The organism is Myxosarcina sp. GI1, assembly GCF_000756305.1.
Taxonomy (GTDB): Bacteria; Cyanobacteriota; Cyanobacteriia; order Cyanobacteriales; family Xenococcaceae; genus Myxosarcina.
Genome location: NZ_JRFE01000025.1, coordinates 1 through 56294, shown reverse-complemented (window position 1 = coordinate 56294; position 56294 = coordinate 1). Strand labels below are relative to the sequence as shown.

The following is a 56294-nucleotide window of genomic DNA, read 5'->3' as shown; positions in this document are numbered from 1 at the left end:
AAAGTTACTGTGTCCCGATACGGCTAGTTCTTGTTGGTATCAAACTTCTCCAATGCCGTTGGCCTTGTGGATTGCTCTATTTGTTTTAGCAGGGGTTTTAAGTAGTTTAATCTGGCAATCATTAAATAGTTATGCTTATGCTCGCAAGGAGAGAAGCAGATACATTGCATCCGAACCCGAACCCAATACTACTCAGTTTGGCAACCCTACTTCAACTACAACCGTTGCTAACGAGTCTATAGCCGATACTACTACTAGTACTTCCTCTGCCTATGAAATCGAGCGCGAGCCAGAAACTATTCGTCGCTCTGGTTCCACCTATTCTTATAGATTTAAAGACAAAAACGAGCTTGGAGAGCGCCCCGAAGAACCAGAAAACAACAGTCAAAAAAACTCAGACGATGAAGAATGGATCTAATATCGTTTTATTTTTTAATTAATACAGATATTCTTTATTAAGCTGTTAGGCATTTAAACTACATACTATTCAATTTTAAAAGAAGTGATTCGGCGCAGGTGCGCCCTGAAGCCTCGGCAGGTTCGCTCGTCAAATCTAATACGTAATAGCTTAGGTTTTTGAGGGCATAAATGCCTCACGAGATTCTTGCTTTACTTTACCGAGCATTGCTTCACGTTGCAATCTAATAAAAGCTTCTAAATCTTCTAGCTCGTATTTGCTTTTAAGCATAGTTCTGAGCTTTTCTTCGGCTTCAATGGTTAAATAACCTGTCTTTAAAGCTTGTCTGACTATTTCCCTAATCATTTTAAATATTGCTGTTGCTAAAATAAACCGAAAATATTCGAGCAAAAACGTTGAATTTACTTAACTTCTAAATAAATAAACTTAGTCGCTCGCAATTATACATAAGCTCAATATCTATTAAATCGTATACAGTATCGAGTAGTTTTTCCGTAATCTCGATCGCAATATATATTTTTGATAAAGATTAACGAAAATAAAACATAATGATTAATGTTTCGCTTATTTTCTGCCCAAACAGCTACGAATACAACTATAAGCTGAAACAAAATAACAGCTATTTGGGTTTGGTTGGTAATAACTTGAATTATCTATTCCACAGTTCCTTGAATAGCAAAGATAATAAAGTAATCTGTTACAGTCACTTAATATATAGATTGAATTATTGCTAATTCTTTGCTCGCGGTTTAAACTAAATATTTACTTAGTCCAAAAAGTATATTTTTTTACAGTCATGTCGGTCTTTGGCAGCATACCTGGGTCAAACCGACTACTAATAATATAAATAGATCGATTAAAGACGCACTATTGTCATAGTTTTTACAGTTTTTGACGGTATCGAGAATTTAATATACCCGATCTACTGACGAGGTCAGCTAGAAAATAGTTTCAAGTCTACACATCTAACACAGATAAGTTCCTCCATATTTAAAAATTGTCATTTGGTAAATAATGTCTTTTACTACGTGATTACACTTATGTTTTTCTTTGATTATAAAACTAGCGCAATACAACTAGTTAAAAACTCGTAAATGAATAATAAAATGTAACAAAATAACAGCTCAAAAAAGTATTTACACTCTGCCAAAGCAATTATAGTAATAAACATGAACGATCTATTAAAAGGAGTAAACGTCTACTTAATTGGCATGATGGGGACAGGTAAAACCACCGTCGGGCAACATCTTGCCAGAAAGCTAAATTACCGTTTTATAGATATGGATACCGTCTGCACTGAAGTAGCGGGGCAATCGATTGCAGAAATCTTTGCTACTAAAGGAGAACCGTATTTCCGAGAATTAGAAACTAAAATTTTAGCCGAACTGTCTATTTATACCAGATGTGTTATTTCTACTGGCGGCGGAGTCATTGAAAAACCGTTTAACTGGAGTTATTTACATCATGGGTTAGTTATTTGGCTGGATACCGATATAAAAATTTTGCATCAGCGTTTGGCAGGAGACACTACAAGACCGCTAGCGAATCGCTTGGAGACTTTGCTGGAATCTCGTCGTTCTTTATATGCTCAAGCCGATCTCAGATTGGAAATTGCCACAAAAAGATCTCCAGAACAAATAGCTACTGAGATTATAAATACCGTACCGACAATATTGAAGTCAGCAGCTAAAGACAACTAGCTATAGTTGCTTTCGGTAGTGAAAGTTACAGAAACTCTACCGCTCTGAGATTGATAAAGAATAAGTCAACAGTCGGATTAAATATGGTTATTGAAAGCGAATATATAAAAGAAAGAGAAGCTACCCGCGTCCGCGTACTTAGTGAAGCTCTTCCCTACATTCAAAAGTTTGCCAATCGAACGATTGTGATCAAGTATGGTGGAGCGGCAATGAAAGACAATAATCTCAAAACAGGAGTAATCCGCGATATCGTGTTTTTATCCTGTGTGGGAGTGAGATCGGTAGTAGTACATGGTGGCGGACCAGAAATTAATAGTTGGCTGAGTAAATTAAATATCGAGCCTCAATTTAAAGACGGTTTGCGGGTTACTGATGCCACTACGATGGATGTCGTGGAGATGGTTTTAGTCGGAAGAGTAAATAAAGAACTGGTTTCTTTAATTAATCAAGCAGGAACCCCCGCAGTAGGACTTTGCGGTAAAGACGGTAATTTAATCAAAGCTCGTCCCGTAGGTAGAGAAGGAGTAGGCTTTGTTGGCGAAGTAACTAGTGTCGATACGGGATTGGTCGAATCTTTGGTTGATAGCGGCTATGTACCAGTCATATCTAGCGTTGCTGCTGATGAAAATGGACAAGCATACAATATTAATGCCGATACGGTAGCAGGAGAAATAGCTGCGGCTCTACAAGCAGAAAAACTAATTTTATTAACCGATACACCAGGTATTTTAGAAGACTATCACGATCCTTCTACTTTGCTTACCAAACTGGATATTCAAAAAGCCAGAAACCTAATCGAGCGCGGTATTGTATCTGGAGGAATGATTCCTAAAGTCAACTGTTGTATACGCTCTCTGGCACAGGGAGTACGGGCAGCACACATTTTAGACGGTAGGTTGCCCCACTCTTTGCTACTCGAAATACTAACCGATGAAGGTATCGGTTCGATGATTGTTGCTTCTCAATACCAAGAATAGTTAAGGACGTATTATTTGAATAAATTCGCTGCGACGATAGTTTGAGTATCTATCGCTGCGGTTGGGATTGATAATAATTATGGTGGTATTACCTCTAGAACCTCGGCGATCTCGGTGTCGGTAACGAGTGTGGCGATCGCCATAAAAGTCATAACCGCGATGATGGTAGCGATCGTAGCTGCTTCTGCCTGACGGCAGGGGAATATGCCTTCCTGGCGGCGGAGTTACATTTAAAGATCTAGGAGCGATCGCTCGACTGCGAACTTGAGCAATTTGCAGAGCAGTTTCAGGCAGAGCGTTTACTGGCAATTCAGTAGCTAAAAACGCACTCGTTGCTACTGCCAGAGAATAGATGACTTTACGCCAACTGTATTCGGGCTTATTGGAATCAAACATGATTTATTGCTGGAAATATCGAACCGAAATTACCATCGTCTAAGATTAAATATAAGTAATTTCCACAGTATATTAAGTATAGTAAAAGTGACGACAGACAATCGAGAAAAGTTTCGGCAGCACTATCGAGCGGGGAAGCAAGCTTTAGAAAGAGGTAGATATCGCCAGAGCATAGAAAATTTAGAATCTGCTGTAGAACTAATCGCTCCTACTTCTCGTCAGGGCGGAGAAGCTCAAATTTGGTTAGTTACTGCCTACCAGGCTGCAAACTCAATCTCTGAAGCGATCGCTCTAGCTCAAAAATTAACCTCTCATCCTGATTCCGAGACGCGCCAACAGGCAAAACGTTTGCTGTATATTATTCAAGCACCCAAATTATCGAGACCTAAAGAATGGTTGAATGAAATCCCCGATCTTACCGATGCAGATATTGGTAAGGCGAAATATGTCGCAGCAAAAACCAATAATAACAAGCAGACTATTAATGAAAATCCAGCAGAAGTAAACCTATCAGAGATAAACGACCGAGATAATAAATTTGTCTGGTTTGCTCTGCTGGTAACTATATTGACTCTAAGTAGTATTATTTGGATGAGTAAATAATCTTTAGTTCCCGCTCCAGTAAAACTCAGGCTCGTGCTGTGGAAGAACACGAACATGTTGGCGAGCAGCGCGAGCTATGATCGAATTGACATTTTCACAGGGGAAACAAGATTAGAGATCGACCGCCCCGTCAAACAATGCCAATGGCAGGCAAATAAATCTGGCTGTTGAGTTCTCAGGGTTATTAAAGCAGGAGCGGCAGGAAAAGGCCACAGGCGATCGAATACAATTTCTCCTCCATAGAGGCTAAACTGTAGCAAATAAACAGCAGGCGGAGCATCAAGAGAGCTAAGCAAACCTTCTGCCAAACTATATAGAGGTTTATAGTGACGAATGGGTAGCTCTACGGGTTGTTCGTATGAGTTGGGAATCTCGCCTTCCCCAATTATCTCTCCATAAATAGTGCGATTTGAAGTTACTACGATCGGCAACCATAAATGACCCAGCCAAGAATCACCAACGCTAGTTTTAAATCCTAATTTTTGTTCTACCCAAAGCCGTCGTTCGCCAATATTTTTACAGGCGATATAGGTTTGACGAGCGGAAAAATTGAAGTATTCAGGTAGCTGAATCGTTAGGGGACAATAGGTAATTAAAGCATCATCAATAGATGGCTTGGGCAAATTAGACCATAAAGTAGCTGCTGATATTACTTCAATTATTGAGTCCGAATCATCTGTAATGCTCTGTTTTAAAGCTTCGACCATTTTTTGCGTTACTGGAGAAACAGCAAATAACTGTCCTCGATCGTTAATCTCAGCGTTAATAATGATGACGACTTTGTTCATTCCCCTTCCATAATTGTGAGATATTGCCATAGATATATTGAAATCTACTTTTACTCTGTTTTGTAGAATTCAAGATTCAGTTCGCCAGAACTTTCTAGCATTGTTTTAGTTACTACCATAGTGGCGCGTTGAAATTGTATTGTAGGGCATAGTTGAATAGTTTATGAGGTCATGTAAAAGCAAATTAATTACTCTTTGTAAAGTTGGAGGTAGTTTGTTTGCAAAAAGGCAAAGTCTCTAAATTTAATTAACAAAAATCAAACTTTAAAGTAAAGTAAAACTACTAAGAACAGTCGAACACAATTATAAAATACACTCAAACAAATCTGAAGCGATCGCGCTCTGTGCGCTGTCTGAGTCTGACGATTTGCTTTCGCAATCGACAATCGCAAAGCTTATGACGGGAGTCACGGACGGCTTGAGGAGCGGCATAAACTGGCGAGAAAACATCATGCCCTCCAGACTACGACGCGCCCTCCCCTTCGGACTTATCGCGCTACTTGCCATTATTGAAAAATTATGAAATGTTTGCTTCAAGTTAAAATCCATCAAAATTTCGCTCTACATCTATCATAGTCCCTGCTTTGCTCTATTTTCCACTAGCAGAACACAATCGAACGTTCGGTTAGCTCTACCGCAGTTTGAATAGTATGCCTCTAATTGCTTTAAATTCGGACAATACCTACGTTAAAATTCACGAAGTTAGAAGAAATTTTGCCGTAAAACGACAAATTTTTTCTTACCAAGTTACCAAAAAAATATTGATTGTTTCTATAATCAATCCATAATCGAACATGGATTTACTCGAATATCAAGCTAAAGAGCTATTTCGTCAAGTTGGCATTCCTACGCTACCCGCTCAAACCATTGCCGAACCCAGGCAAATCAAACAACTGCAAATTCCGTATCCAGTAGTATTAAAATCCCAGGTTAAAGCGGGAGGAAGAGGTAAAGCAGGAGGCGTGCGTTTCGTTTCTAATACAATCGATGCCATTGCCGCTGCCAGATCTATTTTTAATTTATCGATTTTGCGAGAATACCCCAAAGCTATTTTGGCAGAAGCACACTACAATGCAGAGCGAGAATTTTTTCTGGCAATTGTTTTAGACTACAATTTGCAATGCCCCGTACTTTTGGGTTCGGCATATGGAGGAATGAATCTCGAACCGTTACTGGCAAATTTACATCAGGTACCAATTGACACCGAGTTTTCCTCATTTTATGCTCGTCGTTTAGCTGTCAATATGCAATTGACTGGTGAGTTAGTTTGCTCTGTCAGTCAAATTATTGAAAATATGTATGAACTTTTTAAGGCTAAAGATTTGGAGTCAATTGAAATCAATCCTTTAGGAGTCAACGAACGTGGCGAGTTGATGGCACTGGATGGCAAAATTACTATTAATGATTCGGCAATAGGTAGACATCCAGACATTGCGACCTTAGCAAATTTAGACGATAAAGCGATCTGCAATCTTCGTAGCCAATCTCACAAACGACAAAATGAATCAAACCTGCGTTGGCTTAACTGGCAAGAACCAAATAACAAAATTGGCATTATTACCAATAGCTTCGATCTGACAATTTTGGCTTGGGATTTGATTTGCCGCCGACAAGCAAAACCTGCCTGCGGTATGGTTATCGAACCAAGAGCGAATACTACCGAGGCGTATTGGCAACAACTAAAACTTTCTCTGACAGAATTGATATATAGTGATAAAATTCAGGTCATTTTAGTTAATATTTGGGAACTGGCTATAAGCAGTCGCGATCTCGTTGAGGCGATCGCCGATTGCTATCTTAACGAGCAAAAGACATCTCTAATTGCATCACCGACTAAACTAGTGCTGCGATTCACAAATTGTGAGACTGTTGCCGATATAGAAGGGCTTGGTGCTACAGAAACAATCTATTTAATAGATAGTTTAGAAGAAGCCATTTCCCTAACAGTCACTTTGGCAAAAAATGAAAGTTGACCCCCAGACCAATAAACGATCGCTAAACTAATTTTTGTGGAATAAATTTGTTATTTATGAATTGGTCATTTGCTCGAGATACTCAGGTTATCGTTCAAGGAATTGACGAACCAGAAGTAAGCGATCGCGTTTTGGCACTTAAGGCTTACGGAACTAATATTGTCGCTGGAGTGAGTTATGACAACAACCAGTCCGCTAAAGACGAAATTCCCGTCTACCAGTTAGTAGAAAAGGCAATCTCCGAATGCGGGCAAGCTGAAATTAGCTTGATTTTCGTTCCACCCTATCAGGTACTCGATGCGGGACGAGAAGCGATCGCCGCTGGAGTTCGATACTTAATTATTTTTACCACAGGAATACCACCATTAGATACTATCTCTTTATTAAAGTGGGCAAAGACTAATAACACTTCGATTTTAGGTCCTGGTAGTCATGGTTTTGTCATTCCAGAGCAGGTTTGGATGGGTACTCTGCAACCGCAATTTTATCAGGCTGGAAAAGTTGGTTTGATAGGCAATAGCCCTTATTTAAGCTATGAAGTAGCTTGGGAGCTAAATCAGGCGCAATTGGGACAGTCGATAGTAGTTTGTTTGGGTGAAGACAAAATTCTGGGTTCGAGTTTGAGTCAATGGTTATCGATTCTCAGTGACGATGCCAATACTGAAGCCATCGTCTTAGTTGGCAGAACTCTCTATGAAACTGAAGAAGTAATCGATTTTTACGAACGTAGTGCAGCTAAAAAACCATTGATTATCTATCTAGCAGGATTGCAGGCTCCTCAAGAAAAACTATTTCGCAATGCCGTTACTATTATTACCAATCACCTATCTTCTTCAATTCCTGTGGTTAATACTAACCACCAAGACCTCGATCGCTTAAAACAGGCAGGAATAAAAATTGCTGGCAAACCCTGTGAAATTCCTTTGCTGATTGAAAAGAGTTTAAAGTCTAAATAGTCAGAGGCTACTTCGGCAACGTTTTTAGAGGCAACGGCGATGCCCCACAGGACATTTCGATTGGCGGCACGCTCCAGCGATTGACGAAGCCTGACGGATGGCTGCACGAGCAAAGCTCGAAATCGCGTCCTTCTCTAACCGGTGGTAAAGTTTTCGCGTCGTTTTGATGAAGATTTTCCGTGCCTACTAATTCTTGGGTTATCTTGGATTTCTAAACTTAATTTTATTGCCAAACTGTATCTAAAGTAATATATGTATTTTTGCCGCTGGCAACACACTGATAGATAGGCTTTTTGGCTCCAACACATACTAAAATTATGAGACAAACTTTTAACGTTCGCTCTAACAGTGCGCTCTATTTTTTAATATTTATTGGTATTTGGATATTTCCTGCGATCGCCAAACTAAATCCTCTCTTGGCTGCCGAAAAAATTAAATTAATTTACGGACCTTTTAACGGCAATATTTCAGTCCACTCTCTCAAAACATATGCCGACACTGGCGAACTAACCAGAGAATTTCGCCTTTATGCCAAATTTATCGATCGCGATACTTTAACTAAGTTACGCTACTGGCTACAAAAAAGCTTTAGTAGCGATCGCGTCGAACTATATAAATACAGTCAAACTACAGAAGGAGAAAAGTTGCTTCAAGACTTGGGAACGGCAGTAAAAACCCATCCCGAGCGCAATGGCTTTTATGCAATTCGTTCGGCTTTAATTGAAGCTGCGGCTGCACCTGGCAGCACTGAAGGTTGGACGGTTATAGATGTCATGCAGAAATTCCCTGCTAATGACGTTCGGATCGATACCAGGAAACTGTTTGAGCTTAACAAATTTTGGCAAGAATCTGAAGCTACTATTAAGCTCAATTAAATAAAATATCTTTTTTCAAAGAACCCAAATTACTCGCACGTCTACTCTAATTTGTTAGATAAGTTAAATTTGTTCGAGCCTCCTAAACCCCAACTTTGGAAGAACAAATCAAAAACCAACCCTGTATTTTAGTCTGGACGCGCTACTACTATATCGATTAAATAACTATTTGACTCAGCCTATTCCACCTCTCCAACGGGTGGATTTTTGTTTTGAACATTACAGTTATTTATAGCGTTGTGTTTTTCCTGGCTTTTATAGCTTCTCTATCGAGAACGTCTCCAGATATTGTGCTACTAACATACAACAATGATTTTAGATGGTAATTTTACTTTGTCGATTCGATCTATGTGGCAATCAAATCAAGCGATATTGCTATAAAATATCTAAAATAACTTCGGAGGTATTGTAAAAAAAGGCAAGTAGACACTTAACTATATCTTGTATTGATAAAAATTACTGGTGTCGAAATACACAAAAACCATTTAAGCCTTGAAAAAAACTTGTTTAAATATTTGTTTGGCTCGAATATATTTGCATTCGGAAGTCAATAAATAATAGGCTCGTTGCACAAATCATAATTGACTATTTGAGAGAGGAAGATGTTAAAGAAAAAAATCTTTAGACTTTTATTTATGTAATAAAAGTCTAATACACAAGATAGTAACTCAACAACTTAATTAAAAAACATTTTAATTTTAAATCTTTCTAATTCAATAAAATAAGCTTAATACACAAGCATGAATTATCGTCGCTTAAAGCTCTACGCCGTCATGTCCAGACTGCGTTTCCCAAAAACTTATCGTGGAAAAATAATGTCGATTGCTTTTATCGGCACTCACGTACCTTTACTGACTCTGTTTTTTTATGCGATTATTTCTGGTTCATTGTCTGCGGAGGCTACGGTAAGGCTAATTATAATTGCTTTAATTGCCACCTTAATTGGCACATTGGCTACCCTCTGTGTATTAAATTATTTGCTGTATCCAATTACATTAACTTCTCAAGTTTTACGCCAGTACACTGAAGAACAAACACTAATCGATCTACCTACTAAATTTAAAGATGAAGTGGGAACGCTAATGGCAGATACGGCAAAAACTTTAGAAAAATTAGACAAAGCTATTGAATATCTAGCCAACTACGACAAGTTAACAGATTTACCAAACAAAAAAATGTTTCGAGTATATCTGCAACAGGCAATTTATCAAACCAGTAGAGAAACACAGTTTGCTTTGATTGTTTTAAGTATTGATAATCTAAAAAGTATTAACAGTGCCTTTGGTCATAAAATTGGTGATTTGTTAATTCAAAAAGTAGCTATAAGAATAGCTAGATATTTAAATGTCAAAGATATACTCTCTCGATATAGCGATTGTGAATTTGCTATTTTACAGAAAAATACTAACTACTATAAATTAACTTTGTTTGCTCGAACTTTACTCGAAGCTATTTCCAAACCATATTCTTTACTTGGGCAAAAAATTCATGGAAAATTCAACCTAGGAATTACAATATATCCTGTTGATGGAGTTAGCGGCGAACAATTATTACAAAATACAGATAATGCCGTACATCAAGCAAAACAGCAAGCAACAAACACTTATCAATTTTATTCTGCAGAAAGCAACGATCTGCTAAGGCGTAGATTGATTTATGAAGAAAACTTGCGTTATGCTTTGAGAAGAAATGAATTAATAGTTCACTATCAGCCTAGAGTAGACGTTGCTAACGGTCGCCTCGTATCCGTAGAAGCTCTACTACGCTGGCAAAGTCCAGAATTAGGTGCCGTTTCTCCATCTGAATTTATTCCTATTGCTGAAGAAAGTAATCTAATTGAGACAATTGGCGAATGGGTATTGCTTAACGCCTGCAAACAAAATAAACAATGGCAGCAAGAAGGATTGCCACCACTTCGCGTATCGGTCAATCTTTCTCCCTATCAACTCAGACAAAATAATTTGGTAGAAATAGTCGAGCGCGTATTAATAGAAACAGGCTTAGAAGCCAACTATTTAGAGCTAGAAATTACTGAAAGCTCTTTAATGGAAAAGTTAGAGGCAATAGCAACTATTTTACGACAGCTTAAAAGCAAAGGAATTAGTTTGGCTTTAGACGATTTTGGTACTGGCTTTTCATCGTTAAGCTATTTACAGAAATTACCTCTCGACACCTTAAAAATCGACCGTTCATTTGTAATTAATGTTGCTTCAAATCCCAGCGATGCTGCAATTTCAAGAGCAATTGTGGCTCTTGCGCAAAGTCTCGAACTAAATATTGCTGCCGAAGGAGTTGAGACTCAAGCACAGTTTGACTTTATTCAAAATCAGGGTTGCCATGAAGTACAGGGTTATTACTTTAGCGAACCTCTGTCGGCATATAATCTGAGAAATTTTTTACTTACCTATCAGGCTCAAAATCAAACGGTTTTTCCTAGAGTTTGAGATAGGGTAATTGCAATTACGCTCCGCTTAGCGTTCCGAAACATTTTTGCTTTGTCCCCTATCGTCGTACCCCTTCACCCTACTATAATCACTTTCGATGCCATAATAGCGAGTCAACACAAAAGAAAGTAGATGCGAATTTTATTTGTAGCAGCAGAAGCCGCACCCGCAGCTAAAGTAGGGGGAATGGGAGATGTAGTTGGTGCCTTACCTAGAACCCTGCGGCGATTGGGACACGATGCCCGTATTTTTATGCCTTACTACGGCTTTCTCAATCAGTCAATGCAGCTTCCTCAGCAGCCAATCTGGTGGGGTTCTGCCATGTTTAATCAGTTTGCTGTCTACGAAACTGTGTTACCCGATAGCGATGTTCCTCTTTATTTATTCGGTCATCCAGCTTTCGATCCCGATCGCGTTTATGGTGGAGAAGATGAATTCTGGCGGTTTACCTTTTTTGCCAACGGTGCGGCAGAATTTTGTTGGAACTACTGGAAGCCAGAGATCGTTCATTGTCACGACTGGCATACGGGAATGATTCCCGTCTGGATGCACCAATCCCCCGATATTAGCAGCGTTTTTACCATTCACAACCTGGCATATCAAGGTCCCTGGCGTTGGTATTTAGAGAAAATCACCTGGTGTCCCTGGTATATGCAAGGTCATAATACTATGGCGGCTGCGGTGCAGTTTGCCGATCGCGTCAACGCTGTTTCTCCGACTTACGCTCAACAGATTCAAACGGTAGAATATGGCGAAAAGCTAGAGGGTTTGCTTTCTTTTATCAGCGGTAAAATTTCGGGAATAGTTAACGGTATTGATGTCGATAGTTATAATCCAGCAACGGATAAATGTTTGTATCAAAATTTTTCGGTAGACACCTTAGATAAACGCAGTCAAAATAAAGCTGCTTTACAAACAGAGTTAGGTTTACAAGTCGATGAAGATGCCCTGTTAATGGGGATTGTAACCCGTCTAGTCGAACAGAAAGGAATCGGTCTGCTCCTGCAAATACTAGACCGCTTTATGGCTTATAGCAACGCTCAACTAGTAGTTTTAGGTACGGGCGATCGTAATTTAGAAACTCAGTTGTGGCAAACTGCGACTCGTTTTCCAGGCAGAATGTCGGTTCAATTGCTATATAGCAATCCACTATCGAGAAAAATTTATAGTGGTTGCGATGTTTTTTTAATGCCTTCTAAGTTTGAACCCTGTGGTATCAGTCAAATGATAGCAATGCGTTATGGTTGCATTCCGATTGTTAGACGTACTGGTGGTTTAGTCGATACCGTTTCCCATCACGATCCCGTTCGCAGTGCGGGAACTGGTTACTGCTTCGATCGCTACGAACCTTTAGATCTTTATACCTGTATGGTTAGAGCCTGGGAGGGTTTTCAGTATAAAGATAAATGGCAAGAACTTCAGCAGCGAGCGATGAAAAAAGACTTTAGCTGGGTGCGATCGGCTTTAGAGTACATCAAACTGTATAAAGAAGTAGCTGGACATAACACAGAACTGACGCGAGCAGAACTCGAGAAACTTGAGATTTTAAATTTAGATAAGTACATAAATTAACCATTAACCGTAAGGTGGGTAAAGAAAGAGTAATTTTGGTAATCACTAATAACTGCAAGACGTTTGCCCACGCTACTCACTCGTTTTTACTTACAAGCCACTTTCTCGCATCGCCTCTAAATAATCAACTGCTGCCTCTAACTGAGAGTCATAAGAGTAAGAAAATTCTTCAAACCATCTACCTTCTTCCGAGTTTAGATCTAGGTTTTGTAACCAGTGACGAGCTTTGTCAGTCAATGCAGCTTTTCTTCTTAAGGCTCGGTGTTCGGCTCTTTTTTTAGCCGCTATTTCAGCTTCTCGTTGCTGCTCTGCCTGCCGTTCTGCTTGCTGTTTTTGTGCGGCTAGTTCTCTGGCTTGCTGTTGCTGCTTTAATTGTTCGTAAAATTGCTGCTGGTTTGACTGAGGAGAGCGATCGCTAGTTTCTTGGCGAGTCGGATGCGGTTTGTTTTCTCTTTGCCTTTTTGCTTGCTGTTTTTTGGCAGCTAGTTCTCTGGCTCGCTGTTTTTGCTTTAATTGTTCGTAAAATTGCTGTTGGTTTGATTGAGGAGAGCGGTCGTTAGCAGAATTACTGCGATTAGCTCTGCTATTGCCCAAATAGCGATCGCTAGTTTTTCGATCGCTCGGACGTGGTTCTTCTCTTTCTACCTCAGTTTTTACGTCTGAAAGTAATTCATCAAACAATGCCGATTCTGCGGCATTATCCGCTGATGATTGAGTTTGTGGAGGCGGCGCAGACTGAGATTTAGCCCGATTGGGCTTATTTTCTTTTTGCTCGGAGAACTTGCGCTTTTCGGACTGGTATTCTACTTTTAACTCAGCCAATAGTTCGTCCATTTCATTTGCCATAACCGCCTCTCAAACTAGTGCTTTTAACTTATAAAAAAAGTTGAATTTTTACTACTTAGATCCTAGGCGGCATTTATAACTTCTGCTAGTGGTTTCCAACTCACGGAGCGATCGCCACCCATTTCCAAGACTACTTTAATTCGTGGCTCTTGCTTTGGCAGATCGATTAAATATTCGAGTTCCTGACGAGACAAAACCTGTCCTTCCATAATCCACAGTACCAATCCTTTCGCATTTTCTGCCAGATTTGCCAGTTCATAGTTAGCAATGGGCGGTACAAAATAAATATCTCCCACTGCGGCACCTTGCCCGATATCTTTTTTACCTAAATGAGGGGGACGAACGCCGTGAAATCTGGTTAGATAGGCGGCTGGATCGCCCAACCCTCTAGCAGTCAAAGCAATAGTTCGATAACCATAAGCTCGCAATCGCCTTTGATAGCGTCCTTCCGCACCTCCTTCTAAAGGCATATACAAACTCAATGCTCCAGCTTGTTCGAGAGCGCGAATAAAAGATTTACCAGTAGTAATTAATGCCATGTTGTTATAATTCCAGGTTTGCTCGCTCGAAAAATTTATTAAGTTATATCAGAATTATATTTGATTCGCGTCGCGAAACTTAATTAACCGCCAGTTTTACTTTTAAAAAGTTTGCCTTCTACTTGCAAAATACTGTGTAGATCGTGTATCATTATCGATTGTGACTTATTATTAATTTGAGTCTCGTTAGATAGTCAATGACTTTCTCCAGATATTGCCTGGTACTGCAATCTCAATCCCTTCCGCTTCTGGTCTAGATTGGCAAGCGGAAATTATATCTACTTTATGCCTCTTTGCGAAGATACTGAAGAAAAAACTCTTTAAGTCTCTAAAGATAACAGGCATGATTAAAACACCAAGTAGAAGTGATGTTTGAATTTTAAGTCTACTTTGGTGGTATATCTTACAGAACAGTAAATATATATTTATTGCTATACATTATGGCTCGAAGATGTCTCGGGTTAGTTTGGTCTGTTTTCTTTGCTAACCAAATCGACTGCAATCGAGTGTAATAGCACTAGAACTGTTTGCTCTCGATAAAAACATCACTTATAGGCGAAGCTACGGGCGACCGCCAAAATTATATCGAGATTTATAAACTAAACCCTATTAACTTACAACGATAGAGAGGCTAAAATCAGTGTCTGTAGGTATTCTCGGCACCAAACTAGGCATGACCCAGATTTTTAACCAGGAAACTGGGGCTGCTATTCCTGTAACTGTAGTTCAAGCAGGTCCTTGTGTCGTAACTCAAATAAAAACTAAAGAAACCGATGGCTATAGTTCGATTCAAATCGGCTATCAAGAAGTCAGAGAAAAAGCTCTGTCAAAGCCAGAACTCGGTCATCTGCAAAAAACTGGACTGGCACCACTGCGGCACCTGAAAGAATATCGCACCGAATCTACTGGCGAGTATGAATTGGGTCAAACTCTCGATCTTTCAGCAATTTTTAGCACCGAAGCCAAAGTTGATGTGACGGGTAAAACTATCGGTCGCGGTTTTGCTGGCTATCAAAAAAGACACAACTTTCGTCGGGGTTCGATGACTCATGGCTCCAAAAACCATCGCGCTCCTGGTTCGACTGGAGCGGGTACTACTCCAGGCAGGGTTTATCCAGGGAAAAAGATGGCAGGAAGATATGGCGCAACCCAGATAACCGTGCGTAAATTACAGGTAGTAAAAGTAGATGCCGAACAAAATTTATTGTTGATTGGCGGTGCGTTACCTGGAAAACCAGGAGCGTTACTCAGCATCGCACCCAGCAAACAGGTTTAACGCCAGCAATATCCAGTCGCAAATGACAATATCGTCGCAAGATTTATATAGATAACTATGGTTAATTGTGTAGTCAAAAATTGGCAGGGGGAAAATGTCGGCGAGACGACCCTCGAACTAAAAGTTGCCAAAGCAGAAAATGCCGAACATATTGTGCATCGAGCCTTGATCAGACAAATTAATAATGCTCGTCAGGGGACTGCCTCTAGCAAAACTAGAGCCGAAGTTCGTGGGGGCGGACGCAAACCCTGGCGACAAAAAGGAACTGGTCGCGCTCGCGCTGGTTCGAGTCGTTCGCCTTTGTGGCGGGGTGGTGGAGTTATCTTTGGACCCAAACCCAGAGACTTTAGCGTCAAAATGAATCGCAAAGAGCGTCGTTTGGCGTTAAGAACGGCTTTCGACTCGCGACTGGAAGATACGATTGTTGTAGAAAACTTTGCCGAGCAGTTAGATAGACCTAAAACCAAAGAAATAACTGCTGCTTTAAAACGTTGGGAAATAGATGCAGAACGGAAAGTATTGCTAATATTACCAGAAATTCCCGAAAATATTTATTTATCGACTAGAAATATCAGCAATTTAAAGGTTATTAAAGCTACAAACTTAAATATTTACGATTTGCTTAACGCCAGTAAAATTGTCGCGACCACCGACGCTCTAGAACAAATAAAGGAGGTATACGGTGACTAAGAATTACAACAATCCCAGATATTTAGCCGACTTGATCCTCAAACCAATTATTACCGAAAAAGGAACAATTCAAATGGAGCTTGGCAAGTACGTTTTTGACGTTTTGCCTATAGCTACCAAACCACAGATCAAAGCGGCGATTGAAAGTTTGTTTGATGTCAGCGTAGTTAAAGTTAATACTCTGAATCTACCTCGTCAAAAACGCCGTGTAGGTAGGTTTATGGGCTATAAAGCTCAATACAAAAGAGCCATTGTAACTCTAAAAGAGGGAGATTCAATCGTTCTATTCCCCGAACTGTAGATTTCGAGTCAGGCACAATTAACTTTGATGTCAGAGCCTCAGTAAACTTTAAAGATAAATCCAACTATGGGTACTCGTTCTTTTCGACCATATACACCAGGAACTCGCCAAGCGGTTATATCCGATTTTGCCGATATTACCAAGAGTAAACCCGAGAAATCTCTTACTAAATACAAACATCGCAAAAAAGGGCGCAACAATCGTGGCGTAATTACCAGCCGTCGTCGCGGTGGCGGACACAAGCGTCTCTATCGTATTATTGATTTTCGTCGTGACAAACGCAATATTCCTGCTGAAGTGATTGCGATCGAATACGATCCTAATCGCAACGCCCGTATTGCCTTAGTGCAGTACGAAGATGGTGAAAAACGCTATATTCTTGCCGCAGTAGGCATGAAAGTAGGTACGCAAATTATTGCCAGTCCCGATGCTCCAATTGAAGTAGGGAATGCTCTGCCACTCAGCAATATTCCCCTGGGAGAAACGATTCACAATATCGAACTCGTAGCGGGAAGAGGCGGACAAATCGTGCGTGCCGCAGGTACTGCTGCCAAGCTGATGGCGAAAGAAGGAGGATATGTAACTATCGGTCTTCCCTCTAAAGAAGTCAGAATGATTCGCAAAGAATGTTACGCCACTATCGGACAGGTAGGTAACGTCGAAGCCAGAACCCTCAAACTAGGTAAAGCAGGAAAATCTCGCCATCTCGGTAAAAGACCGCAAGTTAGAGGAAGCGTAATGAACCCAGTAGATCACCCTCATGGTGGTGGTGAAGGACGTGCGCCAATTGGTAGAAGCGGTCCTGTTACTCCCTGGGGAAAACCTACTTTAGGTCTGAAAACTCGTAAGAAGAAAAAAGTTAGCGACAAGTTAATCGTGCGTCGCCGTCGGAAAAAATCAAAATCAGCGGCTAATTAAACGTACTTTACCAGTCGCGATCGCCAATTATCGAATACTAATATTACCAATTATGAGTCGTTCGCTTAAAAAAGGACCATTTATCGCCGACAGTTTGCTTGGCAAAATCGAAAAGCTTAACGCAGCTAACAAAAAAGAAGTAATTAAAACCTGGTCGCGCTCTTCGACAATTTTGCCGCAAATGGTCGGTCATACGATCGCCGTTCACAACGGTCGCCAGCATATTCCCGTATTTGTCAGCGATCAAATGGTCGGTCACAAGTTAGGAGAGTTTGCCCCCACTCGTACTTTTAGAGGTCATGCCAAAGGGGATAAAAAAGGCAGACGTTAAAGTTAACCAGCATAATTTTTGAATGCCAAATATAAACAATCATGGCAATAGATACTAATAATGAAGTAAAGGCGATCGCCCGCTATATTCGGATGTCGCCATTTAAAGTCAGGCGGGTGCTAGATCAGATTCGCGGTCGGCAATATCGAGAAGCACTAATTATTCTCGAATTTATGCCTTATAAAGCCTGCGAACCAGTACTTAAAGCTTTGCGTTCTGCTGTAGCTAACGCCGAGCATAACAACGGACTCGACCCCACTAACCTAGTTGTCAGTCAGGCTTACGCCGATGGAGGTCCCGTTCTCAAACGCTATCGACCAAGAGCGCAAGGTCGAGCCTACCAAATTCGCAAGCCAACTTGCCACATTACCGTAGCAGTTGCTCCTGACGTAACCGAATAATCGGGCAATTATTTAAAAAACTGACCTAACTACGAGGAAACATTAGTGGGACAAAAAATACATCCAACGGGCTTTCGGTTGGGAATTACTAAAGAACATCAATCTCGGTGGTATGCCGATACCAAACGCTATCCCGAACTATTACAAGAAGACCATCAAATTAGAGAGCATATTAACAAAGAGCTTGGTAACGCGGGGATTTCTCAAATAAAAATCGAGCGTAAAGCCGATCAAATCGATCTGGGCATTCACACCGCTCGCCCTGGTGTAGTTGTCGGTCGGGGCGGATCGGGAATTGAAAAATTGCGTACCGATCTTCAAAGTGTGGTTAACAATCGCCAGATTCGGATCAACGTTATTGAAGTTCCCCGCGTCGATGCCGATGCGGCATTGATTGCCGAGTACATTACCCAGCAGCTAGAGCGAAGAGTATCTTTTCGCCGCGTGGTACGTCAGGCAATTCAAAGAGCGCAGCGAGCCGAAGTTCAAGGAATTAAGATTCAGATTGGCGGTCGCTTAAACGGTGCGGAAATCGCTCGTACAGAATGGGTCAGGGAAGGAAGAGTTCCCTTACATACCTTAAGAGCGGATATCGATTATGCCTATCGTACGGCTCTCACTATCTATGGAATTTTAGGGGTTAAAGTTTGGATCTTTAAAGGAGAAATTATTCCAGGACAGGAAGAAATAGCCGCCGCTCCCAGTCAAACTCCTCGCCGTCAACGCCGTCGCCAGAAATTTGAAGACCGTTCGGAATAGTTGTTAACAGCACGAATTTATCATTATGCTCAGTCCCAGAAGAACTAAATTTCGCAAACAGCATCGCGGTCGCATGAGAGGTATGGCACATCGAGGCAATACTCTAAACTTCGGCGACTACGGACTTCAAGCTATCGAACCTTCCTGGATTACCTCGCGCCAAATTGAAGCCGCCAGACGAGCTATGACCCGCTATATCAAAAGGGGCGGTAAAATTTGGATTCGGATTTTTCCCGATAAGCCAGTAACGATGCGACCTGCCGAAACCCGTATGGGTTCTGGTAAAGGTAATCCAGAATTTTGGGTAGCAGTGGTCAAACCAGGCAGAATTATGTTTGAAATGTCAGGAGTAGCAGAACCAATTGCTAGAGAAGCAATGCGTCTAGCGGCTCAAAAACTACCGATTAAAACCAAATTTATCAACCGTGAGGAGGAATTTTAGTCGTGGCTTTACCCAAAATAGCCGAAGTCAGAAGCTTGAGCGACGAAGAGATATCAGAAGAGATTTTAGCCGTCAAGCGAGAACTGTTTCAGTTGCGATTGGAACAGGCAACTCGCCGACTGGAAAAACCCCATCTGTTCAAACATAGTAAGCATCGTCTCGCTCAACTGTTGACCGTCGAAAGAGAACGAGAACTAGCAGCCATTCGCGCCGAACCTGAGTCCGAGTCTGCTACTACATCCGCAACAGAGGAATAAGTTGAATTATGGCAGTAAAAGAAAGAGTAGGTGAAGTTGTTAGCGACAAAATGGATAAAACCATAGTTGTAGCAATCGAAAACCGCTCCCCCCATCCCAAATACGGCAAAATCGTCGTTAGAACCAAAAAATATAAGGTTCACGATGCTGAAAATCAGTGCAAAACTGGCGATCGCGTGCGTATCCGCGAAACTAGACCCCTCAGTCGCACCAAACGCTGGACGCTAGCCGAAATTATAGAAACCAAAAATTGATAACTTTTATTTACGAATATTACGGTCGCGCTCGAAGATGATTCAACAACAGACCTATTTAAATGTCGCCGATAACAGTGGCGCACGTCAGCTGATGTGCCTGCGAGTTATTGGTAAAGGTAATAGTCCCTATGCTTTCATTGGTGATGTCGTTATTGCTGTAGTTAAAGACGCTCTGCCAAACATGGCAGTCAAAAAATCCGAAATAGTCAGAGCGGTAATCGTGCGTACCAAACAAGCAGTACGTCGCGAAAGCGGCATGAGCATCCGTTTTGACGATAATGCAGCGGTAATTATCAATCAAGAAGGCAATCCGAGAGGAACTCGCGTTTTTGGTCCAGTAGCACGGGAATTAAGAGAGAAAAACTTTACCAAAATAGTTTCTCTAGCTCCGGAGGTGATCTAAATGGCAAAAACCAAACAAGCTCAGAAAGCAAAAATGCACGTAAAAAAAGGAGACACCATTCAAGTGATTTCTGGCACTGACAAGGGCAAGATAGGCGAAATTATTCGTGCTATCCCCCAAACCAGTCAGGTTATCGTCCAGGGAGTCAACGTCAAAACCAAACACGTCAAACCCCAGCAAGAGGGAGAATCGGGACAAATTGTCACCTTTGAAGCTCCCATTCATAGTTCTAACGTCATGCTCTATTCCCAAAAGGAAGAAGTAGCCAGCCGAATCAGCTATACCTTTACCGACGACGGACGCAAAGTGCGGATGTTGAAAAAAACTGGCGAAATAATCGACTAGTTGTTGTCTGGCGAGCAGTTGCTATCTCGAAACCCGAATTTTGTTTATAGTCTCCTGACCAAGCCCAGGAAAAAATACCAAACACCATGCCAAAACCACTTAAAACTAGATACATTGAAGATATCGTTCCCAAGCTAACCGAACAATTTAACTACACCAATACTCATCAAGTACCCAAGGTAGTTAAAGTGATTATCAATCGCGGTTTGGGAGAAGCATCACAAAATGCTAAAGCCCTCGAATCTTCGATTAGCGAGCTAGCTACAATTGCCGGGCAAAAGCCAGTGGTAACGAGAGCCAAAAAGGCGATCGCTGGATTCAAACTCCGTAAAGGAATGCCCGTAGGAGTGATGGTCACTCTTAGAGGCGATCGGATGTATGCTTTTCTCGATCGCACGATCAATATTGCTCTGCCCCGTATTCGCGATTTTCGTGGCATTAGCCCGAAAAGCTTTGATGGTCGGGGTAACTATAGTCTAGGGGTTAGAGAACAGCTCATCTTTCCCGAAATTGACTATGACAGCATCGATCAAATTAGAGGATTGGACATTTCTATCGTTACTTCGGCAAATACAGATGAAGAAGGACGCGCCCTACTCAGGGAAATGGGAATGCCTTTTCGCAATAGTTAAATTTTCAAATAATAAGAAATAATGGCGGCAAACGATACTATTTCAGATATGCTGACCCGCATCCGCAATGCCTGCCTGGTCAAGCATCAAACTACATTAGTACCTTCGACAAAAATGACTCGTAGCATTGCCCGAGTTCTAGAAAGTGAAGGCTTTATCAGCGGTTATGAAGAAACTGAGGAAGAATTAAAGAAAAACATCGTCATTACTCTCAAATATAAAGGTAGAAACCGTCAGCCGATTATTAATACCCTCAAAAGAGTCAGCAAACCAGGACTGAGAGTATACTCCAAGCGTAAAGATATTCCTCGTGTCCTCGGTGGTATTGGTATTGCGATCGTTTCTACCTCGCATGGAGTAATGACCGATAGAGAAGCTCGTCGCCAAGGCGTTGGGGGCGAAATTCTCTGTTACGTTTGGTAATTTTAAGGAGTATACTACATATGTCTCGTATTGGTAAGCGACCCATCGCCATTCCTGCCAAAGTAACCGCAGAAATCAACGGACAGCAGGTTACGATTAAAGGACCCAAAGGCACTTTAGCAAGAGTTATACCAGCGCCCATTTCTGTCAGACAAGAAGGAGAAACTATAGAAGTTACTCCAGACAATGACTCGCGTCTCGGTCGTCAACGTCACGGTCTCTGCCGTACTTTAGTTGCCAACATGGTAGAAGGCGTATCCCAAGGATTTCAAAAACGCTTGCAGGTTCAAGGTGTAGGTTATCGGGCGCAGGCTCAAGGCAAACAACTAACTCTCAATGTTGGCTACAGCCAGCCAGTGGAAATAATTATGCCCGACGGTATTGATGTGGCTATTGAAAATAGAAATACCGAAATTATCATTAGTGGTATTGACAAAGAATTAGTAGGCAATATCGCTGCTAGAATCAGGGCAGTTCGTCCCCCAGAACCTTATAAAGGAAAGGGGATTCGCTATTTTGGCGAGCAAATAAGACGTAAAGCAGGTAAAACAGGTAAGAAGTAACAAATTATGAAGCCTCCTCGCAAAGAACTAGTTAAACGCCGTCATCGGCGAATCCGCAAACAAATAGCAGGTACACCCGAACGCCCGCGTCTCTGTGTGTTTCGGTCAAATAAACATATTTACGCTCAGATAATTGATGATGTGGCACAGCATACCCTTGTAGCTGCATCGACTATTGATAGAGAATTTAATCTAGAGTCAACTACTGGAGCCACCTGTTCTAACTCAGCAGCAGTAGGTCAGCTTGTAGCGCAAAGAGCTTTAGATAAAGGCATTTCCAAAGTAGTTTTCGATCGCGGCGGCAATCTCTATCACGGTCGCATTGCCGCACTAGCTGAAGCCGCTCGCGAAGCTGGGTTAGACTTTTAAAATATCGACATCATATACATATAGAAAATAATTATTATGCCTAAATCAAAGTCTCGTCGTCGCGGACGCGCTAAAGAAAAAGACACTAACTGGCAAGAGCGGGTCGTTCAAATTCGCCGCGTTAGTAAAGTAGTTAAAGGTGGTAAAAAATTAAGCTTTAGAGCGATCGTGGTCGTCGGTAACGAAAACGGTCAGGTAGGAGTTGGAGTTGGTAAAGCAGCCGATGTAATCGGTGCGGTTCGCAAAGGCGTAGCCGATGCCAAAAAACAGTTAGTCGATGTTTCTCTAACTAAATCAAGCTCCATTACTCACGTTAGTAACGGTATTGCTGGAGGTGCTAAAGTCTTTATGCGTCCAGCCGCTCCAGGTACTGGAGTAATTGCCGGTGGTGCGGTACGCACCGTACTAGAGCTAGCAGGCGTTAAAAACATTTTAGCCAAACAGTTAGGTTCTAATAGTCCTTTAAATAACGCTAGAGCTACCATAGATGCTCTCGACAGCTTGCGAACTTTTTCCGAAGTTGCTAGAGAAAGAGGCATTTCTATAGAACAGATATATGCTTAATAAATAAAAACTATGAAACTAGAAAATCTAAGTCCCAAAGCAGGGTCAAAGAGCCGCAGGCGCAGAGTCGGACGGGGTATATCCGCAGGACAAGGAGCTAGCTGTGGCTACGGTATGCGCGGACAGAAATCTCGTTCTGGTACTGGCACTAAAGCTGGTTTTGAAGGGGGACAAATGCCGCTCTATCGACGGGTTCCCAAATTAAAATATTTTCCTTTAGTCAACCAGAAACAGTACACAATTATTAACATAGAGCAGCTAGCTACTCTAGAGGCAAATTCGGCAGTAAGTAAAGAATCTTTATTAGCAGACGGAATTTCGACTACTGATGATGGTCCTTTAAAAGTTCTGGGTAGAGGAGAGTTAAATGTACCCCTGACAATAACTGCGGCAGCTTTTACTAAAGGAGCGCGTCAAAAAATTGAAGCTGCGGGCGGTAGCTGTATTCTCGAAGAAACTCAAGCCGAACCATCTCAAGACAGCGAAGCTTAAGTCAGGAAAATTCCAAGGTTTTAAATTACTATTTCCTCTTCGTAAGTCTGAGGTTGCTTCTAAGTAGTAAAAGTGAAAAAATTAGATCGGTATAGTTAAAAAAATAAGACAATAAGCGCAGCTATTACCTTAAGGCGATCGGGCGTTTAACCTATTTGGCTTCTAGCTACCACAACAACAATTATGGTTCGAGAAAAAACTCCATCAGCACAAGAAACATTTTTACAGATGGCGCAAGCAGCAGGTCTTAGAGGTCGGCTGCTCGTTACTATTGGTCTGTTAATTTTAGTTCGTTTGGGAGTATTTATTCCCATTCCAGGAATTGACCGTGAAAGATTTGGCAATTTACTTGGTAATACTACTAATGCTTCAATTGTCGGGTTTTTAGATATTTTTACTGGCGGCGGTATTTCAGCACTGGGAATTTTTGCCCTGGGCATATTACCTTTTATTAATGCTTCTATTATTATGCAGTTGTTAGCTTCTGCTATTCCCTCTTTAGAAGATCTACAAAAAAATGAGGGAGAAGCAGGTAGAAGGAGAATTTCTCAGATCACCCGCTATGTCGCTCTGGGATGGGCGATAATTCAAAGTTTGGGTATTACTCTAGGTTTGCTGGTAGCTAATGGCATTATCTCAAGAAGCTTTTTTCCGATCGCCGAAACCGTACTCGCTTTGACTGCAGGCTCGATGTTCGTCATGTGGATTTCGGAATTAATTACCGAACGCGGTATTGGTAATGGGGCATCTTTGTTGATTTTTGTTAATATCGTGGCCGTATTACCCAAAACTCTGGGAAATACCATTAGCTACGCTCAAAACGGCGGACGAGAAGCAATCGCTCAGGTAATCGTGTTGCTTTTAGTTTTCCTGACGATGATCGTCGGTATTGTGTTTATTCAAGAAGGAACGCGCCGCATTCCCATTATTTCGGCTCGTCGTCAGGTAGGCAGAAGAGTATATCGCGAGAGAACTAATTACCTACCTTTAAGACTCAACCAAGGCGGAGTAATGCCAATTATTTTTGCCTCCGCAGTCTTGTTCTTACCTGCTTCTCTGGCAGGATTTATTCCCGGACAAGGTACGGCAAAAAATATTATCAATCGTATCGCTGTAGCTATTCAACCTGGAAGTTGGCTTTATATTGTCGTGTATTTGTTGCTCATCTTATTCTTTAGCTATTTTTACACTAGCTTGATTAGCAATCCCGATGATATGTCCCAAAATCTCAAAAAAATGGGAGCTTCTATTCCTAGTATCCGCCCAGGAAAGGCAACTAGAGACTATTTAGAAAAAGTTCTCAATCGTCTGACTTTTTTAGGAGCAATTTTTCTAGGTTTGGTAGCGACTATTCCTACTTTGGTCGAAAGCGCAATCCCAGCGGGAACTACGGTATTTAGCGGTTTTGGTGCCACCTCTCTGTTAATTTTAGTGGGAGTAGCAATCGATACTGCCAAACAGATTCAGACCTATGTAATTTCACAGCGTTACGAAGGTATGGTCAAGCAGTAAGTTAGTTATCTAACTGTCGAGCGAAATTCTTTTATGCGGAGGACGCAAATTTAAAATGACAAAAAGATTGATTTTTTTAGGTCCTCCTGGAGCGGGCAAGGGAACTCAGGCACAGATTTTGTCAGAAACTTATAAAATTCCTCACATATCTACTGGCGACATTTTGAGAACCGCCGTTACTTATAAAACTCCTTTGGGCGACAAAGCTAAAGGCTACATGGATCGTGGTGAATTAGTTCCTGACGACTTGATTCTCGATTTGATTAAAGATCGGCTTTTGCAGTCAGATGCAGCTAAAGGGTGGATTTTAGACGGGTTTCCTCGCAATGTCGCTCAGGCAAAATTTTTAAACAGTCTACTGGCAGAATTAGATTTAGCCGCCGATCGCGTTTTATATTTAGCAGTACCCGATGAAGTATTAATTTCCAGACTGCTATCGCGCCAGCGTCGGGATGATAATGAAGCAACCATTCGACGGCGTTTGGAAGTCTATCGTCGCGATACTATGCCCGTAATCGATTTTTATCAAGAGCAGAGCACTTTGAAAACTATTGATGGTGATGGGGCAATGGAAAATGTCACCTCAGCTTTAAAAGAAGCGATCGCCTGAACGAGACAGTTTCTTGCCAAAAGTCGCTTTTTTTGATAAAGACGGTTAAAAAGTGTAAGATAAAAAACTGGATAAAAAATTAAAGAGGCAATAGCGCGATCTCGATAAGCAAAACTTATCTGGAGAAGCGCACTCAGACGAGCTAGCGATTTACGCCTGCCGTCTATTATTCTTGCACCAATAGCGGAGAACTTTAAAATTGGCAAAACAAGATCTAATTGAAATGGAAGGTACTGTAACTGAGTCACTTCCTAATGCAATGTTTCGTGTCGATCTCGACAACGGATTTAATGTCTTGGCTCATATTTCAGGAAAAATAAGACGTAACTATATCAAAATTTTACCTGGCGATCGAGTTAAAGTCGAATTAACTCCTTACGATTTGACCAAGGGCAGAATTACCTATCGTTTGAAAAATAAATAGCAACAAGAAATCGCTCGAACTTGTCACTAATTAGCGATTCAGTTTCTTGACATAGTAAGATAATATAAAATATAATTATAAGCTTGCAGTGTGGCCAAAAGAAGGCATGAAAGTTAGACCATCAGTAAAAAAAATGTGTGATAAATGCCGCGTCATTCGTCGGCGCGGTCGCGTCATGGTGATTTGTAAAACCAATCCCAAGCACAAACAGCGTCAGGGATAAATTAAATCGCTATAGCAATAGTTATTAAATAGTAAGTAATACGCAAACATCAAGTAAGGAGAAAATAGCGTGGCACGGATTTCTGGTGTAGACCTTCCCCGTGATAAGCGGATAGAAATTGCGCTGACATATATTTTTGGGATTGGTCTATCGAGGGCGCAAGAAGTTCTCTCAGCTACGGGAGTCAATCCAGACACCAGAGTTAGAGACATGGCGGATGAAGACGTTATTAAATTGCGTTCCTATATCGAAGACAACTATAGAGTTGAAGGGGATCTCAGACGTTGGGAGGCGATGAACATCAAACGCTTGGCTGACATCGGAACCTATCGAGGTCGTCGGCATCGCATGGGTTTGCCTTTAAGAGGACAAAGAACTCGTACCAATGCTAGAACACGTCGCGGCAGACGTTTGACCGTAGCAGGCAAGAAAAAAGCTCCCGGTAAGAAATAGTGATTGCAGCACGATATTTCGGTTGTAGGCGTATTTGGCCGATAGCTGAGATGGTGGCGAAATTTACAAAATTCAATCGAAAGCTTTCTGTTGAGATGTTTTTTCGCTCTCAAACAAACCCAACCCATAAATAGAAGTAAATATTTCCAGGGATGGGCGATCCCCTGCGGCAATCGCCGAATCAACTTAAGTGTAGTAGTAATTAGAGTTAAGTAATAAAATAACATGGCGCAACCAAAAAGAAGAACGGGCGCAAAAAAAGCAAAAAAAAATGTTCCCAACGGGGTAGCCCACATCCAATCGACTTTTAACAATACCATCGTAACCATTTCCGATACCAGAGGCGATGTCATATCCTGGGCTTCGGCAGGTTCGAGCGGCTTTAAAGGAGCTAAAAAAGGTACTCCCTTTGCAGCTCAAACTGCCGCTGATAGTGCTGCCAGAAGTGCTATCGATCAGGGAATGCGTCAGTTAGAAGTAATGGTTAGCGGACCTGGTGCGGGACGGGAAACCGCAATTCGCGCTTTACAGGGTGCGGGATTAGAAATAACCTTAATCCGAGATGTTACGCCAATACCCCATAACGGTTGTCGTCCACCAAAGCGGCGCAGGGTATAAAATCATACCAAAAATCAGCAAGTCAAGCGATTGGTAAATTTTTCGGTAACTCAATCGGCTAATCGCTATCGAATAGTAGGGAGATCGGTCTGTGGCGCAATTTCAAATTGAATGTGTAGAGTCAAAAACTCTCAAAAATCAACATCAGTATAGTAAGTTTGTATTAGAGCCTCTCGATCGCGGACAGGGAACGACCCTGGGCAATGCTTTGAGAAGAGTGTTGCTCTCTAATTTAGAAGGGGCTGCGGTTACGGCAATTCGCATTGGTGGAGGAATGGCAAAAGACAAAGACAAGCCAGAACATAAGTTTGGTTTCGCTACCCATGAATTTGCCACCATCGAAGGAGTTAGAGAGGATGTTTTAGAAATTATTCTCAACATGAAGGAAATCGTTCTCAAAAGCTACTCCAATCAGCCAGAAATAGGACGTTTGGTAGCTAACGGTCCTGGAACGGTTACGGCTGCTCAATTCGTCTTGCCCGATGCAATTGAAACTGTAGATTCTAGCCAGTATGTGGCTACCTTAGCCGAAGGCACTAGCTTGGAAATGGAGTTTCGAGTCGAAAAAGGTAAAGGGTATCGCTCTGTCGAACGAGGACGAGAAGAGGGAAGTTCTTTAGATTTTTTACAGGTAGATGCCGTTTTTATGCCAGTTACCAAGGTCAACTACAGCGTCGAAGATGCTCGTATTGACGGTACGGGGATTAAAGAAAGACTAATTGTCGAAATTTGGACTAATGGCAGCATTAAGCCAGAAGAAGCATTATCTCAAGCGGCAGGTATTGCCGTCGATTTGTTCAATCCGCTTAAGGACTTAACCTTAGAACCAATTCAAGACGATTACGTCGAAGACGAAGATCCTACCAGTCAAATTCCGATCGAAGAACTGCAGCTGTCAGTTAGAGCCTATAACTGTCTTAAAAGAGCGCAAATCAATTCGGTATCCGACTTACTCGATTATACCCAAGAAGACCTCTTGGAAATTAAAAATTTTGGACAAAAATCAGCCGATGAGGTTATTGAAGCCCTGCAAAAACGTCTGGGCATTACCCTATCGCAAGAAAAATCAGCCAAAACTATATAGATTTAGCAACCTATCCAATCATGCGTCATCGATGTAAAGTACCTCAATTAGGCTTGCCAGCCGACCAGAGAAAAGCTCTGTTGCGATCGCTGGCAACTCAAATTATCCGTCACGGTCAAATCAGAACTACTAAAGCAAGAGCTAAAGCAGTACGTAGCGAAGTAGACAAAATGATTACCCTGGCAAAAGACGGTTCTCTTGCTGCCAGAAGACAGGCTGCGGCATATCTTTATGATAAAGAGCTAGTCAGCGAACTGTTTAAAGCAGTTGGAGAACGTTATGGCGAGCGCCAGGGAGGATATACTCGCATAGTCAGAACTCAAAACCGCCGTGGTGATAATGCTGAAATGGCAATTATCGAACTAGTATAGTCGATTTATGGTTGTCAGCCACCGCCAATCTAGTGTGAACCAACAGCGAATTGCATTAGTAATTCAATACTTGGGAACGGATTTTCATGGCTGGCAAAGACAGCCAAATCGCGTTACGGTTCAGTCAGAAATCGAAGCAGCAATTGCTTCGGTAGTAGGTTATCCGATTAACCTTCACGGAGCGGGAAGAACTGATTCTGGAGTTCACGCTGCTGCCCAGGTAGCTCATTTTGACTACACGGGACCCATTCCTGCCGATAAGTGGTCGAAAATTCTCAATGCCAGGCTGCCAGAAGGTATACTAATAAGAGCTTCGGCTCTGGTAGTTCCTGACTGGCACGCTCGGTTTTCGGCAGTTTGGCGACGTTATCGCTATACCATCTATACCGATAAACTTCCTAATCTATTTATTAATAGTTTTTGCTGGCATTACTATCGAGCCAGTATCGATGAATCATTAGTGCGAGCTGCTTTGGCTCCCCTGATAGGAAAGCACGATTTAGCAGCTTTTAGAAGGGCGGGCTCTGAGCGAAAGCATTCTTGGGTAGAAATTCAGGCTGCCGAGTGTTATCGTAACGACCCTTTTCTGTATATAGAAATTCAGGCTGATGGTTTTTTGTACGGTATGGTGCGCCTGTTAGTAGGAATGCTGGTAGAGGTAGGAACGGGAGCGCGATCGCTTTCTAACTTTACCCAAGTGTGGCGCGATCGCCGAAGAGACTTAGTCAAGTATTCTGCCCCTGCTAAAGGACTGTGTCTGTTAAGAGTCGGCTACCCCGAACTTCCTTTTCCCCAAAGTGTATGGTTTGATACCCAGCCTACTTTTGTTCTAGAACCATAAACAAGCAGTTTATATAAAAACATAATTTAAAAGATTATTGCCAATGAATAAAACACCTTTACCCACTTCAGATTTAGATAAAAAATGGTACGTAGTTGATGCCGCAGGACAACGTCTGGGACGTTTGGCTACTGAAGTCGCCACAATTTTACGGGGCAAAAACAAACCTTCTTTTACCCCTCACATGGATACTGGCGATTTTGTCATCGTCGTTAATGCCGAAAAAGTAGTGGTAACTGGCAGAAAAAACGAGCAAAAACTCTATCACCGTCATTCTGGAAGACCTGGAGGCATGAAAACCGAAACTTTCGATCAGCTACAGGCGCGTATTCCCAATCGTATCGTCGAAAAAGCAGTAAAAGGAATGCTGCCTAAAAATGCTTTGGGTCGCAAACTATTTACCAAACTCAAAGTATATACGGGCGCGGAACATCCCCATCAGGCACAGCAGCCAGAAGTTTTAAACATTAATACTATTCCCGCAGGAGATAACTAATGCAAGCAACAGAAGCTCAAGATAAAGCAGTTTACTGGGGTACGGGTCGTCGCAAATCATCGGTCGCCAGAGTTCGCCTCGTACCAGGAGAAGGCAATTTAGTGGTAAATGGCAAACCAGGAAGGGATTACTTCAATCGCATTGCCAGCTATTTAACTGCAATCAAAGCCCCTTTGGAAACATTGGGTTTTGAAAATGAATACGATATTTTAGTTAACGCTCATGGTGGTGGTCTAACAGGTCAAGCTGATGCTGTTAAACTAGGAGTAGCGAGAGCTTTGTGCCAGCAAGATCCCAACAATCGCCAGCCCCTAAAAACAGAAGGCTATCTCACTCGCGATCCTCGCTGTAAAGAGCGCAAAAAATACGGTTTGCATAAGGCTCGTAAAGCTCCACAATTCTCCAAACGATAGATCTTATTTAGATAAAATTAACAACCGCAGTCTAATATAAAGAAAAAATATGCCTAAACCAGATATTCATCCCACATGGTACCCCGATGCCAAAGTCATTTGTAACGGCGAAGTTGTAATGACGGTAGGTTCGACTCAACCCGAAATTCATGTTGATGTTTGGTCGGGAAACCATCCCTATTATACGGGTACGCAGAAAATTATCGATACAGAAGGGAGAGTCGATCGCTTTTTACGTAAATATGGCATGCTTGACTCTAGCAACGATTCTGATTCTGATAACAAAGACAATAAAAAATAGCAGTTAGTTTAATGTGTTAACCCAGCAGTTAGTTTTTTGACTGCTGGGTTTGTTTTATTTTATTTGCCTCATAAATATAAGGAGTTCAGGTTATGGCAGAAGCCTATTTGTTAGAAAAACTCAAATCTGTAGAACAAACTTTTAAAGAATTGACTCATCGTTTGGCAGATCCCGATATTGCCACCAATCCTGACGAACTGCAAAAAATAGCTAAAGCTCGCTCTTCATTAGAAGAAACTGTCAACACATACCGCGAGTGGCAACAGGCTACAGAAGAGCTAGCAGGAGCCAAAGAAATCTATCGCGAAGCTGGCGATCCTGAAATGAAGGAGATGGCAAGTTTAGAAATGGAAGAATTAGAAGCCAAGTTAGAGAAACTTGAAGAGCGACTAAAAATTTTACTACTACCACGCGATCCTAACGACGATAAAAATATTATGTTGGAAATCCGCGCTGGAACTGGTGGAGACGAAGCCAGTATTTGGGCAGGAGATTTAGTAAGAATGTACTCGCGTTACGCCGAGACTCAAAGTTGGCAGGTCAGGCTATTGAGCGAATCTCTAGCCGATATGGGTGGTTTTAAAGAGGCAATTTTAGAAATTCAAGGAGATTCGGTTTACAGCAAGCTCAAGTTTGAAGCTGGAGTGCATCGAGTGCAGCGAGTTCCCACAACCGAAGCTGGCGGAAGAGTTCACACTTCGACGGCAACTGTAGCAGTGATGCCAGAAGTAGACGATGTGGAGATCGAAATCGATCCCAATGATATTGAGATGAAAACGGCCCGTTCTGGTGGTGCGGGCGGTCAAAACGTCAATAAGGTAGAAACCGCAGTAGATTTAATGCACAAGCCGACGGGAATTAGAATTTTTTGTACTGAAGAGCGATCGCAACTACAAAACCGCGAACGGGCAATGCAAATTTTACGTGCCAAACTCTACGAAATGAAGCTCGCCGAACAACAGCAAGAAGTCAGGGGTATGCGGCGATCGCAAGTAGGAACGGGAGCGCGATCGGAAAAAATTCGCACCTACAACTATAAAGATAATCGTATTACCGATCATCGTCTGGGACAAAACTTTACTTTAGCCAACTCTCTAGAAGGCGATATCGAAACTCTGATTCAATCTTGTATCTCGCAAGACCAACAGGAAAGACTAGCCGAACTTGCTAATTCACCCGACACAGCAGAAGCCCTGACTTAACAAAGTAGTAAAATACCAATCGGCGTGATTGCCATTCAAATACTTCTAGAGACAATTGCATCTAAGATTAAATAAGTAGAAAATACTAACGCATATTGTCAGATTAACCAACAGACAGCGATATAATACCGATCGTGGAGCAGTGTAAAAAAAAATTTACAAATATCTAGCTGCATTGAATAACGCAATTACCCAACAGATTTAAAAACAATGAACTCAGGAATCGACCTACAAGAAAGTTTTATCCAAACTCTACGAGAATTTGGACTTTCTGCTGGTTTGGCTAAAACGATTTGGCTACCCCTACCAATGATTTTGATGATTATTGGGGCGACGGTTGGGGTTTTGGTAGTAGTTTGGCTCGAGAGAAAAATTTCTGCCGCCGCCCAACAGCGCATCGGTCCAGAATATACAGGTCCATTAGGTGTATTACAGCCAGTAGCAGATGGGATCAAACTAGTTTTTAAAGAAGATGTTACTCCTGCCAGATCCGATCCCTGGCTATTTACTCTCGGTCCTGTGCTAGTAGTAGTGCCAGTATTTTTGTCCTATCTCATCGTGCCTTTCGGACAAAATTTAGTAATTACCGATCTTAATGTCGGTATTTTTATCTGGATTTCTCTATCTAGTATTGCTCCTATTGGTTTGCTGATGGCTGGCTATGCTTCCAATAATAAATATTCCCTGTTGGGTGGTTTGAGAGCGGCAGCCCAATCAATTAGTTATGAAATTCCTCTAGCTCTTTCGGTACTGGCGATCGCTATGATGTCTAATAGTCTTAGTACCGTCGATATCGTCGAACAACAGTCAGGCTACGGTATTTTGGGCTGGAACGTCTGGCGACAACCTGTAGGCTTTATTATCTTTTGGATTGCCGCCTTAGCCGAATGCGAACGTCTTCCTTTTGACTTGCCAGAAGCAGAAGAAGAATTAGTTGCTGGTTATCAAACCGAATACACGGGCATGAAGTTCGCCTTGTTTTATCTCGGTTCTTACGTCAACTTAGTATTATCAGCATTAGTTTTTGCCGTTCTCTATCTCGGTGGTTGGGAATTTATCGTTCCCTTGAGTAATTTAGCCGATTGGTTGGGTGTTAGTGAAACTACTCCTTGGTTGCAAGTTCTAACTGCTTCTTTAGGTATTTTAATGACCCTAATCAAAGCTTATTTTCTAGTATTTATTGCTATTTTATTGCGTTGGACTGTACCCAGGGTGCGTATCGATCAATTACTCAATCTCGGTTGGAAATTTTTACTACCAGTTTCACTTGCCAATCTGTTAATTACTGCCGCTCTCAAATTAACTTTTCCCATTGCCTTTGGTGGTTAAATCCCATTTTTGTAGATTACCCACTTGACAAAATTCAAAATTATTATGTTTAACATTCTCAAACAAGTTCGAGATTACGCCCAAGAAAGTTGGCAAGCAGCAAAATATATCGGACAAGGGCTATCTGTTACCTTCGACCACATGCAGCGTCGTCCCGTTACCGTTCAATATCCTTACGAAAAACTTATCCCTTCCGAACGCTATCGCGGTAGAATTCATTTTGAATTTGATAAATGTATCGCTTGCGAAGTTTGCGTACGTGTCTGTCCGATTAACTTACCTGTAGTTGATTGGGAATTTAACAAACAGGCAAAGAAAAAAAATCTCAAACACTACAGTATCGACTTTGGGGTTTGCATTTTCTGTGGTAACTGCGTAGAGTACTGCCCGACAAACTGCCTCTCAATGACGGAAGAGTACGAAATGGCTGCTTACGATCGCCACGAACTTAATTACGATAATGTAGCATTAGGACGTTTGCCCTATAAGGTCACTCAAGATCCGATGGTTACTCCTTTACGGGAACTGGCTTACCTTCCTAAAGGCATAATCGAACCCCATCAATTACCTGCTGGTTCACAACGGGCTGGCAGACGACCTGAAGATATTCAGCAAGAAATTGAAGCTGCCAAACCAAAAGAAAAAGAAACAGCAGAAGCAAAAGGCGAGTAAACAAAAAAGATCGAGAATAAAACATGAGATTGCGCTCGTTTAGTCCTCGTGTTTGGCTCGATCGCTACAAACTCGCCGTATCAAGCGAAAAACTACAAACAAACAAAGGAGAACAAGCGTGAATTTAGCCGAAGGAGTTCAAATAGTTTCTTTTGGTATTTTAGCCGTGATGATGTTGGGTGCAGCTTTAGGAGTAGTCTTATTGTCTAATATCGTTCACTCAGCTTTTTTACTGGCAGGGGTTTTTCTCAGCATTTCTGGTTTTTACATTTTACTTAATGCTGACTTTGTTGCTGCCGCCCAAATTTTAATTTATGTCGGTGCGGTCAATGTGCTAATTTTGTTTGCCATTATGTTGGTTAACAAGCAGGAAGTCTTTTCTGAAATTCCAGGTCGCTGGATTCGCAAACTAGCCACTGGCGCAGTTTGCCTGGGTCTGTTCGCACTTTTAGGAACGATGATTTTAGTAACGCCCTGGTCGCTCTCTACTACCTCCCCTGCCGTAGTAGATAATACTATTGTGGCTATCGGCGAACACTTTTTCAGCGATTATTTGTTGCCGTTTGAACTAGCTTCCGTTTTGTTGTTGATGGCAATGGTAGGAGCGATTATTCTCGCTCGTCGCGATCTTATTCCCGATGTGGTATCGATGCAGGAAATTGTTTCTACAAGTTTGACTTTGCCAGAGCGTCCTCGCGAATTAGTTGCTTCTGGCGATCGCCCCCCAAATGAGGGCGAATAGATCGAGCCTCAGCAATTTAGAAAAATTATCATCACTAAAATTTAAGGAGTAAGAGCAATGCAGATGGAATATTTTTTATTGTTAGCTGCGGCATTGTTTTGTATCGGTATTTATGGTCTGATTAGCAGCCGCAACGCTGTTAGAGTGTTAATGTCTATCGAGTTAATGCTCAACGCAGTCAATCTCAATTTGATGGGCTTTTCCAACTTTTTAGACCCTAGTGCGATTAAAGGACAAGTATTTACCGTTTTTGTCATTACCGTTGCTGCGGCAGAAGCAGCAGTAGGCTTAGCAATTGTCTTAGCTATTTACCGCAATCGCCAAACTATCGATATGGAACAGTTTAATTTGCTCAAGTGGTAGTCAAACGGAGGCAGAAGCTGTAAGGCAGAAGGCAGAAGGGTTTTTAAAAGTCTAAAGTCGCAGCGGGCAACGCGAATGCGCAATGCGATGCTTCTCATCTTGGAGCGATAGCCCCTGCGCCGCAAGTCGCGTCTAGCGAAGCTCTGAGCCAATAGGCTCTGCATCTGAATTCTCAAGTAAGCGAGAAAAACTTTAGATTTTTGCCTTGAGACTTCAGACTTTATTTATCTCACTGTCATCTGTCATCTAATCTTTTTAATTTTCCGCTCGCGCTACCAAGGTAAAACAGTACCATCCCAGGAAAAAAAATTGCCGCTGTCTTTAATCTTTAGACCTTCAATTACACTTAATAGTAAATTAACCGTATGTTCCACAGAAAACAGTTGTTCTGGTGGAACATTTTTTTGGAAAGGTAGAGAAAGTCTAGTATCGGTCGTGCCTGGATGCAATGCGACAACAATTGTTTGCGGACATTTCCGACTATATTCAATCGCGGCAGTGCGCAATAGCATATTTAAAGCCGCTTTAGAAGCACGATAACCATACCAGCCACCCAGACGATTATCCCCAATGCTGCCGACTTTAGCAGAAATACTGGCAAAAATGTTGCGATCGCTATGGCGCAACAAAGGCAGCAGATATTTGGCAAACAGCACCGCACCAATGCTATTGACCTGAAAGTAATAAAGTAAGTTATCCGAATCTATCTGTATGAGGCTTTTTTCTGGTGCTAATTGTCCTTCGTGTAAGACTCCCACGCAATAAATAACCAGGTGCAGTTTACTTGCAGACGTGCCAATCTGTCGAACTGCGGCGGCTATCTGAGATTCATCCGTAACATCAACTTGCAAGACAAACAGTTGCTGGGGATGTTTGTGGCTGAGTGCTATTAATTCGTTTGCCGATGCTTCGCGGCGATAGGTAGCATAGATATTGCTAATTTTCTCATTTTGTAGTAAGGCGCGAACGAAACCCAGACCAATTCCCTGACTCGCCCCTACTATCAACGCATTATTAATATTTTCTGACACTCACTCCTGATTCCATTATTTTTTATTATTAATTAATATCGAACATCGATAAATTTTATTTGTAAGTAGGAGCAAGGCAATGCCTTGCCCCAACGCCTTATTCATAGGTAGCGATCGCATAACTCGACCATTCTTGACTTTTTTGTTTATCTTTTTTCAACAGTCGCCAGGTTTTTCCCTCTGCCTGTCGCTGTAAATAAACATCAAAATCATTATCTTTGCGTTCTATCTGACGGCGCGACAACTTGAGTAGAAAATTGTATTTTCCTTGCAGGTGATATGTCGGTAATTTTGCTATATATAACGGCTGTAGCTTTTTAATGCGAATATTATCGATTTCAATTTTAGGAGATGCCAAATCTAGTTGCCGTGATAGAGTAGCTTCGGTTGTCTCTAATTCAAAAGCGAGTGCCTGTTTAATTATTTCTCCCCCTGGTGCGAGTTCTTTGGGCGGAGCTAAGTAACCGCAGCTATTGAGCAGTAATAAAATAATTACTGCCCAGTAAAGTTTTCCCAGCCAGCTAAATATATTTTTTGTTACTCGATTGCTCGCGCTTTTCATTAAGTAATAAAAGTGGACTTTATCTTACATCTCAAGCAAACTGAATTTTGGTACATTTTGCCAAACGTTTGCTAATTATTACAAGTTCGAGCCAGTTGTTAGCGATCGCCAACAAAATATTAAATTTATTTTACCAATGTTCTTCAAATTTAAGTCAGATTATCAAAGCGTTACACCGAATTCATGATGTAACGCTCGATAACTTAGATATTTCACTATATTTAGGGTCTTTATAAAGGCTGACCCCATTTAAAACTAAAATTATAATCCCAGATTTTGACAGTTAACTTTAATTTCGTAATATTTTTTTTATTTTTTGTTTTGTTATTAAGGATTAATTTTGTTTGAGTTATGTTGCGTAGCTGCTAGAGATACTCCTAACAGTTGTGAAAGCCAGGCTTCCAAATTGTGAATTGAAAAGTTGTGAGACAGAGATGTCAAACTACTCATCGGACTAACTAAAATAGTAAACATTCCCAAACGATTGCCCGCAAGCACATCGGTAAACAAGCGATCGCCAATCATTGCCACTCTTTCTACAGGCAAGTCCATCTCCCTTGCGGCTTGTCTTAGTTTGCGTCGAGAAGGTTTTCGCGCGCCCGAAATATATGGAAGTTCTAGCGAGCGAGCAATATTACCGATACGACCTTCACTGATATTGTTACTTACTAGCCAGATAGGTACCATTTGTCTGACTTCGGCTATCCACTGCTGTAAATCGGCAGAAACTGTATGATTTTGATAGGAAACCAAAGTTTCATCCACATCTAAAATTAAACCTTTAATTTGATTGTCTTGAAAAACTTGAGGATTTAGCTCGACAATCGTTCCACTAAGAATTAAATCAGGCTGTAACAAATTTGTTTTAAACACGATCGAATATATATTTTTTATAGATATAAAGACACAATAATGATTGATTGTGCGGTTTAAGGCAATTGTGACAACTATTATCCAAGTTTTAACATAGTGCGATCGGTTTTCCAACGAGTTAAGTTACTAAAACTTACGCATCCAGAACCCAGAAAACGTCTGTAAACCTATATTTACTATATTTTCTATTTCTTGTTTTCTGTTGCCTATTCTCTCAAATCCTTGTTTTTTGGTTTTACTAAGTGACTTATAGTTATTTTTAATCGATTGCTATTTCATAATATTGCTGAGTAGACAGTTTTGCTATCTCAGCAAAAATTCATTTCAAAGCCTGTGGCGATAAGGTTTATCGTTTTTAAGGTTTATAGTAAAAGATAATTAAGTTCTGTATATTACGAGCGATGGAAACTCAAGAAAAGATATATTGTTAAAATTAGTAAATAATGTGAAAATTTATATAGAATATCAAAGCTATGGGTCGTGTTGGAGTTTTACTACTCAATCTTGGCGGACCCGATAAAATTAAAGATGTCCGTCCTTTCTTGTACAATCTGTTTTCCGATCCGGAAATAATTCGGCTGCCAGTAAAAGCTCTACAAAAGCCTTTAGCATGGCTAATTTCTACTTTGAGAGCCAAAAAATCTCAGGCAAATTATTTGGATATTGGCGGTGGTTCACCTTTAAGAAAGATCACAGAAGCTCAAGGACAAGCTTTAGAAGCCAAACTTAAAGAACTAGGTAGAGAAGCCAAAATTTACATTGGCATGCGCTACTGGCATCCATTTACCGAAGAAGCAATTTCACGTATTAAAGATGACGGAATTGAGAAACTAGTTGTATTACCTCTATATCCTCAATTCTCAATCAGCACGAGTGGCTCTAGCTTTCGCCTATTAGAAGAGATGTGGGCAACTGACAAAGCCTTACAGCAGATTGAATACACGGTGATTACTTCCTGGTACGATCTTCCTGGTTATTTACAGGCAATGGCAGATTTAATTGCTGGAGAATTGGATAAATTCGATCGCCCTAATGACGTGCATATCTTTTTTAGCGCCCATGGAGTTCCCGTTAGTTATGTGGAAGAAGCAGGAGATCCCTATCAGCAAGAAATTGAAGAATGCGCTCGTTTAATCGTGCAGACTCTCAATCGCCCCAACGAACATACTTTAGCCTATCAAAGCCGAGTTGGTCCCGTAGAATGGCTTAAGCCCTACACGGAAGAAGCTTTGCAAGAACTAGGCGATCGAGGTGTTGAAGATTTACTAGTAGTACCAATTAGTTTCGTTTCCGAACACATAGAAACTTTACAAGAAATCGATATTGAATATCGAGAAATAGCGGAAGAAGCAGGAATTACCAACTTTCAGCGCGTTCCGGCATTAAACGTCCATCCTGGCTTTATTAATTCTCTTGCCAACTTGGTTATTGAATCATTAAATTCTTCCTCGCAAACTTTTGCCGAAATTATTCATCCTGCCAAAAACATGAAAATGTACCCTCAAGAAAAATGGCAGTGGGGTATGACTACTGCGGCTGAAGTTTGGAACGGACGTTTGGCGATGCTGGGATTTATGGCTTTAATTATCGAATTGATTAGCGGTAATGGACCTTTGCATTTGGTAGGTATACTTTAAAAATCGCGTTTTTAAAACCCAAAAAGGGAATTTAGTCGCGATTTAGACCAAATTCCCACACATTTATTTGTTTATTTTTAGCACTTCCAAACGATTGATTAAACTAATTCAGTTGTTTAGTTCGAGACTTCTCCACTTTAGAGAAGATCTCGAACCATTAGTTTAGAAGTAGGCTTTTCCACCTCCCCAGGCTTCACCTCGAACATCTGGCTGAATCAGAATATGTCCTGCGATCGCTTCTAAATCTTCGTCGGTGAGGTTACGCATAATGGGGTAAAGGTCGGAGCGAGTAGTATTAGGATGAAATTCAAAAATATCTTGTTCTCCGTCATAAGTAGTAGGATGTTTTAAATAATCTACAATACCTTGAATATTGTCTCTCGGTGGTTCGGCATTAGCCAAAGCATCCGCTCCCAAGTTGATGTTGGGATTAGTTTTGGTGTTTCCCGCTTTATGACAGTAAGTACAGCTACTAACAAACAAATCTTGACCTTCCTTGACCTGTTTATTAGTAAGAACTATTTCGTCACCCTGTTCGTTTAGTTTGACCGTGCGTATTTCTTTGTCTAATTCGACAGCATTGGCACTATTGATGTTAAATTGAATGACAAAAAATATGGTTGCTACAACAGCAAATAATAATCGCTTCAACATTGTTCTCCTTAAAAATTTTGGCTCGCTGCGGCGTAAAGTCAAACTTTGCCACTCACGAGTATTTGGTTAGTTGTCAGTTATTGAATTCGACCTCAATGACTCGATAAAAAATAACGATCTATGCTTTGCTTTATCGATCCCCCAATTGAAACTTATAGTCGGCAAGCTATTAATTCAAATTATCTCGCTCGGCGAGAATTGAAGTAATAACTGCTTTAGCATCTTCTAATGCTAGATAAGTCCGTTCGTTTTTATAGGCGATATTTAGGCAGTCGCAGAGAGCAAAAACTTTCTCCACTGGGAGATCGTACTCTGCTGCTATTTCACTGATAGATAAATCGGCAAAACCCATTGGCTGTAAATATAGTCGAAATTTATGTTCATTAAGAAGATTCAATAATCTTCAACTATTATCCCTTAAATTGAGATTGGGCTAGCGTTTGCTCGCTTGGCGAGCATAATTTAGTAATTATGTATTATACTAAATTTTGTTAAATTTTTTTCTAAAAACCCACCTCATCATAAATATCATGCCATTCAATAGCCACAATTGAACAACAAACCTTCATAGCTATTAACAGGGGCGAGAGGTCATACTATACTCTCCCTCGACCCTACCAATGGCTTTAAAGATAAGTAAGGGTTAATATATTTAGCTTTTTTTATAAATATGGTGCGATTAAAGAAGGCACGTTAACAACTTTGCCAATAATAGCAATTGCAGGAGCTTCAAATTTTTCTGCTGTCATTTGAGCGACAATTGTTTCTAAAGTACCAACTAATTGTGTTTGCTCTGGACGAGTTCCCCAACGAATCATAGCTATAGGAGTATCTAAACTCATGCCGCCAGCTACTAATTGCGGAATAATTTTAGATAGATGATGCACTCCCATATAAATTACAATAGTTTCCGAACCCATGGCGATCGCCTGCCAGTTTACTTGTGGGCGATATTTTTCTGTAGTTTCGTGTCCCGTTACAAAAGTAACCGAAGAATTGTATAGCCGATGAGTTACGGGAATTCCTGCATAGGCAGGAGCGGCAATACCAGAAGTAATCCCTGGAACCACCTCTACTGCAATTCCAGACCTTACTAGGTCTATCATTTCTTCGCCACCACGCCCAAACACAAATGGATCTCCCCCTTTTAGTCTGACGATAACTGCATTAGTTTTTGCCTTTTCTATGAGTAGTTCGGTAGTTTCAGACTGAAGTTTGGAATGACGACCCCGACGTTTGCCAGCATTAATTTTTTCCGCTCGAGGAGAAATCGTTTGTAAAATTGCTGGACTTACCAAAGCATCGTAAACAACTACATCGGCATGTTCTAACAGAGTTTTGCCCTTAACAGTCATCAAACCAGGATCTCCAGGACCCGCTCCTACTAAATAAACCTTGCCAGGATAAGATTTTTTTTGATTCATTGGGTCATCTCCTCTACGATTAGAGCAGCTAATTCTGATGTTGCTCCCAAGGGCTCTCCCAGAATTAAAGTTGCTTGGGGAAAAAGAGTGCGTAACCGTTCTACTTCTGTAGAAATCGCCTCAAATATTTTTCCTGCAAACAAAAAGTACGGCAAGATGGCAATTTTTAGTTTGCCTCTGGCGACCGAACTCCAAATGCGATCGCTCAAGTGGGGTGTAACAGACCAATATGCTGCCTCCGCTTGTAGTTGAGTCGCCAGACTTTGAATTGAGCTATTACTATTCTTAGAGCGACTGCCATGAGCCAGTAAAATTCGTTCTTCCCCAGATAACTGCCTGAATTTATTAGCTAACAAACGCGACATTGCCGAATAATTACCTAAATATGTGGATAATTCAATTGGTATTGCTTCAGCAATAATTTGTTTGGCTTTATCTATCTCTAAGGGAATATCTTCTCTAACATGAACGCCTGCTCCTAAAAATAAAGGCAAAAGTTTTATTTGTTTGTAGCCTTGCTGGCAAGCTATTTTAGCAAATCTAACAATGTTTTGATGTAGGGGTAGACTAGCTAATTCCAGAGCGGCAATATCTACTAGAGGTGTGAAATCACTCGAATTGATAGTTACAATTCGAGCGGCTTTTGAAGATAACTGTGGTGATAAATTGCTTCTCTGAGCTAAGATAATTTTTAATTCTAATTGCTTGAGAATTAATCCAGCTAATTGAGAAGCCGCCAAGAGCGAACCAGAATCGCGGCTACCGTGAAATACCAATAAGTAAGCAGAAGTCGAAGTCAAGAAATTATTCAAAAAAACTAATTATTAATGAAGTAGTTGTAAAGTTTGCCGACTATTGTTCAGATTATAGCTATTTGAACTCTGCCTTTTAGTATTCAATGATATAAACAAAATTGACAGTATAAATACTTAGATACTGCGCTCGAAAACTAAAATATTTAATAGTTCTAAATTTGTCGATCTATGTTAAGCAATAATTTCCAAAAGTCCAATATAAAGAATACTTCTGCCGCTAGTCAATCTCAATCGTCTTCGGAGTTTATAGATTTGAATCTATCTGAGTATTTTTTAAAGGTCAAGCGTCGTTGGAAGCCAGCTTTAGCAATTTTTTTGTTTACTTTAGGTGTAGCAGCTATTTTAAGTGTGTTACAAAGAAAGACTTATCAAGCCGAAGGACAATTACTTTTCAAACGCAATAGTGCTGCGGCACTAACGGATGTAGTCGGAGAAAAAGTTGGCACCCTGGAGCCTTTGTTAGTCAACCAAACACCGTTAAGTACCCAAATAGAAGTTATTACTTCCGAACCAGTACTACAGCAAGTAATCGATCGCCTCAAGCTTAAAGACGACGCAGGAGAACCAATCGACCCTCAAGATTTGGAGAAAAAGCTCAGTATCGATCTGGTTGGCGGTAGCGACGTAGTAGATATTACCTACAAAGATGCCGATCCCAAACTAGCATCAAACGTGGTTAATACTTTAATGGACGTTTACTTACAACAACAGGTTCGCAACAATCAATCAGAACCCGCTACTGCTAGAAACTTTATAGATAGACAGCTGCCCAATGTAGAAACCAAAGTTTCCCAGGCAGAATCAAATTTAGAAAGCTTTAGAACTAAAAATAACATTGTCGATATCAAAGAAGAGAAAAGAAACATGGTATCGGACTTAGGAGCTATCAATCAGCAAATATCGACTACTGGTTCGGAATTACAGGGAGTAAATGCTCAGGCATCGGCTTTACAAAGCCAGTTGGGTTTAGACCTGCAACAGGCGATCGCCATAAATCAACTTGGTAGCTCACCTGTAGTCGTTAGTATTTTAGATCAGTTAACCACTACAGAAACTCAATTAGCAAAAGAACGCCAAAGATTCAAAGATAATCATCCCAGTGTCGCTAGTTTAGAAGAGAAAAAAGCTAGCCTTAACGGACAATTAGAAGAGATAGTCGCTCAAAGCGTCGGACGGGGAGTAAATGTTTCTCAGGGTGTATTTCGCGGTAATGAACTCCGAGAAAACCAGTTAGAAACCTTTATTAGCTTAAAAATTGAAGAACTGAGTTTGCAAAGACAGGTTGGTGCTTTATATAGTTACCAGCAGAACTATTTACAGCGAGCCAAACAGTTACCCAGTCTGGAAAAAAAAGAACAGGAGCTACTGCGTAAAGTAGAATCATCTGCTAAAACTTACACTACTTTACTCGACAGTTTGCAGCAGGCCAAACTAGCCGAAGTTCAACAGAGTAGTAATGCTGAGATAGTAGAATTAGCAAGCGTCCCCAAAGATGGAAGTTCGGGTCGTTTGCCTTTGTTAGCACTCGGAGCAATTCTAGGAGCTTTTTTGGCTAATGTTTCTATTATCTTGCTAGAAATGCAGGATCGCAGCCTTAAAAGCGTTGGCGAAATTAAGAAAAAATTTCCCTATAATGTTTTGGGCATTACTCGTATTGATACGCTGTCCGACCGAGGCAAAATTATCGTCCGCGAAGAACCCGATTCGTATAGCAGCGAAGTTTATCGCATGATTCAGGCTAACTTAAAGTTTCTCACTGTCAATAAAGCTCCTAAAGTAATGTTAGTTACTAGTTCGGTACCAGAGGAGGGTAAATCGACGGTTGCTGCCAATTTAGCCGCAGCATTGGCTCAACTCGATCGCAAAGTTCTCTTGATTGATGGCGATTTACGCCGTCCTTCACAACCTCAGCTTTGGGGAATTGACGGACAAATTGGTCTTCGCGACGTGCTAGCTGGAGAAAGAGACTTAGTTGGTGCCGTATCGCGCCCGATGACTAAACTAGATGTACTAACTACAGGAAAAATTGTCTCCAATCCGCTGGCTGCGATTGATTCTCCAGAAATGGATAGTTTGGTAGCCAATGCCAGAAGAAAATATGATTCGATTTTAATCGATGCACCACCTTTACCCGTAACTGCAGACGTACTTACTTTGAGTAAGTTAGTTGACGGTATTATCTTTATTACTAGACCTGGAGTGGTCGAACGCGAAAGTGCTGAGATTGCTATAGAAACTCTTGAATCTACCAGACAGAAAGTTTTGGGTATGGTTATTAATGGCGTTAAACCCGATGAATTCGATCGCTATTCCTATCACGCCCGATACGGCAAGCGTTATTTTAACAATGCCAATAACTCCACTAATAATGCCGATGCCAGTAAAGTTAAAATCTAGAACTCAAACAAGGTATTATTGTTCAAAGATTATTTTGGCTGGAAAATAAAAGGCGATTGTCTCGATGGCTTTTATTCGAGTTTTTTCCTGACTGGCTGAGAGTGAAAGAAAAATGTTTTTTTTGGCAGACTTTAGTAATAGGTCTATATGACTCTACAACTTCGCGTCTACGTTCCCGAACATCCTCTAATCAGGCATTGGCTAGCAGTTGCCCGCGATGCCAATACGCCGTCGGTACTGTTTAAAAGCGCGATGACCGAATTAGGGCGGTGGCTGACCTATGAGGCGGCTCGCACCTGGTTGCCTACTCTGGAAACTACGGTACAAACTCCCCTTACCGAATGCGCTGCTACCTATATCAATCCTGAAATTCCCGTAGGTGTAGTGCCAATTTTGAGAGCGGGATTGGTATTATTAGATGGAGCGCAAAATATTTTACCTTTGGCAGCTATCTATCATTTGGGTTTGGCTCGTAATGAGGAAACATTAGAACCTAGCTGCTACTTAAATAAACTTCCCCCTCAGTTGTCACCAGAAACAAAAATTTTAATTCTCGAACCAATGCTGGCTACGGGAGGTTCGATAATGATGGCAATGCAGGAAATAATCAGTCGCGGAGCTACAGCCGATAATATTCGTATTGTCGCTATAGTTGCCGCACCGCCAGCCTTAAGAAAACTCAGCGAACATTATCCCAAATTAGAAATTTATACCGCTATTATTGATGAAGGTCTTAATAGCAACGGTTATATTGTTCCAGGATTGGGAGATGCAGGCGATCGCGCTTTTGGTACTTAAAGTTTAGTTGTTTCGCTCGGATAGGTATATTAAGTGTTATGAGTCAACGGAATAGTTTTGGCAGTGGGTTTGTTTTAGGCTCAATAGTAGGAGGAGTTGTTGGTGGAGTTTTAGGAACTATACTGGCAACTCGCAAAGAACAATCCCTTCAAGATAATAATTCGGTATTACAAGAAGGAAAAGCTCAATTTAACTCAGAAGAAAACATCGAACTAGCTCGCCAGGGTTTGGAAGATAAAATCGTTCAACTAAATTTGGCAATTGATGACATTCGGCAACAGTTAGGCTCTGTTAATAACAACATTGCCGAAAAATAACAAAATCCTGGGTTTTTGCCAACAGCTACGAATACAGGTTTAATAAAAAATCAGTAAGGTAAACGCCATCGACAAACCTTGCAAAACTTACTTTGGTAAGTTAGTATAACCAAAGTGATTTTTTGACTAATCCAATAAATAGCTGTGGGTCTGTGGTTAGCTCATAGAATTAATTTGAATTTCTGGGAAGAGGCTGAATTCGAGCGGGCAATGGTTGCGTATTACTGTTAACGGGAGAAGAGTAAGCAATCATTGCTAGAGGTAATACTAAAGTGATTACCGCTACAGTTGTTCCCAATATTCCAGCCCACCTATGAGGGGGTGAATCGTCAGCTTTGCTGGGATGCTGGCTTAATTCCATATAAGAAAGTCAAGTTAACTCTGTAATTAAATAAAAAGAGCCTGCGGTTATAAATACCATTAGTCCTTTAAATATAATTTTAACCATAAAATTAGAATTATTCGGTATATTCGATCGCCAAGTTTATAAAAATTTAACTCAAAAACGATTAACATCATATATTTATATTTTTTTAAGTGCAGATAGCAATGACCAATTTTCATCATCAATCTGTACTGAGTAGAGAGCTAATTGCTGGATTAGAAATCGTTCCTGAAGGTATTTATCTAGATGCAACAGTAGGCGGAGGCGGACACAGTCAAGCTCTTTTAGATACAGATTTTACAGTCAAAGTAGTAGCCATAGACCGCGATTGTAGCGCGATCGCTGCCACCAGACACAGATTATCGAGCTATTATCCCCAAAGACTGCAATTTTGGCAGGGCAACTATGCCGACTACCAGCCAGAATTTTTGTTTGACGGAATTATTGCCGATCTTGGCGTTAGTTCCCCTCAACTAGATAATCCAGAAAGAGGCTTTAGTTTTCGTCACAGCGCGCCTCTAGATATGCGCATGGATCGTGCTCAACCTCTCACAGCAGCAGAAATTGTCAATCATTGGACGGAAGTAGCACTCGCCGATACGATCTATCAGTACGGAGAAGAAAGATTTTCGCGTCGCATCGCCAAACGAATTGTCAGTACTCGTCCTCTGCAAACGACAACAGAATTAGCCGAGGCAATTACTCGTGCCGTACCTGGTAAATATCGCTATGGCAAAATTCATCCTGCTACTCGTACCTTTCAAGCACTGCGTATAGCAGTCAATCAGGAACTTCAGTCATTAGAACATTTTATCGATCGAGCGCAGACCTGGCTTAAACCTGGGGGAACAATTGGCATTATTAGCTTTCACAGTTTAGAAGACCGCATCGTCAAACATCGCTTTCGCGGCAGTGAATTATTACAAGTGCTGACAAAAAAACCAATCGTAGCGGCAGAAACCGAACAAAAAAACAATCCTCGCTCCCGTTCTGCTAAGTTAAGATTTGCTCGCAGAATTACATAGCGACTAAAATCACCAACTATGGTACGTATATTTACGATATTTACCTTAAAAATAAGTTAGTTTGGTTCTATCTTCCTTTAAAATTGACGAAGTGAATGCAAGCCTTGCCTTTTTTAAGGTGAGGTAATGTTCACCAAGCGAACTTATACTGCGTTTTTGTAAGCGGAGTAAGGTGCGTAAAAATGTAAGGTTTAGGCGTTCTGGTTAAAAAATGCGTATAATAGCCCTCGTTCCCGGTGATATCGGCAATCAACTTTTATTTTTTCCAACCTTGGAAACTTTGAGACAGCAGTATCCTCAAGCCGTAATTGATGTTTTAGTCGAACCTCGCGCTAAAGCCGCCTATCAAGTCTGCAAAAATGTAGACAATGTTTTAGTGTTCGACTATCGAGACCGCAGCAGTCTTGCCGATTATCTCAACCTCTTGGGAATTATCCGCGATCGCGAATACGATGTTTCCCTGAGTTTGGGTACTGGATGGTTTGTAGAATCGGTCGTGTGGCTCAATGGAATTCCCAGAAGGATTGGCTATCAAGGCAATTCCGATTTTTATCTTTCTCATCCTGTGGTTGCTCAATCCGATCTATATGTGCCACAAAAATATCATAATTTGCTGCAAGGATTGCAAATTAATGCGCCCTGCCCACCTGTAACTATTAATGTAGCCAAAGAAGATATAGATTGGGCAGAGCAAGAGCAGCAGCGTTTGAATCTCAAAGATAGCGGTTATATTTTGCTCTATGGTGAAGATGTTGCCATTTCAGAAGCTCAGGATACTTATCCCGTAGATAAATGGCAGCAAATTATCGAGAACATCCAACAAAAACAGACTGGACTAACTACAGTGTTGCTGCAAACTTCAGAAAATCGCGAATGGAATACAGCAATGATGTCTGCTAGCAATAAATTAATTGCGATCGCGCCACCAGACATAGGTAAGTTAGCAGCTATTATTGCTGGGGCTAATTTAATTTTGTGTACTAATAGTACACCCATGCAGTTGGCTATAGCTACAGATACGTATACTGTTGCCTTATTAAAAGATAAAGCTGCTCTTAAATATTTGCCTGACTCTAGTGAAAGCTGTGTTAGCATAGCCTCACCTAGCGGTAAAATAGCTGATATCGAACCCGAACTAGTTCTCAAACAAATGTGGCAGAGTTAAAATGTAGGGTGCATTTTTTCGCACCCTGGCAACTTTATAATATCTGTAACTTTTGGTTGACGTTCAAGCTGCACTGTTTTTGATGGTTGAAAACGCCAACTCAAAAATGCCAAGTACGTTTGCGGAAACAGTAAGACTGGTAGAAAAGTATGTTTTAACAGAAATCGAACGAGAAACGGCAAAAAAACAGCTTTACTATCATACTGTAGCTCATGCCTTAGCGGTGAAACGTAGGGCTAACTTTATTTTTCAGGCATTAGAACCCGTTCTCAAACAAGAGACACATCTTTTCGACTTCGGCAGAAGCAAGCATTTACTAGATCTTTGTGCCATCGCTCATGATATGGTACAAAACTTTGTCGAATCTACCAAACTTCACTCACCCAGAAAACGTCCTGTAGGGGTTAGCGAACGGGCAACCACTGCCAAGCTGATTAGATACATTCGAGATTTAAATCAAAAGGTTAATTATTCGGTAGGATTTACCAGTGCCGACCTCTCAACTATTGAAGAATCAATCGCTGCTACCATCTGCGATCGCGATCCTCTAGCTGGTAAAACTAACTATAGCTTTTCAAAACACTCGATTTATCAACCGTATCTTTATAATTCAGAACAAAACTCTATTGTCGCCCAAATTATTGCTTTGGCAGATTTAGGCACTTTGGGCATAGATGGAATTGAATCTTACCTTCGAGAAGGAGTGCTAATTTTGTTAGAGGATAATCCCGATTTGGTTGAGTTAGTTTTATATCGCGATGGAACTTATCTTACTACCAATTCTAAGCGCATAACCACAATCAGACTATTAAACATGACTCGCTTTATGGTCGATCTGGCTAGAGAAAGATACACTCGTTTTCCTCAAGAAATTATCGGATTTAGCGATCGCGCCAAACAAATTTTACAAGATCGGGTTTTTAAAAATCTAACTTTAGAAAATGTTAGAGAAATAGAGCGGCTAACGCCAACGAGTACGGACAGTAGTTTAGCCGAGTTATTAGACTTTTTTAGCGAGAAATTAAACGGCGAGAGTTTGCAAACAACCAAAAAATAATACGTGCAGCAATAATTTATGTTACTCAAAAACGATCGAAAATTATATTGAGTAAAATTAAAAATATATTAATAATTTTTAGTTTTATTTATTATTTTTATGGCTTTTATAAGTTCTTACTCTAAAAAAGAGCGAGAAAGCAATCTTACAGTAGGTAAACAATATCAGTCGATTCCAATTATTTTGGCAATTAGCCTGCTGATATTTGGAGGAATTGGTTGGCGTTTGAGTTTTTTACAACTCCAGCAGGGAGAAGCCAATCTAGCCAAAGCTGAAGATAATCGAGTTCGGATCGTTCCCAAACCCCCCGTTAGGGGAAGCATTTTAGACCGCAAGGGCAGAGTTTTAGCTACGACTCGTCTATCACATTCAGCTTATTTATGGCCCAAAGCGCAAAAACAGGAAAATTGGCAAGAAATAAAAGAATTACTCGCTCAGATTCTGGCAATTCCTGCCGCAGAACTACAGCAACGAGTAGAGAGTGCGGGTTACAACTATCCCAGCTTAATTCCCATCGCTCGCCATCTTACCCCAGCACAAGTAACGGCGATTGAAGAATATCGCTCCCAGTTACAATGGGTAGAAGTCGATATCGACAAAGTACGCTACTATCCGCAAAAAAATCTTGCCGCTCACGTTCTTGGCTACACAGGAGAACTAGATCGAGAAGAACTAGCCGTGAAAAAATCAAAAGGCTATCGTCTGGGAGATGTAATGGGCAAAATGGGAGTAGAAGCTTCCTATGAAGATTTACTTAGAGGGGAATGGGGTGGTTTAAAACTAGAAGTTGATGGTGCGGGGCGTGTTTTAAGTTTTTTAGGAGAAAAACCTGCTAAATCGGGAAAAGATATTACACTGACACTCGATGCTAAAGTCCAAAAAGCTGCCGAAGCAGCCTTGGGAACTAAAAGAGGAGCAATTGTCGCTATCGATCCTAATAACGGGGCAGTATTGGCAATGGCTAGCTATCCTAGTTTCGATCCTAATATTTTTTCGAGTCGCATTACTCCCGAAATTTGGCAGGAATTACAGGCTGAAGGCAACCCTTTTTTAAATTTAGCTTTACGAGGTTTCCCTCCCGCCTCTACTTTTAAAATCGTTACTGCTACAGCAGGTATGGAGTCTGGTAAATATCCCCCAAATACTATTCTGCATACGGGACCTTATTTATCGGTAGGAGGAACAAATTTTGGCGAGTGGAATAAAGCAGGCTTTGGTTCGATTGGTTACGTGACCGCTCTAGCTTGGAGTAGTAACACTTTTCACGGACAAATTGGGCGGGGAGTCGGTGGCGAAACTTTAATTAAATGGGCGCGACTCTATGGTTTTGGCAAAAAAACAGGTATCGAACTAAAAGGTGAAACTGCTGGCTTAATTGCCGATGATGCCTGGAAGCGTCGTAACTTTAACGACTGGGGCTGGACTGTCGGCGATACGGTAAATATGTCTATCGGTCAGGGGTTTACCTCAGCAACACCTTTACAAGTAGCGGTAATGTTTGCTGCAATCGCCAATAATGGTTATCGAGTACAGCCACATCTATTACAAGCGGACAACCAAACTTACCAGCAACAGAAAGTAAGTCTCAATCTGAAGCCTGAAACTTTATCCACTTTAAGAACGGGTTTGAGAACGGTAGTAGCTAGCGGAACGGGAGGTAGGCTAAACGTCCCAGAATTACCGCCTGCAGCAGGAAAAAGCGGTACTGCTGAAGCTCCTCCAGGAGAAGCTCATGCTTGGTTTGGTGGTTTTGCACCTTACGACAAACCAGAAATAGTAGTCGTGGCTTTTGCCGAACACTCTGGTGGTGGTGGCGGCTCTGTTGCCGCCCCTTTAGTACGTCAGGTTATGGAAGCGTATTTTAAAAAGTAAATTTAATAAAATTTAATAGCTTTAAGCTGTGTTTTTTGTAAAAAACATACATATTTATTGCTTTTTACTTACGAGCCATTAACTTTTCTGTTTTGACCAATTAATTTACTGCGATTTTAAGGTTCTCCCAACAGAATTACCGAACAGTTCAAACCCTGTAAAAGGGGTTTGGTAGTAGCACTCAACGCCAAACCATCGGCACCAATACGCCGACGTTGCGATCGCAAGATAACTAGTTCTTGGTTTTTACTAGCGTTTAAAATTGCCATAACATAGTAACTTTGAGCCGTCACTTTTACATCGACAGTTGTTTCGGGAGAAAAACGAGTGGCTAATTTTTGTAAACGTTCGTGCAGCATCGCTTTCCGTTCTTTAGAAGTTCCCGACGAGCAAACATGAAGTAAAGTGATTTCTTTTCCTGGAGTTGCCGCTATATTTTGAGCAAAACGTAAAGGACGCAGGCCCTCTGGTGACATATTTTCTATGGGAACTAAAATACGTTGAATTTTTAAAGGTGAATCTAAAAGGCGCGCTATAGCAACAGAACAGTGAGCCGACCACAATACGCTGTCTGTAATCGAACCGAACAAACGAGATTGAAACATATTTCCAGTACTAAAACCCAAAAGAATTAAATTGGCGTTGACTTCGCGACTGGTATGACTGATACTCTGCGCTACATCATAGCCAATTCGCAGTTCTGGTTTGACAGCAATACTTAGTTCTTTGCCAATTTCACTAGCCTGCGTCAGCAGGGTTTGACTGCGTTCTACTGCTTTGTCTAATTGTGGTGAGTCGAGACGAGCCTGAGCTTTCGCGATCGCCAGCGGAAAAATTTTTCCTCCTTCTTCTTTAGCCAGCAAAGATGCCAGTTCCAATAAGTAACGCTCTGTCTCAGGATTATAAACGGGAACGACTACACGAACTGGTTCTATTTCATTTGACCAATTGGTGGCTTTTGATTTGCTATCGCTGTCCGAAGCGGAAGTAAAAGTTAACTTTTCGGCAGCGCGAGTGGTAATTAGCGGTCCTGCTACTGCCGTTACCAACATCAGCAAGATAACGCTATTAAAAACTCGCTCGTTAATAATCTGTGCTTGAAATGCAACTAAAGCCGCAGCTAAAGTAGCCGCTACCTGGGGCAATGATAGCGACCACATAGTTATAGCCTGCTGCCAACTATAGCGATAGATTGTTTTTGCAAAAAATGCTGCCAAAAACTTACTAATGATTAAGGCAGCTAAAATCGACAGAGGAATGCCTATAGAGCGAAAGATATCTTGAAAAGCTTGGAGATCGAGTAATAATCCCATTTGAACGAAGAAAATGGGAATAAACAGCACCGAGCCAAAAAACTCAGTTTTCTCCTTAACTGGACCATCGCCAATCACATCATTAACTGCTAACCCTGCTAAAAAAGCACCGACAATTGGTTCGATTCCAATTAGTTCGGCAGCTACTGAAGAGACAAATAGAGCTAATAGGACAAAGAGAAATTGATTTCCACCCTGTTTTGTACGGCTAAAAAACATTTTGCCCAAACTGTCCAAACCAAACAAAACTATTGCTGCATAAATAATCAGGGATAAGAATAGCCTGGCAAAATCTAAAGCGGTAAAGTCGCCTTCATTCACTCCTACACACACCGCTAACACTAACAAAGCACCAATATCCGTAAAAATTGTCGCTCCAATAGTAACGGTGACTGCTTCATCTTTAACCACTCCCAGGCGCTGTACGATTGGGAAAGCTAGCAAGGTATGAGAAGCCAACAAAGAACCAATTAATACCGAAGTATTCCATTCAAAACCAAAGCAGCGTCCGACTAGAGTTCCTGCAATTAAAGGTATGGCAAAAGTTGCCATTCCAAAACCAAGGGAGCGATTTCTAGTTTGGCGAAACTGTTCTAAATCGATTTCTAACCCCGCTACAAACATCAGGTAAATCTTACCGATGTCTGAGAGCAGTACCATACTTTCAGATTTACTATTGAGAAAACCCAAACCGCTAGAGCCAAATACAACCCCTGCCACTAACAATCCTACCAATCCAGGCAGACGTAATTTTTCAAAAACAGGAGGTATTAGTAAAATTATTGCTAGAAGCAAGGCAAAGGTAACAATTGGTTCGCGTATAGCCTCAGAAAATGATTCCATAGTTTTTTCTAAAGGATTTAAATATTAAGCACGATTTTTAAAAGCGTTACTCGTTGGCAATGAATATTTAGAAATCTAGTGTCATTTACTCGATACGCGACACCGCTATTTCCAACCCAAATTTTTAAAAATCTGTAACGCTAATCTAAATAATCAATCGAGTTGATTTATACAGCGTTACGAACTTGTATTAAGACATTTATTACTCATTATTTTTTAATGAGGAATTATCGATGAGCAATGAATAATGAATTTTGACTGCTGAGTTTAAGGTTAGTACATGAAAAATTGTTCATTGGTAAATACTTACTATTACTAAAAGCTCGATTCGCCGTTATTTGGCAGGCAATCTCCTTAAATAAATATTTCATTTGCTATGTCTCCACTCAAAAAACAGCGCGATCGCAACAGATCGCTATTGTTAACGTAGAGAATTCTGTCGAGCCAGACATTGCAAGCAAGTGTTTACTCTTCAGTCTTCTCTCAAAGCTTACGAAGTTAGCTGAAGGGCTAGGATTGAGAGCTATCCCTCTCTTGTCTTATTACCTAAAAGCAAGAAATACGCCCCGAATATTGGTTCCTCCGCTCTAGCCAAAGTTAAATTGATTAAAGCTAGCTAGATTAAGCTGACTAGCGATTTCAGATAAAAATCTTCGCTCGTTAGCAAGTACGCCATAGCGAAATATTAACTTATTATAAAGAAACAATTCCAGTAAACTTTTAAAAATATTTAATTTTACCAATTGTTAGATATCTAGAATTGAGTTAATCGATCGCGATAAGATCGAACGGGTTTTAGACAATCGCCCATGAACAAAGGTAAATCAGAATCCTGGTCTAACATATATCGAGAGATTGCCGATAACTATAGCCGTCAAGCAAGAGAAAGCTGGTATAGTAAAGTTGCCGATGCTTACGATCGCACTAGACCGCGCTATTCACAAGCAGTTTGCGATCGCATTATCGAACTAACCAATCTATCTTCAAGTTCGACAGTTTTAGAATTAGGTTGTGGTCCTGGAATTGCCACAGTTCCTTTTGCTAGATTGGGCTGTTCGCTGGTTTGTCTAGAACCTAGTTATGAAGCTTGTCAGCTAGCCAGACAAAATTGTCGTCAACATCCCCAAGTAGAAATTATTAATACTACTTTTGAAGCTTGGGAATTAAACTGTAAAAATTTTGATGCGGTTCTGGCAGCTAGTTCTTTTCACTGGCTCGATCCAGAAATCAAATATCGAAAAACCGCTGCGGCTTTAAAAGATGATGGTTCTTTAATCTTACTCTGGAATACACCACCACAACTCGATTTTGATATCTATCAGTCTCTACAAGAAATTTATCAAACTCATGCACCAGCAATAGAATATCGCTCGATTACTAGTCATCAGCACAATCTCAACCAAATTGCAGAAACAGTAATTGATTCTGGTTATTATCACGATCTACAATCCGATTGGCTAATTCGTGAAGTTACCTATAGTCTTGACGATTACATAACTATGCTTAGTACTCTGTCACCTTATATCATGCTAGAAGCTCGGAATAGAGAATTGCTATTTGCTGGCATTAGAGAATTATTGCAGCAAAAGTGCGGCGAATCTTTACAGCTTTCTAATCTAATAGCATGGCATATAGCTAGAAAAATGTAGAGTTTGTTATTCTTTAATTATTGTTCGTCTACCATACAAAGACGCGATTGCTCTATACTAGCGATCGCTTTTTTAGGGAACAAATACCGCAATTGCCTTGGGAATCACGCGAAAAGTAGCTGGAGTAGCAGTAGTCAATTCCCCATCAGTATTAATTGTTTGAGGGTGACGAGTGTATACTTCTATTTTTTTGCCTCGATACGTTCTGACCCCAGAAAGCCCTTGATTTTCCCCGCCACGTAACTTAAAAATTATCGGTAAGATTTGCCACCAATGCTTAATCTCTAAACTGTATAAATTTAAAAGTTCATCGTCGATTGCCGCATCTTCAGCAATAGACATACCTCCACCATAATAGCGTCCATTACCAATGGCAATTTGAAGAGTTTTAATCTTGAAAGAGCGATCGTCGTAGCGAACTTCTGCTCTAAAAGGACGAACTTTAATAATTACTTTAAAAGCAGTAAAAAGATAAGCAAAGATACCCCAACGACGTTTGGCACCTTTAGAAAGGTTTTGAGTAATTTTGACACTCAAACCCAAACTCGCCACATTGAAAAAATATTTATCGTTTACGCAACCCAAATCGATGTATTGAAGTTTGCCATCGGCAATTATTTTGACAGCTTCGGCGATCGATTCGGGAATTTTTAAAGTGCGAGCGAGATCGTTAGCTGTTCCCAAAGGGATTATTCCCAAAGGCAGTTCAGTCTTTACCAAACTTGCAGCTACGGCATTGAGAGTACCATCTCCACCACCAATAATTACTATGTCTAGCTGGTGTTGTTGTCGAACGATTAATTTAGCTAATTCATCTGGTTTGAGATCGGGTTCGACAACTAATTCAAAATTTGAATTTTCCAAAGCGGCAACAGCTTCTTTCAAACTATTTTTACCGTTGCGGGCATGAGAATTAATTGATAATAATGCCCGTTTGCTCATTTTTGTATTGATTTAAAATAGAATTACTTAAATTTTAGCTTTTTTGCTCGATATCTTTTCAGAATAGTAGGGAAGAAAACTAAGCAATATAAGCAATAATAGTTCCGCCAAAGGTCATGTTAGTTGTAAAGAAATACGATTGATATTAACTGTAAGCCAAAATATTCAACCAAACCAACATAGATTCAAGATTTTAATGGCGATTGCTTTCATACCAAAGCTCGGCAATAGCGCGATCGCAACTTGTCATTATTTTTAAACACCGTTTTTACATGTAACCCTTTGTTCCAAACCAAAACCGTACTTCAATCTTCGTATAAATACAATAAGTATTAGATAAACTTCATAGTTATACTCAGCAAAAAAAAACG

At 40.9% G+C, this 56294-nt stretch carries 69 protein-coding genes and 1 riboswitch (1 of these 70 running past the window's edge); of the genes, 53 read left to right on the top strand and 16 right to left on the bottom strand.

All coding sequences use genetic code 11. From position 1 onward, the window contains the following. On the top strand, positions 1-418 hold the 3' portion of the coding sequence (locus KV40_RS19780) for a hypothetical protein (RefSeq protein ID WP_036485269.1). Its footprint begins 86 nt before the window's first position; the window shows 418 of its 504 coding nt (coding positions 87-504); its start codon lies off the left edge, out of view; it ends in the stop codon at positions 416-418. 150 nt (positions 419-568) lie between these two features. Here the strand turns inward: KV40_RS19780 and KV40_RS19775 are convergent, their stop codons facing one another. Continuing rightward, the gene (locus KV40_RS19775) at positions 569-763 is read right to left on the bottom strand and encodes a hypothetical protein (RefSeq protein ID WP_036485435.1); all 195 of its coding nucleotides are present in this window, start codon (positions 761-763) and stop codon (positions 569-571) included. An 824-nt stretch (positions 764-1587) separates the two neighbouring features. On the opposite strand from KV40_RS19775, the gene KV40_RS19770 reads away from it, so the two are divergent. After that, positions 1588-2118 carry a shikimate kinase gene (locus KV40_RS19770; protein WP_156114099.1) on the top strand — a complete coding sequence of 177 codons (531 nt, stop codon included), beginning with the start codon at positions 1588-1590 and terminating at the stop codon, positions 2116-2118. An 83-nt stretch (positions 2119-2201) separates the two neighbouring features. Beyond that, entirely contained in the window at positions 2202-3095 is an 894-nt protein-coding gene (gene argB / locus KV40_RS19765; protein WP_156114098.1) for an acetylglutamate kinase, read from the top strand. Here argB and KV40_RS19760 read toward each other — a convergent pair whose 3' ends face one another. Further along, positions 3096-3491, bottom strand: a complete 396-nt coding sequence (locus KV40_RS19760; RefSeq protein WP_036485265.1) for a hypothetical protein — start codon at positions 3489-3491, stop codon at positions 3096-3098. It abuts the gene before it with no gap. A gap of 87 nt (positions 3492-3578) precedes the next feature. On the opposite strand from KV40_RS19760, the gene bamD reads away from it, so the two are divergent. Then, a complete protein-coding gene (gene bamD, locus KV40_RS19755; protein WP_036485263.1) occupies positions 3579-4094 on the top strand; it encodes an outer membrane protein assembly factor BamD in 516 nt (171 codons plus the stop codon). Positions 4095-4168: 74 nt separating this feature from the next. Here bamD and KV40_RS19750 read toward each other — a convergent pair whose 3' ends face one another. Further along, positions 4169-4912, bottom strand: a complete 744-nt coding sequence (locus tag KV40_RS19750) for a hypothetical protein (RefSeq protein ID WP_253274324.1) — start codon at positions 4910-4912, stop codon at positions 4169-4171. Positions 4913-5185: 273 nt separating this feature from the next. After that, on the bottom strand, positions 5186-5431 hold the full coding sequence (locus KV40_RS19745; RefSeq protein WP_036485261.1) for a hypothetical protein: 246 nt from the start codon (positions 5429-5431) through the stop codon (positions 5186-5188). Between the two features lie 245 nt (positions 5432-5676). Between KV40_RS19745 and KV40_RS19740 the strand changes: the two genes are divergently transcribed. The 5 genes from KV40_RS19740 (at position 5677) to glgA (ending at position 12702) form a co-directional block, all read left to right on the top strand. Next, complete coding sequence (locus tag KV40_RS19740; protein WP_036485260.1) at positions 5677-6855, top strand: ATP-grasp domain-containing protein; 1179 nt, start codon at positions 5677-5679, stop codon at positions 6853-6855. A 56-nt stretch (positions 6856-6911) separates the two neighbouring features. After that, the gene (locus KV40_RS19735) at positions 6912-7811 is read left to right on the top strand and encodes a CoA-binding protein (protein ID WP_036485259.1); all 900 of its coding nucleotides are present in this window, start codon (positions 6912-6914) and stop codon (positions 7809-7811) included. 317 nt (positions 7812-8128) lie between these two features. Next, entirely contained in the window at positions 8129-8686 is a 558-nt protein-coding gene (locus KV40_RS19730) for an alpha/beta hydrolase (protein WP_052055786.1), read from the top strand. 740 nt (positions 8687-9426) lie between these two features. Next, positions 9427-11130, top strand: coding sequence for a bifunctional diguanylate cyclase/phosphodiesterase (locus KV40_RS19725; RefSeq protein ID WP_036485258.1), 1704 nt, complete (start codon positions 9427-9429; stop codon positions 11128-11130). A gap of 132 nt (positions 11131-11262) precedes the next feature. Next, positions 11263-12702, top strand: a complete 1440-nt coding sequence (glgA, locus tag KV40_RS19720; RefSeq protein ID WP_036485256.1) for a glycogen synthase GlgA — start codon at positions 11263-11265, stop codon at positions 12700-12702. Between the two features lie 90 nt (positions 12703-12792). Here the strand turns inward: glgA and KV40_RS34240 are convergent, their stop codons facing one another. Both KV40_RS34240 and KV40_RS19710 read right to left on the bottom strand, forming a co-directional pair. After that, a complete protein-coding gene (locus KV40_RS34240; RefSeq protein ID WP_052055785.1) occupies positions 12793-13548 on the bottom strand; it encodes a salt stress protein, Slr1339 family in 756 nt (251 codons plus the stop codon). A gap of 62 nt (positions 13549-13610) precedes the next feature. Continuing rightward, positions 13611-14087, bottom strand: coding sequence for an NAD(P)H-quinone oxidoreductase subunit N (locus KV40_RS19710; protein WP_036485254.1), 477 nt, complete (start codon positions 14085-14087; stop codon positions 13611-13613). Between the two features lie 640 nt (positions 14088-14727). On the opposite strand from KV40_RS19710, the gene rplC reads away from it, so the two are divergent. The 35 genes from rplC (at position 14728) to nuoK (ending at position 35164) form a co-directional block, all read left to right on the top strand. Further along, on the top strand, positions 14728-15363 hold the full coding sequence (gene rplC / locus KV40_RS19705) for a 50S ribosomal protein L3 (RefSeq protein ID WP_036485251.1): 636 nt from the start codon (positions 14728-14730) through the stop codon (positions 15361-15363). Positions 15364-15420: 57 nt separating this feature from the next. Next, positions 15421-16053 carry a 50S ribosomal protein L4 gene (gene rplD, locus KV40_RS19700; protein ID WP_036485249.1) on the top strand — a complete coding sequence of 211 codons (633 nt, stop codon included), beginning with the start codon at positions 15421-15423 and terminating at the stop codon, positions 16051-16053. Beyond that, positions 16046-16354: a 50S ribosomal protein L23 gene (locus KV40_RS19695; protein ID WP_036485246.1), complete on the top strand. Its 309-nt coding sequence runs from the start codon at positions 16046-16048 to the stop codon at positions 16352-16354. The genes rplD and KV40_RS19695 overlap by 8 nt, the downstream gene beginning before the upstream one ends. A 66-nt stretch (positions 16355-16420) precedes the next feature. Beyond that, complete coding sequence (rplB, locus tag KV40_RS19690) at positions 16421-17272, top strand: 50S ribosomal protein L2 (RefSeq protein ID WP_036485243.1); 852 nt, start codon at positions 16421-16423, stop codon at positions 17270-17272. 52 nt (positions 17273-17324) lie between these two features. Then, the gene (gene rpsS / locus KV40_RS19685) at positions 17325-17603 is read left to right on the top strand and encodes a 30S ribosomal protein S19 (protein WP_036485240.1); all 279 of its coding nucleotides are present in this window, start codon (positions 17325-17327) and stop codon (positions 17601-17603) included. Between the two features lie 41 nt (positions 17604-17644). Next, entirely contained in the window at positions 17645-18004 is a 360-nt protein-coding gene (gene rplV, locus KV40_RS19680; protein WP_036485238.1) for a 50S ribosomal protein L22, read from the top strand. A 45-nt stretch (positions 18005-18049) separates the two neighbouring features. Continuing rightward, positions 18050-18763 (top strand): 30S ribosomal protein S3, encoded by a 714-nt coding sequence (rpsC, locus tag KV40_RS19675; RefSeq protein ID WP_036485235.1) that lies wholly within the window; start codon positions 18050-18052, stop codon positions 18761-18763. Between the two features lie 25 nt (positions 18764-18788). After that, positions 18789-19205: a 50S ribosomal protein L16 gene (gene rplP, locus KV40_RS19670; RefSeq protein ID WP_036485231.1), complete on the top strand. Its 417-nt coding sequence runs from the start codon at positions 18789-18791 to the stop codon at positions 19203-19205. 2 nt (positions 19206-19207) lie between these two features. Continuing rightward, the gene (gene rpmC, locus KV40_RS19665) at positions 19208-19462 is read left to right on the top strand and encodes a 50S ribosomal protein L29 (RefSeq protein WP_036485228.1); all 255 of its coding nucleotides are present in this window, start codon (positions 19208-19210) and stop codon (positions 19460-19462) included. An 8-nt stretch (positions 19463-19470) separates the two neighbouring features. After that, entirely contained in the window at positions 19471-19716 is a 246-nt protein-coding gene (gene rpsQ, locus KV40_RS19660; protein ID WP_036485225.1) for a 30S ribosomal protein S17, read from the top strand. Positions 19717-19753: 37 nt separating this feature from the next. Further along, positions 19754-20122 (top strand): 50S ribosomal protein L14, encoded by a 369-nt coding sequence (gene rplN / locus KV40_RS19655; protein WP_036485224.1) that lies wholly within the window; start codon positions 19754-19756, stop codon positions 20120-20122. Then, on the top strand, positions 20123-20467 hold the full coding sequence (gene rplX / locus KV40_RS19650; protein ID WP_036485221.1) for a 50S ribosomal protein L24: 345 nt from the start codon (positions 20123-20125) through the stop codon (positions 20465-20467). 86 nt (positions 20468-20553) lie between these two features. After that, complete coding sequence (rplE, locus tag KV40_RS19645) at positions 20554-21099, top strand: 50S ribosomal protein L5 (protein WP_036485218.1); 546 nt, start codon at positions 20554-20556, stop codon at positions 21097-21099. Between the two features lie 21 nt (positions 21100-21120). Then, complete coding sequence (gene rpsH / locus KV40_RS19640; RefSeq protein WP_036485216.1) at positions 21121-21522, top strand: 30S ribosomal protein S8; 402 nt, start codon at positions 21121-21123, stop codon at positions 21520-21522. A gap of 20 nt (positions 21523-21542) precedes the next feature. After that, positions 21543-22085: a 50S ribosomal protein L6 gene (gene rplF, locus KV40_RS34235; protein WP_036485214.1), complete on the top strand. Its 543-nt coding sequence runs from the start codon at positions 21543-21545 to the stop codon at positions 22083-22085. A 6-nt stretch (positions 22086-22091) separates the two neighbouring features. Then, entirely contained in the window at positions 22092-22454 is a 363-nt protein-coding gene (rplR, locus tag KV40_RS34230) for a 50S ribosomal protein L18 (RefSeq protein ID WP_036485212.1), read from the top strand. A 36-nt stretch (positions 22455-22490) separates the two neighbouring features. Beyond that, entirely contained in the window at positions 22491-23018 is a 528-nt protein-coding gene (gene rpsE, locus KV40_RS34225) for a 30S ribosomal protein S5 (protein WP_036485210.1), read from the top strand. Between the two features lie 12 nt (positions 23019-23030). After that, on the top strand, positions 23031-23510 hold the full coding sequence (gene rplO, locus KV40_RS34220) for a 50S ribosomal protein L15 (protein ID WP_036485208.1): 480 nt from the start codon (positions 23031-23033) through the stop codon (positions 23508-23510). Between the two features lie 183 nt (positions 23511-23693). Then, positions 23694-25022 carry a preprotein translocase subunit SecY gene (gene secY / locus KV40_RS19615; protein WP_036485206.1) on the top strand — a complete coding sequence of 443 codons (1329 nt, stop codon included), beginning with the start codon at positions 23694-23696 and terminating at the stop codon, positions 25020-25022. Between the two features lie 55 nt (positions 25023-25077). After that, a complete protein-coding gene (locus KV40_RS19610) occupies positions 25078-25632 on the top strand; it encodes an adenylate kinase (RefSeq protein WP_036485204.1) in 555 nt (184 codons plus the stop codon). 199 nt (positions 25633-25831) lie between these two features. After that, entirely contained in the window at positions 25832-26056 is a 225-nt protein-coding gene (gene infA, locus KV40_RS19605) for a translation initiation factor IF-1 (protein ID WP_019508908.1), read from the top strand. A 106-nt stretch (positions 26057-26162) separates the two neighbouring features. Then, positions 26163-26279, top strand: coding sequence for a 50S ribosomal protein L36 (rpmJ, locus tag KV40_RS33540; RefSeq protein ID WP_072013856.1), 117 nt, complete (start codon positions 26163-26165; stop codon positions 26277-26279). A gap of 69 nt (positions 26280-26348) precedes the next feature. Next, positions 26349-26732, top strand: a complete 384-nt coding sequence (rpsM, locus tag KV40_RS19600) for a 30S ribosomal protein S13 (RefSeq protein ID WP_036485198.1) — start codon at positions 26349-26351, stop codon at positions 26730-26732. Between the two features lie 225 nt (positions 26733-26957). Beyond that, positions 26958-27350 (top strand): 30S ribosomal protein S11, encoded by a 393-nt coding sequence (gene rpsK, locus KV40_RS19595; protein ID WP_036485197.1) that lies wholly within the window; start codon positions 26958-26960, stop codon positions 27348-27350. 91 nt (positions 27351-27441) lie between these two features. Beyond that, the gene (locus KV40_RS19590; protein WP_036485195.1) at positions 27442-28434 is read left to right on the top strand and encodes a DNA-directed RNA polymerase subunit alpha; all 993 of its coding nucleotides are present in this window, start codon (positions 27442-27444) and stop codon (positions 28432-28434) included. A gap of 20 nt (positions 28435-28454) precedes the next feature. Beyond that, positions 28455-28805, top strand: coding sequence for a 50S ribosomal protein L17 (gene rplQ, locus KV40_RS19585; protein WP_036485193.1), 351 nt, complete (start codon positions 28455-28457; stop codon positions 28803-28805). Positions 28806-28812: 7 nt separating this feature from the next. Continuing rightward, complete coding sequence (gene truA, locus KV40_RS19580; protein ID WP_036485191.1) at positions 28813-29646, top strand: tRNA pseudouridine(38-40) synthase TruA; 834 nt, start codon at positions 28813-28815, stop codon at positions 29644-29646. A gap of 43 nt (positions 29647-29689) precedes the next feature. After that, positions 29690-30142, top strand: a complete 453-nt coding sequence (rplM, locus tag KV40_RS19575; protein WP_036485189.1) for a 50S ribosomal protein L13 — start codon at positions 29690-29692, stop codon at positions 30140-30142. Next, positions 30142-30555 (top strand): 30S ribosomal protein S9, encoded by a 414-nt coding sequence (gene rpsI, locus KV40_RS19570; RefSeq protein ID WP_036485186.1) that lies wholly within the window; start codon positions 30142-30144, stop codon positions 30553-30555. The genes rplM and rpsI overlap by 1 nt, the downstream gene beginning before the upstream one ends. A gap of 49 nt (positions 30556-30604) precedes the next feature. Then, on the top strand, positions 30605-30856 hold the full coding sequence (gene rpmE, locus KV40_RS19565; RefSeq protein ID WP_036485183.1) for a 50S ribosomal protein L31: 252 nt from the start codon (positions 30605-30607) through the stop codon (positions 30854-30856). A 92-nt stretch (positions 30857-30948) separates the two neighbouring features. Continuing rightward, positions 30949-32058 (top strand): peptide chain release factor 1, encoded by a 1110-nt coding sequence (prfA, locus tag KV40_RS19560; protein WP_036485181.1) that lies wholly within the window; start codon positions 30949-30951, stop codon positions 32056-32058. 210 nt (positions 32059-32268) lie between these two features. Beyond that, positions 32269-33387, top strand: coding sequence for an NADH-quinone oxidoreductase subunit NuoH (gene nuoH / locus KV40_RS19555; protein ID WP_036485179.1), 1119 nt, complete (start codon positions 32269-32271; stop codon positions 33385-33387). Between the two features lie 45 nt (positions 33388-33432). Continuing rightward, positions 33433-34059, top strand: a complete 627-nt coding sequence (gene ndhI, locus KV40_RS19550; RefSeq protein ID WP_036485177.1) for an NAD(P)H-quinone oxidoreductase subunit I — start codon at positions 33433-33435, stop codon at positions 34057-34059. Between the two features lie 118 nt (positions 34060-34177). Further along, positions 34178-34801: an NADH-quinone oxidoreductase subunit J gene (locus KV40_RS19545; RefSeq protein WP_036485176.1), complete on the top strand. Its 624-nt coding sequence runs from the start codon at positions 34178-34180 to the stop codon at positions 34799-34801. A gap of 57 nt (positions 34802-34858) precedes the next feature. Continuing rightward, entirely contained in the window at positions 34859-35164 is a 306-nt protein-coding gene (gene nuoK / locus KV40_RS19540) for an NADH-quinone oxidoreductase subunit NuoK (RefSeq protein ID WP_036485173.1), read from the top strand. 272 nt (positions 35165-35436) lie between these two features. On the opposite strand, the gene KV40_RS19535 is transcribed toward nuoK, so the two are convergent. The 3 genes from KV40_RS19535 to KV40_RS19525 all read right to left on the bottom strand — a co-directional run bounded on the left by KV40_RS19535 (position 35437) and on the right by KV40_RS19525 (position 37642). Continuing rightward, a complete protein-coding gene (locus KV40_RS19535) occupies positions 35437-36195 on the bottom strand; it encodes an SDR family NAD(P)-dependent oxidoreductase (protein ID WP_036485170.1) in 759 nt (252 codons plus the stop codon). A gap of 97 nt (positions 36196-36292) precedes the next feature. Then, entirely contained in the window at positions 36293-36757 is a 465-nt protein-coding gene (locus tag KV40_RS19530) for a hypothetical protein (RefSeq protein WP_253274323.1), read from the bottom strand. A 327-nt stretch (positions 36758-37084) separates the two neighbouring features. Further along, positions 37085-37642 carry a YqeG family HAD IIIA-type phosphatase gene (locus KV40_RS19525; protein ID WP_072013860.1) on the bottom strand — a complete coding sequence of 186 codons (558 nt, stop codon included), beginning with the start codon at positions 37640-37642 and terminating at the stop codon, positions 37085-37087. A gap of 461 nt (positions 37643-38103) precedes the next feature. Here KV40_RS19525 and hemH point away from each other — a divergent pair, with 461 nt between their 5' ends. After that, the gene (gene hemH, locus KV40_RS19520; RefSeq protein ID WP_036485164.1) at positions 38104-39267 is read left to right on the top strand and encodes a ferrochelatase; all 1164 of its coding nucleotides are present in this window, start codon (positions 38104-38106) and stop codon (positions 39265-39267) included. Positions 39268-39429: 162 nt separating this feature from the next. Here the strand turns inward: hemH and psbV are convergent, their stop codons facing one another. From psbV to KV40_RS19500, 4 genes are all read right to left on the bottom strand, one after another. Continuing rightward, positions 39430-39921 carry a photosystem II cytochrome c-550 gene (gene psbV / locus KV40_RS19515; protein WP_036485161.1) on the bottom strand — a complete coding sequence of 164 codons (492 nt, stop codon included), beginning with the start codon at positions 39919-39921 and terminating at the stop codon, positions 39430-39432. 169 nt (positions 39922-40090) lie between these two features. Then, positions 40091-40273: a hypothetical protein gene (locus tag KV40_RS19510; protein WP_036485158.1), complete on the bottom strand. Its 183-nt coding sequence runs from the start codon at positions 40271-40273 to the stop codon at positions 40091-40093. Positions 40274-40583: 310 nt separating this feature from the next. Continuing rightward, positions 40584-41345: a uroporphyrinogen-III C-methyltransferase gene (cobA, locus tag KV40_RS19505; protein WP_036485155.1), complete on the bottom strand. Its 762-nt coding sequence runs from the start codon at positions 41343-41345 to the stop codon at positions 40584-40586. After that, complete coding sequence (locus KV40_RS19500) at positions 41342-42145, bottom strand: sirohydrochlorin chelatase (RefSeq protein WP_036485423.1); 804 nt, start codon at positions 42143-42145, stop codon at positions 41342-41344. Before KV40_RS19500 ends, cobA begins: the two co-directional genes overlap by 4 nt. Positions 42146-42328: 183 nt before the next feature. On the opposite strand from KV40_RS19500, the gene KV40_RS19495 reads away from it, so the two are divergent. The 3 genes from KV40_RS19495 to KV40_RS19485 all read left to right on the top strand — a co-directional run bounded on the left by KV40_RS19495 (position 42329) and on the right by KV40_RS19485 (position 45672). Continuing rightward, positions 42329-44557 carry a polysaccharide biosynthesis tyrosine autokinase gene (locus KV40_RS19495; protein WP_052055784.1) on the top strand — a complete coding sequence of 743 codons (2229 nt, stop codon included), beginning with the start codon at positions 42329-42331 and terminating at the stop codon, positions 44555-44557. 147 nt (positions 44558-44704) lie between these two features. Continuing rightward, positions 44705-45355, top strand: a complete 651-nt coding sequence (gene upp / locus KV40_RS19490; RefSeq protein ID WP_036485152.1) for a uracil phosphoribosyltransferase — start codon at positions 44705-44707, stop codon at positions 45353-45355. Positions 45356-45393: 38 nt separating this feature from the next. Then, positions 45394-45672 carry a hypothetical protein gene (locus KV40_RS19485; protein WP_036485149.1) on the top strand — a complete coding sequence of 93 codons (279 nt, stop codon included), beginning with the start codon at positions 45394-45396 and terminating at the stop codon, positions 45670-45672. Positions 45673-45841: 169 nt separating this feature from the next. On the opposite strand, the gene KV40_RS19480 is transcribed toward KV40_RS19485, so the two are convergent. Next, complete coding sequence (locus KV40_RS19480; RefSeq protein WP_036485146.1) at positions 45842-46033, bottom strand: hypothetical protein; 192 nt, start codon at positions 46031-46033, stop codon at positions 45842-45844. A gap of 188 nt (positions 46034-46221) precedes the next feature. Between KV40_RS19480 and rsmH the strand changes: the two genes are divergently transcribed. From rsmH to mrdA, 4 genes are all read left to right on the top strand, one after another. Continuing rightward, positions 46222-47082, top strand: a complete 861-nt coding sequence (gene rsmH / locus KV40_RS19475; RefSeq protein ID WP_036485142.1) for a 16S rRNA (cytosine(1402)-N(4))-methyltransferase RsmH — start codon at positions 46222-46224, stop codon at positions 47080-47082. 211 nt (positions 47083-47293) lie between these two features. After that, complete coding sequence (locus tag KV40_RS19470; RefSeq protein ID WP_036485139.1) at positions 47294-48247, top strand: glycosyltransferase family 9 protein; 954 nt, start codon at positions 47294-47296, stop codon at positions 48245-48247. Positions 48248-48353: 106 nt separating this feature from the next. After that, a complete protein-coding gene (locus tag KV40_RS19465; protein WP_156114096.1) occupies positions 48354-49304 on the top strand; it encodes a hypothetical protein in 951 nt (316 codons plus the stop codon). Positions 49305-49403: 99 nt separating this feature from the next. Further along, entirely contained in the window at positions 49404-51176 is a 1773-nt protein-coding gene (gene mrdA, locus KV40_RS19460) for a penicillin-binding protein 2 (RefSeq protein WP_036485135.1), read from the top strand. 116 nt (positions 51177-51292) lie between these two features. On the opposite strand, the gene KV40_RS19455 is transcribed toward mrdA, so the two are convergent. Then, the gene (locus KV40_RS19455; protein ID WP_036485133.1) at positions 51293-53332 is read right to left on the bottom strand and encodes a cation:proton antiporter; all 2040 of its coding nucleotides are present in this window, start codon (positions 53330-53332) and stop codon (positions 51293-51295) included. 473 nt (positions 53333-53805) lie between these two features. Continuing rightward, positions 53806-53970: riboswitch (cyclic di-AMP (ydaO/yuaA leader) on the bottom strand. A 171-nt stretch (positions 53971-54141) separates the two neighbouring features. Here KV40_RS19455 and KV40_RS19450 point away from each other — a divergent pair. Then, positions 54142-54981, top strand: a complete 840-nt coding sequence (locus tag KV40_RS19450; protein WP_052055783.1) for a class I SAM-dependent methyltransferase — start codon at positions 54142-54144, stop codon at positions 54979-54981. Between the two features lie 72 nt (positions 54982-55053). On the opposite strand, the gene KV40_RS19445 is transcribed toward KV40_RS19450, so the two are convergent. Continuing rightward, positions 55054-55923 (bottom strand): lipid kinase, encoded by an 870-nt coding sequence (locus KV40_RS19445; RefSeq protein ID WP_036485131.1) that lies wholly within the window; start codon positions 55921-55923, stop codon positions 55054-55056. Between the last annotated feature and the right edge of the window lie 371 nt (positions 55924-56294).

Coding starts and splice junctions, on each gene's coding strand:
- KV40_RS19775 (WP_036485435.1), bottom strand. CDS start 763: ATGATTAGGGAAATAGTCAGACAAGCTTTAAAGACAGGTTATTTAACC.
- KV40_RS19770 (WP_156114099.1), top strand. CDS start 1,588: ATGAACGATCTATTAAAAGGAGTAAACGTCTACTTAATTGGCATGATG.
- argB (WP_156114098.1), top strand. CDS start 2,202: ATGGTTATTGAAAGCGAATATATAAAAGAAAGAGAAGCTACCCGCGTC.
- KV40_RS19760 (WP_036485265.1), bottom strand. CDS start 3,491: ATGTTTGATTCCAATAAGCCCGAATACAGTTGGCGTAAAGTCATCTAT.
- KV40_RS19750 (WP_253274324.1), bottom strand. CDS start 4,912: ATGGCAATATCTCACAATTATGGAAGGGGAATGAACAAAGTCGTCATC.
- KV40_RS19745 (WP_036485261.1), bottom strand. CDS start 5,431: ATGGATTTTAACTTGAAGCAAACATTTCATAATTTTTCAATAATGGCA.
- KV40_RS19740 (WP_036485260.1), top strand. CDS start 5,677: ATGGATTTACTCGAATATCAAGCTAAAGAGCTATTTCGTCAAGTTGGC.
- KV40_RS19735 (WP_036485259.1), top strand. CDS start 6,912: ATGAATTGGTCATTTGCTCGAGATACTCAGGTTATCGTTCAAGGAATT.
- KV40_RS19730 (WP_052055786.1), top strand. CDS start 8,129: ATGAGACAAACTTTTAACGTTCGCTCTAACAGTGCGCTCTATTTTTTA.
- KV40_RS19725 (WP_036485258.1), top strand. CDS start 9,427: ATGAATTATCGTCGCTTAAAGCTCTACGCCGTCATGTCCAGACTGCGT.
- glgA (WP_036485256.1), top strand. CDS start 11,263: ATGCGAATTTTATTTGTAGCAGCAGAAGCCGCACCCGCAGCTAAAGTA.
- KV40_RS34240 (WP_052055785.1), bottom strand. CDS start 13,548: ATGGCAAATGAAATGGACGAACTATTGGCTGAGTTAAAAGTAGAATAC.
- KV40_RS19710 (WP_036485254.1), bottom strand. CDS start 14,087: ATGGCATTAATTACTACTGGTAAATCTTTTATTCGCGCTCTCGAACAA.
- rplD (WP_036485249.1), top strand. CDS start 15,421: ATGGTTAATTGTGTAGTCAAAAATTGGCAGGGGGAAAATGTCGGCGAG.
- rplB (WP_036485243.1), top strand. CDS start 16,421: ATGGGTACTCGTTCTTTTCGACCATATACACCAGGAACTCGCCAAGCG.
- rpsS (WP_036485240.1), top strand. CDS start 17,325: ATGAGTCGTTCGCTTAAAAAAGGACCATTTATCGCCGACAGTTTGCTT.
- rplV (WP_036485238.1), top strand. CDS start 17,645: ATGGCAATAGATACTAATAATGAAGTAAAGGCGATCGCCCGCTATATT.
- rplP (WP_036485231.1), top strand. CDS start 18,789: ATGCTCAGTCCCAGAAGAACTAAATTTCGCAAACAGCATCGCGGTCGC.
- rpsQ (WP_036485225.1), top strand. CDS start 19,471: ATGGCAGTAAAAGAAAGAGTAGGTGAAGTTGTTAGCGACAAAATGGAT.
- rplN (WP_036485224.1), top strand. CDS start 19,754: ATGATTCAACAACAGACCTATTTAAATGTCGCCGATAACAGTGGCGCA.
- rplX (WP_036485221.1), top strand. CDS start 20,123: ATGGCAAAAACCAAACAAGCTCAGAAAGCAAAAATGCACGTAAAAAAA.
- rplE (WP_036485218.1), top strand. CDS start 20,554: ATGCCAAAACCACTTAAAACTAGATACATTGAAGATATCGTTCCCAAG.
- rpsH (WP_036485216.1), top strand. CDS start 21,121: ATGGCGGCAAACGATACTATTTCAGATATGCTGACCCGCATCCGCAAT.
- rplF (WP_036485214.1), top strand. CDS start 21,543: ATGTCTCGTATTGGTAAGCGACCCATCGCCATTCCTGCCAAAGTAACC.
- rplR (WP_036485212.1), top strand. CDS start 22,092: ATGAAGCCTCCTCGCAAAGAACTAGTTAAACGCCGTCATCGGCGAATC.
- rpsE (WP_036485210.1), top strand. CDS start 22,491: ATGCCTAAATCAAAGTCTCGTCGTCGCGGACGCGCTAAAGAAAAAGAC.
- rplO (WP_036485208.1), top strand. CDS start 23,031: ATGAAACTAGAAAATCTAAGTCCCAAAGCAGGGTCAAAGAGCCGCAGG.
- secY (WP_036485206.1), top strand. CDS start 23,694: ATGGTTCGAGAAAAAACTCCATCAGCACAAGAAACATTTTTACAGATG.
- KV40_RS19610 (WP_036485204.1), top strand. CDS start 25,078: ATGACAAAAAGATTGATTTTTTTAGGTCCTCCTGGAGCGGGCAAGGGA.
- rpmJ (WP_072013856.1), top strand. CDS start 26,163: ATGAAAGTTAGACCATCAGTAAAAAAAATGTGTGATAAATGCCGCGTC.
- rpsK (WP_036485197.1), top strand. CDS start 26,958: ATGGCGCAACCAAAAAGAAGAACGGGCGCAAAAAAAGCAAAAAAAAAT.
- rplQ (WP_036485193.1), top strand. CDS start 28,455: ATGCGTCATCGATGTAAAGTACCTCAATTAGGCTTGCCAGCCGACCAG.
- truA (WP_036485191.1), top strand. CDS start 28,813: ATGGTTGTCAGCCACCGCCAATCTAGTGTGAACCAACAGCGAATTGCA.
- rplM (WP_036485189.1), top strand. CDS start 29,690: ATGAATAAAACACCTTTACCCACTTCAGATTTAGATAAAAAATGGTAC.
- rpsI (WP_036485186.1), top strand. CDS start 30,142: ATGCAAGCAACAGAAGCTCAAGATAAAGCAGTTTACTGGGGTACGGGT.
- rpmE (WP_036485183.1), top strand. CDS start 30,605: ATGCCTAAACCAGATATTCATCCCACATGGTACCCCGATGCCAAAGTC.
- prfA (WP_036485181.1), top strand. CDS start 30,949: ATGGCAGAAGCCTATTTGTTAGAAAAACTCAAATCTGTAGAACAAACT.
- nuoH (WP_036485179.1), top strand. CDS start 32,269: ATGAACTCAGGAATCGACCTACAAGAAAGTTTTATCCAAACTCTACGA.
- ndhI (WP_036485177.1), top strand. CDS start 33,433: ATGTTTAACATTCTCAAACAAGTTCGAGATTACGCCCAAGAAAGTTGG.
- nuoK (WP_036485173.1), top strand. CDS start 34,859: ATGCAGATGGAATATTTTTTATTGTTAGCTGCGGCATTGTTTTGTATC.
- KV40_RS19530 (WP_253274323.1), bottom strand. CDS start 36,757: ATGAAAAGCGCGAGCAATCGAGTAACAAAAAATATATTTAGCTGGCTG.
- hemH (WP_036485164.1), top strand. CDS start 38,104: ATGGGTCGTGTTGGAGTTTTACTACTCAATCTTGGCGGACCCGATAAA.
- psbV (WP_036485161.1), bottom strand. CDS start 39,921: ATGTTGAAGCGATTATTATTTGCTGTTGTAGCAACCATATTTTTTGTC.
- KV40_RS19510 (WP_036485158.1), bottom strand. CDS start 40,273: ATGGGTTTTGCCGATTTATCTATCAGTGAAATAGCAGCAGAGTACGAT.
- cobA (WP_036485155.1), bottom strand. CDS start 41,345: ATGAATCAAAAAAAATCTTATCCTGGCAAGGTTTATTTAGTAGGAGCG.
- KV40_RS19495 (WP_052055784.1), top strand. CDS start 42,329: ATGTTAAGCAATAATTTCCAAAAGTCCAATATAAAGAATACTTCTGCC.
- upp (WP_036485152.1), top strand. CDS start 44,705: ATGACTCTACAACTTCGCGTCTACGTTCCCGAACATCCTCTAATCAGG.
- KV40_RS19485 (WP_036485149.1), top strand. CDS start 45,394: ATGAGTCAACGGAATAGTTTTGGCAGTGGGTTTGTTTTAGGCTCAATA.
- KV40_RS19480 (WP_036485146.1), bottom strand. CDS start 46,033: ATGGAATTAAGCCAGCATCCCAGCAAAGCTGACGATTCACCCCCTCAT.
- rsmH (WP_036485142.1), top strand. CDS start 46,222: ATGACCAATTTTCATCATCAATCTGTACTGAGTAGAGAGCTAATTGCT.
- KV40_RS19470 (WP_036485139.1), top strand. CDS start 47,294: ATGCGTATAATAGCCCTCGTTCCCGGTGATATCGGCAATCAACTTTTA.
- KV40_RS19465 (WP_156114096.1), top strand. CDS start 48,354: ATGCCAAGTACGTTTGCGGAAACAGTAAGACTGGTAGAAAAGTATGTT.
- mrdA (WP_036485135.1), top strand. CDS start 49,404: ATGGCTTTTATAAGTTCTTACTCTAAAAAAGAGCGAGAAAGCAATCTT.
- KV40_RS19455 (WP_036485133.1), bottom strand. CDS start 53,332: ATGGAATCATTTTCTGAGGCTATACGCGAACCAATTGTTACCTTTGCC.
- KV40_RS19450 (WP_052055783.1), top strand. CDS start 54,142: ATGAACAAAGGTAAATCAGAATCCTGGTCTAACATATATCGAGAGATT.
- KV40_RS19445 (WP_036485131.1), bottom strand. CDS start 55,923: ATGAGCAAACGGGCATTATTATCAATTAATTCTCATGCCCGCAACGGT.